Source organism: Pseudomonas sp. S11P7, assembly GCF_023195435.1.
In the GTDB taxonomy this organism is placed as follows: domain Bacteria; phylum Pseudomonadota; class Gammaproteobacteria; order Pseudomonadales; family Pseudomonadaceae; genus Aquipseudomonas; species Aquipseudomonas fluorescens_G.
In genome coordinates this window covers 528,034-585,704 of sequence record NZ_JALPKS020000002.1, presented here as the reverse complement: position 1 = coordinate 585,704, position 57,671 = coordinate 528,034, and the positions used below count along the sequence as shown (strand labels likewise).

Genomic DNA, 57,671 nt, shown 5'->3' with positions numbered 1-57,671 from the left:
AGGCCGTCCTGCGCTGCTCGAGCATCAGGCGCACGGCCAGACCGCCGAGCACGAACCCCATCACATAACGTTGCAGCGACAGCCACGTCGGATTGCGTACGAACCACGCAGCAATGCCCGCCGCAAACAACGCGATCAGCAGATTGACGCTGAAACTGACGCTGATCTGGGTCAGGCCCAGGACGATGCTTTGCGCGAACACCGAGCCGTGTTCAGGGCTGATGAATTGCGGAAACACCGACAGGTAGAACACCGCAATTTTCGGGTTCAGCGCACTGGTCAGAAAACCCATGGTGATCAGTTTGCGCGACGAGTCTGCCGGCAGTTGCTGCGCCTCGAACGGCGAACGTGCGCCGGGCTTCACCGCCTGCCAGGCCAGCCACAGCAGGTACAGGGCACCGGCCCACTTCAACACTTCGTAAGCCATTGGCACGGCAAGAAACACTGCCGTCAAACCCGCCGCTGCCGCAAACATATGCACGAAAAATCCACCGACCACGCCCAGCAACGACGTCACACCGGCGCGGCGCCCCTGACAGATCGACCGCGAAATCAGATAAATCATGTTCGGCCCCGGCGTCAGCACCATGAGCAAGGCAGCGGCGGCAAAAATCAGCAAGTCGTGGAGCGGGATCATGGCAGTGTCCCTTGCGTGGATGATCAGGCGAATGTGTTCAGCGAGGCTCGATAAAACGGCAGGATCCGGTCGCGTGTCAATGGCGCCAGTTCGACCGCTGGATCAGTGGCCGGATCGATCCAGATGACTTCCTCGATTTCCGCCGCCGGGCAAACGTGCGCTTCGATGGTCAGCTGGAAAATCCCGGCGTATACGACAAATCCCGGCTCGTTGGCAGCGGGTGCGGAAAACTCGCCAAGCAATTGCGCTTGCGCAGGATTGATGTGCAGCCCGAGTTCTTCTTCCAGCTCACGCGCCAGGGCATGCACCGGTTCCTCACCGGCTTCAATCTTGCCGCCCGGTTGCATGAACGCCGTGGTGTTGCGCTTGCGCACCAGCAAGGTCTGGCCTTGTGGGTTGAGCAGCAGTGCAGCAGCAATACGCAGGGTGCGGGGCGAAGCGTCAGAAGTCAGCGGCATGAGGCGGAAAATCCCTGGGGCAAAAAACCAAGGATCCCATGCCCGACCCTCCGCCGTCATGCACCTCAGCCCTGCACCTGGAGTGCGGCCGCTGGCTCCTCGGGTTCTCTGACGAAGACCCGGTACTTGCCCCCTCCATCGCTTCGAAGGCAATCAGCTTCTCGATCAACGGGCCGCTCAGCACTTTGCCGGTGTTGAGCAGGAGCATGCCGTTATCGGCATTGAGGTTACGCGCCAGAATCATCCCGGCGCTCAGTTCGCGGGTGCTCAACACTTTGACCTGCGGGTCGATCAGGGCGACATCATTGAGCAATGTCACACAGACCTCGATGAACGCCTCGACCAGCTCCGGATCGTACAGGCGGCCACTGTATTGACGCAGATATAGCAGCGCTTCGTCGTTGTTCATCTGCCGCTCGAGAATCAAGCCGCGCTGCAGTTCGACGAAGTCCACCGCCAGTTTCAGCAACCGCGAGCCGAACGGAATCGCCTCACCCTTGAGCCGGTCGGGAAAACCACTGCCGTCCCAATGCTCCTGATGATGCAGGATCAGCCGGGCGGCATCTTTCATCGGATCGAGGGCCATCAGCAGTGATTCGCTCTGCTTCGGATAGCCGCGATAACGCTCGCGCTCGGCGGAATGCAGCAGATCCGACGGCGTGACCATCATCGAGTCCGGCCAGCTCAGTTTGCCGATGTTGTAAAGCGCCGCGGCCATGGTCAGGTCACGGCTGGACGCTTCGTCGAGGCCATGGACCTTGCAGTAGCCGCGCACCAGTTCGATGATCTGCCGGTTGGTCTGTTTGGCGGGCGGCAGACGCAGGTTCGCCAGCAGTGAAAACACCTCGGTGCCGGTGACATAGCTGCGTTTGAGTTCTTCGTACGCCAGATCAAGCATGTCGGCAGTCTGCTGCAACTCGGCGGTGCGCGCCGCGACGTGTTTTTCCAGCGAAGTATTGAGCTGTTTGAGCTGGGCGTTCTGCGCCCGGGCCAGACGCTCCAGGCGTTGCCGCTCGCGCTCCGAATGTTGATGCTCCAGCGCCTGGCGCAGGATCAACAGCAATTCTTCATCATTCCACGGTTTGCTGATGTAACGGTGGATCTGCCCGTCATTGATCGCCTTGATGATAGCGCTCGGGTCGGCGTAACCGGTGAGCATGATGCGCAGGGTGCCCGGATGGCGCTCGCGCACCTGCGCCAGCAACGTCGCGCCGTCCATGCCGGGCATGCGCGCATCGCTCATCACCAGGTCCACCGGTTGCTGGGCCAGCAGCTCCAGCGCCTGGGCACCGCTGGTGGCCAGCAGAACATCATAGGGCTGACCGCGTAACAAGCGGCGCAGGCTGTTGAGAATGGATTCTTCGTCGTCGACCAGCAGCACCTTCGGTCGCGGGTTCGGCGTGGGCGTGGTTGGCTCTTCCATGGCAAGGCCTCAAGCAAAACAGTGGACATGAACGATGCGCAGCACACCCCCGGTGTCGCGGCGCCTGCTTCAAGGCTAGATTATTTTTTACACTTTCACGCAAAACTTCTCCCTGCGTTCGCAGGCAAAGTCGTGGGGCGCCAACTACGCTCAAACGGGTAAACGACTGCGGTCGTCGAACAGATCCAGGACGAGGGCAAGGATGTTCCCGATGACAACGGCGTATGTATCGCGAGCAGCCCGAACGCTCAGGGCCCGGGGTCACCTGCCCGGCGCCGGGGGCAAAGGGAATGAAGACCCCCTTCGCGCAAAGCAACCGACGCATTCTGATCATCGACGACACACCGGCGATCCACGATGACTTTCGCAAAATCCTCGCGCCACGCGCCCAGGACGAAGTCGAGTTGCAGCAACTGGAGCAAACGCTGTTCGGCGACGCGCAAGCGCCGCATCTGACCTTTCAGCTCGATTCGGCCTATCAGGGCCAGGACGCTCTCGCGCTGGTCAAGCGCGCGCTGGCCGCGGGCAATCCGTATGCGCTGGCCTTCATTGACATGCGCATGCCGCCCGGCTGGGATGGCCTGGAAACCATTGAACAACTATGGCGGGCAGATCCCAACCTGCAGATCGCCTTGTGCACGGCCTATAGCGATTACAGCTGGGAAGCCATGGCCGAGCGGCTGGAATTCGGCGATCAATTGCTGATCCTGAAAAAGCCCTTCGACAGCCTTGAAATCCGCCAGATGGCCAACGCCCTGACGTGGAAATGGCAGCTCGCTCAGGATGCGGCATTGAAGATGCTCAGCCTTGAACACACGATCGAGGCGCGGGTTCAGGAACTGCTCAAGGTGTCGCACCTGTTGCAATACGACTCGCTCACCGGACTGCCCAACAGCACTTTGCTTGGCGATCGTCTGACCCAGGCGCTGGCGCATTGCCGACGGCACGACAAGCAACTGGTGGTGATGTTTCTCGGCCTCGACCGCTTCAAGCGCATCAACAATGCGCTGGGGCATCCGGCCGGCGACGAAATGCTCAAACGCACCGGCCAGCAATTGTCGTCCTGCGTACGTGATTCAGACTCGGTGTTTCGCTACGGCGCCGATGAGTTCGTGGTGCTGCTCGGCGACATCAATCATCCGCAACAAACCCATGGCATCGCCGAGAAACTGCTCGCGGCCATTCGCCAGCCGCAGACGATTGCCGGCCACGAGATCAGCGTGACCGCCAGCCTGGGCATGAGCCTGTATCCCGCCGACGGGCTGGAGGCCATCGAACTGATCAAGAAAGCTGAAACGGCGATGCACAACGTCAAGGAACAGAGTCCTGGCACCAGCGCTTTTTTCATTGAAGCGATGAACCAGCGCGCCCGCGAGCAGCACAGTATCGAATCGGGCCTGCGTCGCGCCCTGCAGCAGCACGAATTTGTCCTCCATTACCAGCCGAAAATCGATTTGCGCAGCGCCGCGGTGGTCGGTGCCGAGGCCTTGGTGCGCTGGCAGAAGCCGGGACAAGCGCTGATCTATCCGGGCGACTTCATTGCCGTGGCCGAGGACAGCGGACTGATCGTGCCATTGACTCAATGGGTACTCGCCGAAGCCTGCCGTCAGGCGCGCGAGTGGCAATTGGCGGGGCTGCCGCCGATCAGCTTGTCGGTGAATATTTCGCCGATTGATTTTCGTCAGCCTGACTTCGTTGCGAGCATCGAGCGGGTGCTTGAGCAATCCGGACTGGCCGCGCAAGTCCTCGAACTGGAGATCACCGAAGGTGTATTGATGCAAAACGTCGAGGCAACGATGACCGCGCTCAATCGCTTGAAAGCGCTGGGCACGCGGCTGGCCATCGATGACTTCGGCACCGGCTATTCGAGCCTGAGTTACCTGCGCCGGTTTCCCATCGATGTGCTGAAAATCGATCAGTCGTTCATCCGCAGCCTGAACAGCGACAGCAATGATGCCGCCCTCGTCGACGCGATCATCAGCCTGGGCAGAAGTCTGGGGCTCAAGGTCATTGCCGAAGGCATCGAGACCGCCGGGCAACTGGCGTTTCTCAAGGATCACCATTGCGAAGAAGGCCAGGGTTATTACTTCAGTCAGGCGCTGCCGGCAGCGGCGTTCGCCCAATGGCTCGCTCAGGGAAAAAACGCACCATGGCGCCACTGAGCCGTCTCCCGAAAAGCCTCCGGCCCTGGATCGGCGCATTGCTGCTATGTGCATTCGCTGGCGGCGCCAGGGCCGAGCCGCTGGACGAACCGCTCAAGCCGCTGCCTGACGCCATCGCGCAGAACCCGCAGCGCGTTGCCCTTGGGCGCCAGTTGTTTCATGACCCCGGTTTATCGCGCAATAACAGCCTGTCCTGCGCCAGTTGCCATCAACTGGACAAGAACGGTGCCGACAATCGCGCGCTGTCGTTGGGGTTCGACGGCAAGCCGGTGGCGGTCAATACACCCACGGTGTTCAACGCCAGCCTCAACTTTCGGCAGTTCTGGGACGGCCGCGTCGAGACGCTCGAAGAGCAGACTGACGTGGTCATCACCAGCCCGCATGAAATGGGCAGTGACTGGGCCACCGTTGTGAAACGTATCGACGAGGACGCTGATTATCGTCGCAAGTTTGCCGCGATCTACCCGGACGGCGTCACCAAACCCAATATCCAGCGAGCGCTGGCAGCCTTCGTACGCACCTTGTTGACCCCCGGTTCGCGCTTCGACCAGTACCTGCTGGGTGACACCGCCGCCATCAGCTACGAAGAAAAACAAGGCTATCAGCGCTTCAAGGAATACGGCTGCATTGCCTGCCATCAGGGGGTCAACATCGGCGGCAACATGTTCCAGAAATTCGGTGTGTTCGGCGACTACATTGCCGATCGCGGCCACGCAACCGAGGCCGATCAGGGGCGTTTCAATGTCACCGGTGACGAGGCTGACCGTTCAGTGTTCAAAGTGCCCAGCCTGCGCAACGTCGCGCTCACGGCGCCGTACTTTCACGACGGCTCGGCAGCGACCCTCGAACAGGCGGTAGACATCATGTTTCAGTACCAACTGGGGCGCATGCCGAGCGCCGAAGACAAAAGCCTGATCGTGCTGTTTCTCAAGACCCTGAGCGGCCGATGGGAGGGCAAGCCATGATGAATGTTTCGCGGCGCCGCAGCCTGCTGATGCTGACGCTGATCGCCTCGGTACTGGCCTCGGTCCTGCTGTTTCTGTACATCAAATCCAGCTCCGACCAGACCGTGATGTATACCGAATCGCGGGATCTGATCCGGCAGATCAAACAGCAGGATTCGCTGTGGGAAAACGAGATTCTCAAGGCCAGGGTGGCGATTTCCCACAATTACGACCCACTGGTCTCACCGCTCAATGCCATCAACCAGCTCTGGGAACGCTTCGACGCAATCGAGTCCGGTTTCGGACGCAACCATGGAGCGCAATGGAATCAGGCGCACGGTGATTTTCTGCAGTCTTTCAAAGAAAAAACCCGCCTGGTCGAGCAGTTCAAATCGCACAACGCCTTATTGCGCAACTCGCTGGCGTTCCTGCCGACCGCCGAGGACGATATTCAGCAGCAACTGGCCAACCTGCCCGACTTCGACAAACTGCAGTTGCAGAACATCACCACCGACACCTACGACCTGCTGCTCACCGCACTGGAATACGCCCAGGTCACCAGTGCCGAGCGCGCCGCAGAAATCGATCTGGGGCTGAACAAACTGGCGGTGAATGCGCAACGGTTGCCGCAGGAATTCCAGGCGCCGATCAGGATCCTCAGCAACCACATCGCCCTGATCGGGCGAGAACAACCGGTGGTCAATCAGTTGCTCGAAAGCATCGAAGCCATCCCCGTGGCCGAACGCCTGGACACCATCACCACCCTGCTCGACCGTGACCAGCAGCGGGCCGAGAAAATTGATCGGCAATACCATTTCTACATGCTGCTGTTCTCCGTGCTGCTGGTGTTGTCACTGGTCGTTCTGGCCATTCGCCTGATCGGCAGTTTTTCCGAAATCAACCGGGTCAATGCGGCGCTGCAAACCGCTAACGATGTGCTCGAGCACCGGGTCGAGGAACGCACCCGCGAACTGAAAAACGCCCAGAGCGAACTGCTCGACGCCGCACGTCAGGCCGGCATGGCGGAAATCGCCACCAACGTTTTGCACAACGTCGGTAACGTGCTCAACAGCGTCAACATTTCTGCCGACCTGATCGCGCGCAAGTTACGCAACAGCAAGACTCAGGGCCTGGGCAAAGCCATGCAACTGATCAACGAGCACCCCGACGATCTCGGCGTATTCCTGCAAGAAGATGCCAAAGGCAAATTACTCCCCGGCTACCTCAACCAACTGGTCGGCGCCATCGCTCAGGAACAGCAGGAAATGACCGACGAGTTGACGCAAATGAGCAAAAGCGTCGACCACATCAAGGACATCGTCGCCACCCAGCAATCCTATGCCGGCGCCAGCAGCATGACTGAGCCGCTGTTTATCGATGAACTGCTCGAAGACGCCTTGCGCATGAATGCCGGCGCCCTGACCCGCCATCACGTCACGGTGGTCAGGGATTACGGCGACGTGCCGCAGGTGATGGGCGACAAACACCGGCTGCTGCTGATCCTGGTCAACCTGATCAGTAACGCCAAGTACGCAATGTCGGACCTGAGTAATCGTCCGCGCACCATGACCCTGGCAGTGAAGACCGTCGATGACAGCTTTTTGCAGATCAGCGTCAAGGACGACGGCGAAGGCATCGCTGCGGAAAACATGACGCGGATCTTTGCCCACGGCTTCACCACCCGCAAGGAAGGCCACGGCTTTGGCCTGCACAGCTGCGCCCTCGCCGCTATCGAGATGAACGGCCATCTCAGCGCCCACAGCGACGGCCCGGGCAAAGGCGCGCTGTTTACCTTGCAGATACCGCTGATCACCGTAACGGAGCACGCATGAGCGAACTGTCGAACCGGCGCATTCTGTTGATCGACGATATGCCGTCGATCCATGAAGATTTTCGCAAGATTCTCACCCCCGCGGCGGCGCAGTCAGCGGAGCTGGACGAGATGGAAGCCGCGCTGTTCGGTGCGCAGACCCGGCCCCAGCGACCACTGCTGGAGCTGGATTCGGCCTACGGTGGCGAGGAAGGCCTGGGCAAGCTGATCCAGGCCCTGCAGGAACAGCGCCCGTACGCACTGGCCTTCGTCGATATGCGCATGCCTGACGGCTGGGACGGGGCGAAAACCATCGAACACCTCTGGCAACACGACCCGCAGTTGCAAGTCGTGGTGTGCACGGCCTATTCGGATTATTCCTGGGACGAACTGCTCGACCGCCTGCAGGCGCACGACCGATTGCTGATTCTGAAAAAGCCCTTCGACAATATCGAAGTACAACAGATGGCCAATACCCTGCTGACCAAATGGCAGATGACCGAAAAGGCTTCATTGCAGATGCATCATCTGGAACATCTGGTCGATCAGCGCACCCTGCAGTTCAAGCAGGCCAGCGAAGCCCTGCAACGGGAAATCGACGAACGCAAGCAACTCGAAGGGCAACTGGTGCAGTCGGAAAAACTCGCCTCGTTAGGCCAATTGGCAGCGGGCGTTGCCCACGAGATCAACAACCCGATCGGTTTCATTTCCTCCAATCTCGGCTCCCTCGACGGCTACTTCAAACAGTTGCTGGCGCTGCTCGACGCGTACCAGAGTTGTGCGCCAAACCTCGACAGCGAATCGGCCGCCAGGCTGCAACGTCTGCGTGAAGAGGCTGAGCTGGATTTTCTCCTCGAAGACATTCCGCTGCTGATTCGCGAGTCCAAGGAAGGCATCGGCCGGGTCGGCCAGATCGTCAAAGACCTGAAAGACTTTTCCCGCGTCGACAACATTCAGCAATGGCAGTGGGCCAATCTGCAGCAAGGTATCGAGTCGACCCTGAACATCGTCGCCAGCGAACTCAAATACAAGGCTGACGTGATCAAGGAGTACCAGCCGCTACCGGACATCGAATGCCTGCCGTCGCAGATCAATCAGGTGATCATGAACCTGGTGGTCAACGCCGCCCAGGCCATGGGGCCGGAGCGCGGCACCATCACCTTGCGCACCGGCCTGCAGCAAGACATGGCCTGGATCGAGGTCGCCGACACCGGGTCGGGCATCGCGCCGGATACGCTGCAGAAAATCTTCGACCCGTTCTTTACCACCAAACCGGTTGGCCAAGGCACCGGCCTTGGCCTGTCGCTGTCTTACGGCATCGTCAAAAAACATGGCGGCGACATTCAGGTGCGCAGCGAACCGGGCGTGGGCACGACGTTCCGTGTCGAGCTGCCCATGCGCCAGAACCGCCCCGCCGCTTGAGGCCAGTCAGCCCGCTTCCTGAAAATCCAGCTCCGGCGGCTGGCGACGAAAACCACCAGTGAGCACGGCCAGGTACACCACGCCGATCGCCAGCCAGCTCAGGCCCAGGTAGACCGCGAGGTGGTCGAGGCTGACCATCAGCCAGACATCGGCGACCAGCCCGATAAACGGGAACAGCAGGAACAGCACGAATTCACGCGCCCCCTTTTTCTCACCACCGATCCAGTAGTGAAAGATCACCGACAGATTGACCAGGCTGAACGCCAGAAACGCGCCGAAGTTGATGAACGAGGTCGAAGTGGTCACGTCGAGTTTCAGCGCCAGCAACGCCACCGCGGCGCACAGCAGAATGCTGTTGACCGGTGTGCCGAAGCGCGCGTGCAGCGTGCCGAAGAAGGATTTCGGCAGCACCCCGTCGCGGCCCATGGCAAACAGCAGGCGCGAGCCGCTGGCTTGCGCCGCCAGCCCCGACGCGAACTGGCCGACGATCAGACCGATGAGGAAGATCGACACGAACAGGTCGCCACCGATGTTGCGCGCAATCTCGTAAGCCGCCGAGTCGACGCTGTCGAACTGGAACGACGGATGCGCCCTCTGCACGAAGTACGAGACGCCGACAAAAATCAGCCCGCCAATCAAGGTAATCAACATGATCGCTCGCGGGATCGTGCGGCGCGGGTCACGGGTTTCTTCGGTCAGGGTGCTGACCGCATCGAAACCGAGGAACGAATAACAGGCGATCGCCGCACCGCTCATGATCAACGGCATCTGCAGATCGCCATTGAAGAACGGCTCGATCGACCACAACGGCGTATTTGCATCGCCGCCGATGTAGTGCACACACAGTGCGACGAAAGCGATCAGCACCAGGAACTGCACCAGCATCAGCAGAGCGTTGATGCCGTTGGCCAGTTTCAGGCCGACGATGTTGATCGCACTGGTGATGCCGATAAACGCCAGCACCCAGAGCCATTGCGGGATCGACGGGAAGGCCGAGGCCAGATACGCCGCGCCGATCAACCAGATCGCCATCGGCAGGAACAGGTAATCGAGCAACACCGCCCAGCCGGCAATGAAGCCGAGCTTGGGGCTGATCGCCTTGCGCACATAGCTGTAGGCGGAACCGGCGACCGGGAATGCAGCGGCCATGCGCCCGTAACTCATCGCGGTGAAGAACATTGCCACGAGCGCGGCCAGATAGGCCGCCGGAACCAGTCCTGCGGTGGTCTGGGCGAGGATGCCGAAGGTGCCGAGAACGATGATCGGGGTCATATAGGCGATGCCGAACAGCACCACCGCCCCCAGTGAAAGGGTGCGTTGCAAACGAGCCATGGGCGACTTACTCCGAATTATTGGTTTTATGGCAGAGCCGGGTTCGGCGAAAATTTCGGGTGTGTTTTTTATTGTGGTGTTACGTGGGTTTGTGTTGATGATCGTTCCCACGCTCTGCGTGGGAATGCCTCAATGGACGCTCCGCGTCCGCTCTTGGGACGCCGAGCGTCCCGGGCTGCATTCCCACGCAGAGCGTGGGAACGATCGGGAGTAACGGGTCAAGGGATCAACAGTTCGCGCAGGCCAGAAGCCTGCTCCACTACCTCCCCGGCAACTTCAAACGCTGATCATCCAGATAGCGGTAATCCCTGCGCGCCACCTGCAACTGCGCAAAATCCAGCTCAACACTGAACTGCCCTTCGTCACGTCCTGCCTCGAACAGCAACGTCCCCAAGGGATCGACCAAAGCGCTGCCGCCGGCAAACACCAGACCGTCATCCCCGGCCTCGACACGATTGACCATCAGCGCAAACGCCTGATTCTCCTGGGCGCGGGCCATGATCGCGGTGCGGTGGGTCGGGCCGTACGGGTCCATGTTGCCGTTGGTCACGATCAACAGGTCGGCGCCCAGTTGCGCCAGGGCTCGGGCCGACTCCGGGAATTCGATGTCGTAGCAGATCAGCAGACCGACGCGCACGCCGTTCCACACACACGTTGCGTAACGGTCGCCGGGCGCGAATACGCCGCGATCCGAGGCCCACAGGTGGGTCTTGCGGTATTTCAGGGCGATGCCTTCGGGGGTGAGCAACAGCGTGGTGTTGTAGAAGCGGCCGTTGTCGTTCTCGGCCATGCCAATCACCACGGCGATATTGCGCTCGCGCACCGCCGCCAGCACGGCGCTGATGCTCGGGCCGTCGACAGGTTCGGCGATCTGCGCCACGGTCTCGCTGTTCGGGAAGCCCATCAGGTGGGTTTCCGGAAACACCAGCAATTGCGTGTCAGCCGCGCAGGCTGCGATGGCTGCCAAGGCACGTTGCAGGTTGTACGCCGTGTCATTGTCACGGCCCGCCAGTTGGGCGAGTTCGACTTTCATGAGTGTTCCTTGTTATCGCACCGGGCGCTGAAGGATTGCCCGGCCTCTGTCTGTGGGCCAGTATGCGCAGCAAGCAACCGGCCAGGGAATTACGCGACCGGGGTAACCCGATAGGGGTAGATCGATGACACTTTCGTTGAATGACATCACCTGGCACCGCGCCGTCGGGCAACTGATCGATGCGCTCGACAAGCCGAATTTCTGGGCGCAGCTGGTGCGTCTGCTCGAGCAGTACGTACCGTTCGATAGCTGGGTGGCGTTGCTGTTCAGTGCTGATCAGCGCCCGCAAGTCTTCGCCGAAAGCCCCGGCGAAGATGGCAGCCCGGATCCGCTGTTTCAGGATTATCTGCGCGGCCTGTACCTGCTCGATCCGTTCTACATCGCCTGCCGCGAGCAAGCGCGCACTGGCCTGTATCGCTTGTCTGAAGTGGCGCCGGAACATTTCGAACTGACCGAGTATTACCAGCGATACTTTCGTCTGAATGTGGTCGCCGATGAAATCCAGTTCAATTGCCAGCTAGAAGGCGAGCGCACCTTGTGCCTGTCGCTGGGCAGTGAAAAACCTTTCACTGGCGAACAGATTGCCTTGCTGTCTTTGATTCAGCCATGGGTGTTGGGTCTGTTGCGCCAGCGCCTGCCGTACGAGATCAACGAAACCGTAGCGCTGGCAACCGCGCCGGCCCAAGCCGACTGGCGCGTGCAACTGGAAGCCTCGGTACAGCAACTCAAAGGCGCGCAACTGACCGCCCGCGAACTGGATGTCGGGCGCTTGATGCTCAGCGGTTGCTCCAGTAAAGAAATCGCCCGTAAGCTGGAAATCTCCGTGGAAACCGTGAAAGTCCATAAGAAACACATGTACAGCAAGCTCGGGATCAAGTCGCAGTCCGAGCTGTTTTCGATTTTTCTGCAAGCACAGAACGCCTGAGTGCCAGATGATTGTTTTTTGTAGGCCTTCGCCTGCTCGCGATTGCGTCGGGTCAGCCAAATCATAGGTAGCGGGTATACCGCTATCGCGAGCAGGCGAAGGCCTACATTGAGAATGTGTGTAACCCGCTGATTTGAGTCCGAACCCAAGGAAACCGTATGAGCCTGTCCCTGCTGAGCCGCTACGCCTTCTTTGCCGTCTGCGTGGTGTTCACCCTCGCCAGCCTGCCCTTTCTCGAACATGACTGGCTGTGGCCGATCACCGCCGTCACCGGCGTGTTGAGCCTGATCGGTCTGTTCGACCTGCTGCAGAGCCCGCACGCGGTGCGGCGCAATTATCCGATTCTGGGCAACATCCGTTATCTGGTCGAAGGCATCCGCCCGGAGATCCGCCAATACCTGCTCGAATCCGACAGCGATGCCCTGCCCTTCTCCCGTGCCCAGCGTTCGCTGGTGTATTCGCGGGCAAAAAACGAAACCGCCGACAAACCGTTCGGCACGCTGATCGATGTATATCAATCGGGCTTTGAATTCATCGGCCACTCGATGCGTCCGGCGCCGCTGAGCGACCCGAGCGGTTTTCGCGTTACCGTCGGTGGCCCACAGTGCAGCCAGCCGTACTCGGCCTCGGTGTTCAATATCTCGGCGATGAGCTTCGGCTCACTCAGCGCCAACGCGATTCGCGCGCTGAATCAGGGCGCGAAACTCGGCAACTTCGCCCATGACACCGGTGAAGGCAGCATCAGCCCGTATCACCGCGAACACGGCGGCGACCTGACCTGGGAGCTGGGCAGCGGTTACTTCGGCTGCCGCACCAGCGATGGCCGCTTCGATCCGGAGCGCTTCGCCGTGCAGGCGCAGAACCCGCAAGTGCGAATGATCGAAATCAAGATGAGCCAAGGCGCCAAACCTGGCCACGGCGGCATCCTGCCCAAGCACAAGGTCACTCGGGAAATCGCTGAGACCCGCGGCATCCTGATGGGCGAAGACTGTGTCTCGCCGTCTCGCCACAGCGCGTTTTCCACGCCGCTGGAAATGATGCATTTCATCCAGCAACTGCGTGAACTGTCCGGCGGCAAACCGGTGGGTTTCAAGTTCTGCCTCGGCCATCCATGGGAATTCATGGGCATCGCCAAAGCCATGCTCGAAACCGGCATTCTCCCGGACTTCATCGTCGTCGACGGCAAGGAAGGCGGCACCGGCGCCGCGCCCGTGGAGTTCACCGACCACATCGGCGTGCCGCTGCGTGAAGGCCTGCTGTTCGTCCACAACACGCTGGTCGGCCTGAACCTGCGCGACAAGATCAAACTCGGCGCCAGCGGCAAGATCGTCAGCGCCTTCGACATCGCCAGCGTGCTGGCCATCGGCGCCGACTGGGCCAACTCCGCGCGCGGTTTCATGTTCGCCATCGGCTGTATCCAGTCGCAAAGCTGCCACACCAACAAATGCCCGACCGGCGTCGCCACGCAGGACGCGTTGCGCCAACGCGCCCTGGTGGTGCCAGACAAGGCCCAGCGCGTGTTCAACTTCCACCGCAACACGCTCAAAGCGCTGGCGAAAATGCTCGCAGCGGCGGGTCTGGATCATCCGTCGCAACTCTCGGCCAAGCACCTGGTGCGACGCATGTCGGCGACCGAGATCAAGTTGTTCTCGCAGCTGCACGTGTTTTTGAAACCGGGGAATTGCTCACGGGCGAAGTGAATGGCGAGTTCTATTCGCGAATGTGGCAGATGGCGCGGGCGGACAGTTTTGAGCCGCAGGAAGTGGCGGCGGCGTAACCGCAAAGCGCCAATTTGGACGATCGATTGGCGCTGCGTATTCGTTTACCTCACGCGGCGGTTGCGCCGTCCATGATCGTCACTGGCCTGATGACGGTTTTCTTCACGCTGGTGTTTGGATAAACACTCACCAACGTGTCAGGAGACGTTAACCACCCGGGTTTCGTCGAGGAATATTTTATGATCGTGGCAACGCCTTCGCTGGACTGGAAATAAAGCTTCCAGGACCGTCCCGAACGGTCGTACTTCATGAAAGCGAAACCCAGCAGCCTGGAGTCCGCCTGACCGCTTGCGTCCACGCGCAGACCATAATCGGGATACTCCATCGACGTACTGAGGCCCAGACCATGTTCATGTCTGGCCAGGTCGTTGTATTGCGCAAGTTCTTTTCCACCCTCGACATGCCTTACCCGCAAGCGACTGGCATCCATTTGGTCCACCACCAATGAGCAACCACTGAAGCCTGGCGTAAACAGGTGATCCGGCTCGCCCCATTTGGGATGTAACGGAATATCAACGTAGCCCCCTTGAGCCGCCCAATAGCCCACCACGGCATTCGACGGTTCGGGGAGCTTGTCGATTTGCGTATCATGGATTTTCAACGCATTGAATTCAGCCCTGACCGAACTGGCAGGCTGAACGCGTTCCATGACAAAAACGAAGCTTGCACCACCTTCCTTGTTGGCCAGTTGTGCAGCGATCTCGGCGCTGTAGTTGACTCGGCCCGGCTGCAGTAATTCTGTCGCCACCGGGAAACGGCTCAATTGTGAGGTCGCCAAGGCCTGGTGGATGCTGGTGCTTTGGAGCGAGTAACGCATTAGCGACGGCTTTCCCCAGTCGTACCCAAGATGCTTGATCTGACTGTCTGGAACAACCTCGATGACCGGCTCCCATAACCCGTTGGGCAGCCGCTCACGCACAAATGCTGTTTCGAGATTCAAAGGATTGTTTGCGGTAAAGACCAGTTGGTTCGCCAGACTGGCGTTTTCATCGATGATCGCGCCTGCCGGCACGTCCGCCGCCTCTGCTGGGAGGTCGCCGCCGCGCAGTGATACCGGCTGCCACTGGTCAGGCGCCACTTGCCAGAGCCGGCTGCCATTGGCCCGACCGGTTGTGTGATCGACAATGACGACATCCGTAAGCTCTGCGTTCAGGGAGAAATCATTGCTGATCCTGTAGTAAGCCTGATGGCCGGTCGCATCAATGTTGCGAATATAAAAGCGCTGGCCATCGGTGCTTCGGAAAATGCCTTTGGCATTGGCTTCAAGACCGGCAACGACCGAAGGCTTGATGGCGAACGTACGCATATCGTAGTTGCCAAACCCGCCGACGCCGGAGGGCCGAAAGTCGCCTGGAACACCATACGGCCGTTTGCTCAGAGTGCTGTAGGGATACCAGCCAGCGCCTTGCAATACGCCCACGCTTTCATAACTGTGTGCACCCACCTGGAAAGCACCCAGCGCGGCCGGTCCGTGCTGTTTGCTCACGCCAATCAGCAAGTCATACCCAAATACAGCCTCTCGAAACCTGTCCAGCTGCTGCAAGCCTTTCAAGCCGAGGTACTTGACTCCCATAACCAGAAACTTTCCTCCCGCCACGAATGCGGTTAGCGGGTTGAGTTCGCTGATGACGAAGACCCCGATGACTCTTGCCGCCCGTAGCCCACGGCTAAGCGCCGAAGCACTTTTGCCGACAACCTGCGTCAGCTTCGCCACCGTCGACGCCCCGGCAGTCACGAAGCCCAATGCATCGAAAAACAGGTCCACTGCACCGTCGAAATACTTGCCGTTGATAAAGTTGGTGATCGCTGACTTGAACGGGATCAGGTCAACGACGAAATCGATAACCTTCTGCACGACCGCATTTTCCCGCTCTTGCGTCGTCTGCCCCTTGGCTGCATTCAGAATGTCCTCGCTGTCCAGATCAAGGTGCTCGACGAACGCCTGGGCAATCAGCTCGGTTCGTTCGCTGGAATAACTGGCGGGCACCGAAATACCGTTCGCGGTGTGTGCCAGCAACTTCTCGGCCTTCGCCTCGTCAGCCAGATTGAAAGACTCGATGGTGTGTTTGATGCTCGGAACGGATGGGTTGGTGCGCTCGGTCGCTTCCGCCGGATCATAGGTACTGGTGTGGATAACCCCCTTCTTCAGGTCGATTTCATACAGCTTCGATTCGTGGCCCAGGTCAACTTTCACCCTCAGCATGCGGTCTGTGGATATCAGGTTCCGGCCCCACAGATTCAGACTCAAACGATAGGTCTTGTATTGGTAAAACGAGACGTGACCGTGTTCGAGGTTTTTTCTGTCCTCCAGCGGCAAGTCGGCGATCAGATGTTTGACAAACAGCCGCGCGCCCTGCTTGAGGTTGCTGACAGCGTTTTCAAATTGCGTCTGGAACGCCTCTGTCACGCCAAGTTCCAGCGGTGCATTGATCTGCTCGAGCAGCGGCAACAAGCGCGGATCGCGGGTTGTCCATTGATAGTAGGGAGGCCCGCCCATCATGACGATATCGAGCAGCGAATATCGGCCGTTGAGTGTCGGGTACAAATGGGTCCCGTCGAGGGCGATAACCTTGGGCTGTTCCAGAAGGCGTTCTTCAAACGGCAGGTCGCCTTTGAACGTGTTCTTCAGTCTGGCCAGCGCGATAGCCTGGCGACTTGGTAACTCGCTGTTCAACAAAATCGAGGTATTAAGGCGGTCGGCCAGTTGCAGGTTGAAGTGTGTCTTGGCGCTCTCCAGTTCATCACGGGTGTAATGTTCACTGTGGTTCTTTTGCACCACGCCGCTGACTACGCCCCAATCTGCCAGCGCGGCGGCCTGGACGTGCTGAACAACTTGCGAGTCGACCTGCACAGCGCTTTCAGCGCTGGCCATGACCTGGGCGAACGTCATATAAGCGACTTTTCCGGGTGTGTGTGCCTCGATCGTTCGCGCCGCAACGGTCAGGTTGAACCACGCCGTGGTGCCGTACTTCAAGTCAGGGGGTAATTGCTCGATGAGAAACTCGGGCGCCTTGCGAACCAGCAACAGGGCGGCGGTCAATCCGGCCAGTCGCCGGCTGCTCAAACGCTCCTTGATCAAGTAATCCGCCAGAGTATTGAATACCTGCACAGCGGGTTTGCCCCAGAGTTTCTCTCCGGCCAGATCGAAACCTGCAACTTTGCTCCGTGAAGGTTGATCAATATCGCCCTGATGCAGACTCAAATGGATGCCGGCCATTGCATACTCGCTGGCGCTGACATCCGTGGCGATGCCATTCAGGCGAGTCTGGATGGCAAGTCCCAAAGCCTGCCCACGCGTACTGTTGATCAGGCTTGCCAATGCCGCGGGCGGATCTTTCAGCGCCTCATCCGAGAGCCGCTCGTCTACGTCCAGATAGTCCAGCACTCCAGCACCCGGTATTGAAACCAGATCCAGGCTATCGAGATAAACACTGGTGGCGTCCAGGACTTCTTTTTGTTGCGCAACCGTTAATGGAATCGGCCAGGACAACGCTCCGGCAAAGTCACCAAATGGATGGGCATTGATTTTCTCAAGTTCAAGACTGGCGACTACTATTTCAACCGGATCTTTCTCGGGCGCCGACACTTCATCAACTACTTTCATGTTTGATTCTGACATTTGATTGACCTTGGAAGGGAACAAAACGGAATCCAAAGTAAGCAATAGAGCTCGCCAAACATGAAGCCGAGAAGTATTACCGATCAAACAAAAGCAGCCCCACCCAACACCCATCAAATACGCGACAACGGAAAATCATTACCCAATAAATGTAGCTAATAATATGTTGTTCACGCCCAGCTTTTCCCCGTTCACGGTAAAACCGGCAGCAGACATTGGAATCCGCGACAGGCGGGATACTTGCAAATCTGCTTCTTGAGATTACCAGCGAACAGCTTTCAATTACTGCAACAACAAAAAAGGTCGTTTCCTGCAACAATATCTACCTCACTTGAGTGGTAAACATTACGGCAGGCAACGACCTTTTTCGATGGTCTAGTGCGCTTTAATAATTACGACGCGGAACGCACGGCATCTGACGACAGATTATTCGGTTGCAACTTGAATACATGGAACAACACGGTCAGCAACAGCAGAAATGCCGGCCCCACATACAGCGCCACGCGCGTATCAGGGAAGTACGCCATCAGGCCGACCACCAGCAGCAGAAACGCCAGCGCAAAGTAAGAGCTGATCGGGTACAGCCACATCTTGTACTTGAGCCCGGCACGCTCGCTGGCGCTCAGGCCTTTGCGGAATTTCAGTTGGGCCAGCAGGATCATCACCCAGGTCCAGATCGCGCCGAAGGTGGCAATTGAGGTGACCCAGACGAAGACTTTTTCCGGTACCAGATAGTTGAGCAGCACGCCCAGCAGCAAGGCGCCAATCGAGAGCAGCAAGGCACGGCGTGGTACGCCATTGTTCGAGGTCTTGGCGAATCCGGCCGGGGCCTGGCCGTTCTGCGCCAGGCTGTAAAGCATGCGCCCGGTGCTGAAAATGCCGCCGTTGCACGACGACAGCGCGGCGGTGATCACCACGAAGTTGATGATGCCCGCGGCAGTCTTGATGCCCAGACGTTCGAAGGTCATCACGAACGGGCTGCCCTGGGTGCCGATTTCGTTCCACGGGTAGATCGACAGAATCACGAACAAGGCGCCGACGTAGAACAGCAGAATCCGCCAGAACACCGAGCCGATCGCATCAGGGATGGTCTTCTGCGGGTTCTTCGCTTCACCGGCGGTGAGGCCGATCATCTCGACACCGAGGTAGGCGAACATGACCATTTGCAGGGACATCAGCACACCGGTCACGCCGTTGGGCATGAAACCGCCGTGCGCCCACAGGTTGGAAATCCCCAGCGCCACGCCATCGTTACCAAAGCCGAACGCAATGATCCCGACGCCGCCGATGACCATCGCAATGATCGTGACGATCTTGATCAGGGCGAACCAGAATTCGAACTCGCCGAAAGCCTTGACTGCAATCAGGTTGATCGAGCCCATGCTGATCAGCGCCGCCAGCGCCCAGATCCAGCGCGGCACATCGGGGAACCAGATGCCCATGTACACCGCCACCGCGGTGATTTCCGCCACGCAGGTCACCAGCCACAGGAACCAATAGTTCCAGCCAGTGAGGAAACCGGCCAGCGGGCCGAGGTAGTCCTGTGCGTAACGGCTGAACGAACCGGCCACCGGGTTATGCACCGCCATCTCACCGAGGGCGCGCATGATCACCAGAATCGCCAGACCGCCAAGAATGTAGGAAAGCATGATCGCCGGGCCGGCCATTTCGATGGCTTTGGCCGAACCCAGGAACAGCCCGACGCCGATACAGGCGCCGAGTGCCATCAGGCGGATATGCCGTTCGCCGAGTTCACGTTTGAGCGGACCGCCCTGAGCGGTGTCGCCGTGCGGCAGAGGATTGCCAACTGGCATAGGGGTACAACCTCGTCTTGTTATTGGGTAGGACCACCGGGTTTCGAAGCGTCGGCCGATAGGCCTTGGCTGGGCAGGAAACCGCGTCGGCCTCGTGGGCAGACGCGTCTTGCAGGGCAACCTGAAAGATCAGCGGGACGTCAGTATAAAAACCTCAAAGCAGGTCTTTTCACTCTATAAAACACAAGATTCAGTGGGAGTTGTCGCAACAGGTCAATAGTGCAAGCTGATCGACTGGAGAATGTAGGAAAACTCGCCACCGAAAACGGCGGCGAGTATTGCACAGCAAGCGGAGTTTTTTCTTCTGCACCTCGTATGAGCGAGGCCTCGGTGCGCTGACGATCAAGGCTGGGTCAAACGTTCAGAGGCTCGGAAAAACCTTCGAGGCTGCCGCGAACGTCCTTGATTTCGAGAGCGTCAGGCTTGAACTCGTTGACCGCATAATCAGCGCCGCCGCGCTTGGTACCATAGGTCTGGAAGGTCTTCGCCAAGGCCCCGTCCCCTAAGGCTTTAGACAAACCCTCCTGCAAGGTTTCCCTGCTCGCAAATATCGCCATGCCAGAGTTAGGGTCGTAAAAGAACCATTCCTGCTTGCCCTCAATGAATCGTGTGCCTGCGACCATTCCATGACTTTTAGTACCCATCATGAGTATTTTTTGCTCACGGGAATCGGCAAGATCGTCAATGATGTTCTGAGCGCCCATTTTTTCAGGCTTGCCCCCTGTATGGAACGAGTACTTTGCACCCAGTCTCTGCTGACTTTTTTCCAGAGCAGAAATGAACCGTGCCGCTTGCGGGTCAGTTTGCTTATTGGCTGCCTTCAACAGATTGCTTAAAAGAATGTCTTCTCGCCGATGAAGACAGGCATACGCCATGGCGTATGCCAGGGCGGCGCACCGACCATTGGAAGCCATATCGACCCGTGCCAGGAAGTACATCTGCGAGGACGGCACCACTTTGACGCCTTTGGGCATGTCCTCCAGAAGACGGTCGGTATGAAACTTGGCATCGTCAAACAGGCTGTCCTTTATCTCCCTTGCCAAAGCGCCCATTTCTTCTGGGCGTCGACCGGGTTTGCCGGCCAGCTCGACCAACTCCTGTGTATTCATCAGGAAGCTGTAATCGGGGATGCTGTCCAGAATATCCAGCCCGTCTTCATAACCTTTTCTAAACGCTGGAAGATTGAGTCGCGTGCAGGCAACCTCGATATTGTCGGTGAAACTCGAATAGCGATCGGCATAGTTGGCATCCGCGCCAAAAAGGCTGCCCATACGGCCCTGTCTGGGCTGGAAGTCACCCGGAGCGCCATAGACCCGCTGCGTTACAAGGTTGTAGGGATACCACTGATCGTTTTTCAGAACGCCTATGCCATCGATACCGTGTTCGCCTACTTTCCAGATACCCGGCATTGCCGTCCCATGTAGCTTGCCCACCGCCTGTAACAGTTCATAGCTACCCGCAACTCCGCCGCGCAACCGGGTGATACTTCGCAGACCATGGTTCGCTACGAATTTGGCCCCGTTGCCCAGAAGTCGCACTGCGCCTGTTGCCAGGACGCTCAACCCGCTCAGCGGGTTGAGCTCACCAAGAACGAGAACACCAATGATCTTCGCAGCCTTAAGCGCTCTGCTGAGTGCCGACGCCGTCGTGGTGGCCAATTTTGCCAGTTTGGCCACAACGGTCACGCCAGCGGTAACGAAGCCCATCACATCAAGGAACAGATCAATGGCGCCGTCAATGTATTTGCCCTCGATGAAATTGCTGATTGCAGATTTGAAGGGGATCAGATTGAGCAGAAACTGCAAGCGCGAGTCGAACACTGCCAATTCTTTGTCAAGTGTGGTCTGGCCTTCAGCAGCCTTGCGAATGTCTATATTGTCAATATCAATATGTTCGACAAAAGCGTCGGCAATGATGCCCGACCGGTCGCTGGAATAACTCTGGGGAACAGGATAAATCCCGAACTCAAACCTTCTCTGCTTCAAGTTCGCAGCGATTTCCTCATTGGCGAGATAAAAAGGTCGCGTGCCATACGAAACGCTCGGGACATGCACACTTTTGCGGTCTTCATTAGTGGCAGGATCAGACTGCAGCCTGCTGATTTTGCCTTCTGTCAGATTGATACCGTATACCGAGACCTTCTTATCGATGCCCCGCTCGACTCTCAATAACAGCGTTTCGTTGGATTTGCTGGTGTCCGAGCCCCAAAATCCCTCACTTAACGTAATGGTCATGTTTTGATAGAAATCGACTTTGCCATATTCGATGTTCTCTCGGTCTTCCAGTGGCAACTCGGATATCAAACGCCGTACGCTCACCCGAACAGCATTTTTCAGATTATTCAGCGCCGTTTCAAACTCACGTTCAAAGGTCTCTCGCACACGTAAATCCATCGTATTGATGGTATGTAAATGTTGCTTTGTCAGAGGGTCGCGGGTATCCCAGGTGTAGTGCCCGTCCAACATGGCCGCGTCGAGCACTGTATATAACGTGTGAGTCGGTATTGCGGTACCCGACACGGCTGCCCAGTTCGCGTCGCCATTAAGAACTGGCTTTTCGATAGGAAAGTCTTCGCCGAGCGTCTTCACAAGTGCAACTCTGGCTATTTTCTCGCGACTGGGAAGCTCACTCTTCAACAGTATCGGCGTGTTGAGCCGGTCGGCCAGCTCGTCATTGAAATGTGTCTTCAACCGGCGAAAATCTTCCTCGGTGTAACTTTCATCGTCTTTTCTGTCCACCACACCGTGGATAACTCCCCAATCAATCAAAGCGCAGGTCTGCGCATACTGCGCAACGCGAGGAGCGGTCAACGCAGCATGTTCGGCGAACACCATAACCTGAGCGAAGGACATTTTTGCCACCTTGCCGGGCGACTGGCCTTCGATGGTCGCTGCAGCGACAGCCAGGTTGAACCACGCGAGGCCGCCATACTTGACGTTAGCGGGAATATCCTTGATGAGAAACAGCGGGGCGTTGCAGGCAAGTAACGCGTACGCGCCCAATCCGGCCATTTTCGGGCTGCAGGTCAGATCACTGATCAAATGGGTGCGTAGTTTATCGGCCACTTGCGCAACCGGCTTTCCCCAGTGTTGTCGATCGGCCAGATCGAAACCGGCAACCTGGTTGCGTTGAGGGTCTTCCACCCGCAACGGATCAAGGCTCAACTGCAGCGCAGCGAGTGCATATTCATTGACACTGACGTCCGTCGCAAAACCATCCAGCAGGGTTTGTACTGCCAGCCCCAATGCTTGCCCGCGCGAACCGGCAACCAGCTGCTCCAGCGCCCCGGCAGGATCCTGCAATGTTTCCGTCGACAGCGACAGCTCCACGTCCAGCAGTTCCAACAGTCCCAGGCCGGGCCGAGGTAAATCATCAAGACTGTCGAGATAGAGCCGAGTAGCGCGCTGCACGGCTTTCTTTTGCTCAACACTCAAGGGAATCTGCCAGGATAAAGCACCAGCAAAATCACTCAGTGCATGAGGTTTGATGTTTTCAGCTTCAAGCCTCAGGGCCTCAATGAAAGCTGCATCACTATCAGGCACCGAAACCATATTCGATGCACTGCCATTTGAATCAGACATACACTTGACTCGACAATTAAAAGGAAGCCGTATAAATACTCATGACTTTCAGAAAGAAAAGTCGACAAGCATTACCAATTAATTGTTTTTCAAACTTTACAAGTGGCTTGTCCTGCCATCACAGACTCAGAAAACCACCCGCACCCTATGTAAAAACATTACCCCGAATACCATTAAAACAATGCATCCATGGAACTTCAGCCCTCTCGAGAAACCTGAGCCGTCATTATCACCACGGCTGAACCCCGTTCTGAATGCCCGCCAAAAACTCCCGCAGTCAGTCCGAAAGAGTTACAAGTAAAACGGCGAAAAGCTTAATAGCGGCACTATTGCCGCAGAACTTTCACGACCCGGTCGATCGTCAATTCGGCACGTCGCCGAACTGTGTCACAGGACAAACCGCAGCGGCCCGGGCAAACGTGGCTGCTCATCAGGTTGCACACGCCAGTGAGCGCCTCGACGCTTGTGCTCACACAATTCCCTCGCCCCGCGCCAACCACCGTCTAAGCTTCAGACAAGTCCGATCAATCTGCGTGTATGGATCAATCGACTATGGGCGCTTTGTGGCAAACCGATTCGAGTAAAACCGTGGTTCCGACTGAACGTATGGATCAAGCGCCTGTTCCTGAAAAACCCCGTCGCAACCGGCACGGGTGGAAGGCTTTCTGGTTGCTGCTGCTGATCATCGCGATCGTGGTGGGGCTGGCCGCGTCCCGGGAAATGCGCACCTCGCGTTTCCAGGCGCGCGAACTCAGCCAATACGCCGCCTCGCTGACATATCAACTGGAACCGGGGCCGAGCGAGGCGATCCGTTATCCGGGCAACGGGCCGTTCGACCTGCGTCTGGGGTACAGCTCGCTGGATGAATTCCTGCCACGGTTGCTCAAGCGCAATTACGTGATCACCGAACAGACGCGGTTTTCGCCGGCGCTGCTGAGCTACACCGACAAAGGCTTGTTTGTACCGTATTCGGAGAAAATTCAGGCCGGGTTGTCGATCACCGACTGCCGCGCCGCGCCCTTGTACCGCTACAACTATCCGCAACAGCTCTATGCTGATTTCGCGGCCATTCCGCCGGTGGTGGTCAACAGCCTGCTGTTCATCGAAAACCGTTTTCTGCTCGACCCCAAGCAACCGCTGGCCAACCCCGCCGTGGACTGGCCGCGCTTCGGCATGGCCGCGTGGTCGCAAGTGGCGAAGTTGTTGCACCTGCCGGGGCAATCGGCCGGCGGCAGCACGCTGGCGACGCAACTGGAAAAATATCGACACTCGCCGGAAGGTCTTACCGCATCAGGCGCGGAGAAACTGCGGCAGATGTTTTCCGCCAGCGTCCGCGCCTATCAAGACGGGCCACAGACCCTGGGAGCACGGCAGAACATCGTGCGTGACTACCTCAACAGCGTGCCGCTGTCGGCGGTGCCGGGACACGGTGAAGTACACGGCATGGCCGAAGGCTTGCGGGTCTGGTATGGCAGCGATTTCGCCAAGGCCAACGAGCAACTGAACAGCCCGGCCACCGACCCGCAGACCATGGCTGCCAAAGGCCTGGCCCTGCGCGAAATGCTCTCGTTGATGATCGCCCAGCGCCGCCCCTCGTATTACCTGACCAAGGGCCGCGAGGATCTTGCCAGCCTGACCGACAGCCATCTGCGCCTGCTCAAACAGAACGGCGTGATCGACAACGCGCTCGCCGATGCCGCGCTGGCAAGCACCGTGTCGTACCGCGACTGGCAAACTCAACCGACGATCCAGCCGATCGAAACCAACAAGGGCATCAGCGCCGCCCGCAGTCGGCTGGCGAGCATGCTCAACCGCCCACTCTACGACCTCGACCGCCTCGACCTGTCCGCCACCAGCACCCTGCAGGGCGACCTGCAGACCCAGGCCACGGCGTACCTGAAAAAACTCGCCGACCCGGCCTACGCCGCCGAAATCGGCCTGCTCGGCGAGCGTCTGCTGACGCCAACCAGCACCACGCAGGTGCGCTACAGCTTCACCTTGTTCGAACTGACCGCCGACGGCTCCCGCGTACGAGTGCAGACCGACAGCACCGACCAGCCTTTCGACATCAACGAAGGCAGCAAACTGGAACTCGGCTCGACGGCGAAAATGCGCGTGCTGACCACCTACCTGCAAATCATCGCCGAGCTGCACGACAAGTACGCCGCGATGAGCGCAGCCGAGCTGAAGAAAGTCGAGGTGCCCGATCAGGACCGGCTGAGCCGCTGGGTCATCGACTACCTGATGCAGAACAAGGATCACGACTTGTCGAAGCTGCTCGCCGCCGCGCTGGATCGCAAATATTCGGCGAGCCCCGGCGAGGCGTTTTTCACCGGCGGCGGTTTGCATACATTCCACAACTTTCGCAAAGAGGACAACGGCCGCCTGCCGACCCTGCGCGATTCACTTCGCGAATCGATCAACCTGCCGTTCATTCGGCTGATGCGCGACATCGTCCGCTACACCACCTATTCCGGGCCGAACGCCGAATTGCTCAAGGACGATCGCGACCCGCGTCGCCAGGAATACCTGGCCAGTTTTGCTGATCGTGAAGGCACCTCGTTCCTGCTCAAGTTCTGGAAGAAGTACAGGAACAAGGACACCCAGGCGCGTCTCGACACTTTTCTCGACAGCATGCGCCCGACGCCGATCCGCATGGCCGCCGTGCATCGCTATCTGCTGCCCGAGGCCAGCCAGGAAGATTTCAACCGCTTCGTGCGCTCGCATCTCAAGGGCACCAAACTCAATGAAAAACTCACCGACGACCGCTTGATCCGCCTCTACGACGCCTATGGACCCGGCAGCTATGACCTGCCCGACCAGGGCTTCATCGCCAAGGTTCACCCGCTGGACCTGTGGATGATCGGCTACCTGCTGCACCACCCGGACGCGACGTTCAGCGAGATCGTCAAGGCCAGCCATTTCGAGCGCCAGGAAGTCTACAGCTGGCTGTTCAAGAGCCGGCACAAGGGCGCGCGCGACAGCCGCATCCGCACCATGCTGGAGATCGAAGCGTTCCTCGACATTCACCAGCGCTGGCAAAAAGTCGGCTATCCGTTCGATCATCTGGTGCCGTCACTGGCCACCGCTATCGGCAGTTCCGGCGACCGCCCCGCCGCCCTCGCCGAGTTGATCGGGACCATTCTCAATGACGGCGTGCGCATGCCGACGCTGCGCATCGACAGCCTGCATTTCGCGGCCGGCACGCCTTATGAAACCAAAGTGGTCAACGACCCGCACGTCGGCAAACGGGTAATGCCGGTGGAAGTTGCCAGAGCGATGCGCGAGGCGCTGTCGCAAGTGGTCGATGCCGGTACGGCAAAACGTGTTTCCGGCAGTTTCAAACTGGCCGATGGCACGCCGCTGGCCATGGGCGGCAAGACCGGTACCGGCGACAACCGCATCGCGGCCATCGGCTCGGGCGGGCGCATCATCAGTTCAAAGTCGATCAACCGCACCGCGACCTTCGTGTTCTACATCGGCGACCATCATTTCGGCACCCTCACCGCGTTCGTTCCGGGTCGCTCGGCGGAGAACTTCAAGTTCACTTCGGCCCTGCCCACGCAGGTGCTCAAGGGCATGGCGCCGATTCTGACGCCGTATCTGCAACCGGGCAGCGACTCGCAATGCCAGCCGACGCAGACCGCGGGCGTGGCGCTGAATGAGGCGTCGCGTCTTACAGCGAGGTAACAAATCATGTCGGGAGATTCGGAGTCAGGGTGAGGCTTTTTCCTGGCGTCGGGTGGTACTCCTGTATTTTTCAGATTCGAATTTTCGGCCTGTCGCCCCACCGCAGCGCCGATTGCCTCCCGATCTTTGAACTTTTGTTTTGCCCCGCCGTGGGTAGGCTGATCACTCCTCAACAATCAAGGATGATTGGCCATGTCTCTCGCTTCCCTGCCTGCCGAACAACCAGACAAAGGCCGGCACTACGAATTCATCAAATCGGCGGTCAACGACAGTTTCAAGACCGCCACGGTCAGCCGCGTCCGCGCCCTGGTCGACGCGCCGCCGAAGGCCCAGCCGTGGTACACCTCAGCGCCCGCCGCCTGGCTGAACAAACTCGCCGCAGCCAATCTCAAGGCGTGGAATTCGCAGAACCGGGTCGATCACCTGCTGGCGAAAACCGACCTGTATGCCTTCGCCGAGCCGCTGCTCAAGGCGAAGATCAAGGCCGATCACGGCATCGAGCCGGACGTCAAAAGTACGTATCTGCGCCTCTACCTTCCCGCTGAAACGCCGTGGTACGCGATCAACCTGTCCGAGGGCATCGTCACCCGTACGGTGTCGCTGCTGGATGCCGCGCTGCACAACTTCGCCAGCAGTGAGACGGCAGGCCATGGCTCGGATTACATCAGCAAGCCCGATGATCGCGGTGCCTTCGACGTCTTGCCGATCAAAAACGCCATGCCCGTCAGCGCGTTTCAAAAGCTCTGCCGCGAACTGGACATTGGCGCGCAGTACCAAAACATCTGCAAAGCTACCTGCTGCCCGGTGAACCGCTGGCCGAAAGCGTTCTGCAATACAAGGTCAGCCAAAGCCAGAAAGACGCCCTCGTCGTCGCCGCGAATCTGGCGCTGATCAAGGACGATATCGCCTACGACGCGTACAAAGTGCTGTTGAACCTGAGCGAGGAAAAACGCCCGCTGATGCTCAATGGCCGCGCGCTGGTCTGCGCCGATCTGTCGGTGCTCGGCACACCCTTGATCGGGATCCTGCTGTTGGCCCATACGCAATTGGACAGCCGCGGCGTTCGGCGTCTGATCGTCTACGTCCCGCACGACCCGGATCACCCGCTCAAGGAATACAGTTCCCTGAAAGCCTTTCGCGAGGAACTGACCCGGCAGCTTCGCGAAGACCGCTTCAGCGAGGCGACGCAACAGACCTACCGGCAATTTTTCAGTCAGTTCGTCGATCAGCAGCAACGCGGGCATTTTTTTGCCGAACTCGAGCAGCGCCTGTTCGTCACCCGCTATCACCCGCGTGTCGACCCGACCGATCAGCGCCCGGCATGGCGCAAGGACCCGGTGGACAATCCTCACCTGCAATTCGCGCGGCTGAAAGTGCCAGGCGATTACTGGCGCCACGCCTATCAGCAAAAGCTCAACAAGATTCTCAACGACGCCCGGGAAATTGCTGTCTCCACTGCCGACACCGACAGCAAGGCGCGCTGGGCGTGGTGGGACAACTTCAAGAAAATCGTTTCCGATATCTTCAACGTCGCCCTGTTGATTGCCGCCCCGTTCGTGCCGGGCCTGGGCGAGCTGATGATGGTTTACACCGCGTACCAGCTGACCAGCGACGTCATCGAAGGCATCGTCGACCTGGCCGAAGGCCTGTGGCAGGAAGCCGGTGAGCATGTGATCAGCTTGGTCACCAACGTCATCGAACTGGCGGCGTTTGGTGCAGGAGCGGAAATTGCCGGCGCCTTCAAGGTCAAGCTGTCGCCCTTGGTGGACGGCATGAAACCGGTGCGATTGCCCGACGGCAAAGCCTCACTGTGGAATCCTGATCTGGGCCCCTACGAGCAAAAAAAACTGCAACTCGACCCGGCGTCGCAACCCGACCCGCATGGCCTGCATGATCATGGTCGCGAGCGCATCCTGCCGCTGGAGGGCAAACTCTTCAGCGTGGAAAAAGCCTCGACGCGCCCCGAAGTGAAAACCTGGCGAGTCAAACACCCCGAGCGCGACAACGCGTACAAACCGCTTCTGGAGCACAATGAACACGGCGCCTGGCGGCACGAGGCGGAGAATCCGGCCGACTGGGACGACAGCGCATTGATGCCGCGCCTGGGCCACCGCGCTGAGCGCTTTACGCCCACGCAACTGGAGCAGATCCGCATCAGCAGCGGCACCGGCCACCATCATCTGCGCCGGATGCACAGCGACAGCAGCCCGCCGCCGCCGTTACTGGCCGACAGCCTGACGCGTTTTGCAGCCTACGAGGATGCGCAGCTGGCCAGTGCCAACATCCGCGCCGGCAAGCCGATCGCGGCCGAGTCGGACTGGTTCGAACCAATCGCCACCAGCCTGCCGGGCTGGCCCTACGAGCGCGCGCTAAAGGTCCAGTACGAGCACCTCGACGGCTATTCCCGCCAGTACGGTAACCCGATGGCCAGCGCCGCCGACACGCTGACCATTTCGCAGTCAGCGCTCAACGCCGGGCAGTTGCCGGAGCGTCTGCTGACGTTTCTCGACGAGGGGCAACTGCGCACGCTGTTGGGCCGTGACGTGCCCGCAGCCGAACGGGTGCAAGCGCTGCGCGACAAACTCGCCGATGCCGTCGATAAGCGTCGCAGCGATGTATCGAAACGTCTCTATCAAGCGGCCGACCGCACCCGCCAGGCTGATCAGCAAGTGCTGCGCAAGACTTTTCCCGAACTGCCATTGCCGCTGGGCAAAAAACTGCTTGAGCAGGCCAGTGCCGGCGAACGGCAGCGCACCCTGGATGAACAACGCTTGCCGCTACGCCTGAAAAACCAGGCGCGGGAACTGGATTTCGAAGCCAGAACCAGCCGTGCCTACGAAGGGTTCTACCGCAACGACTCTTTGAGCGCCGACAGCGAACGCCTCGCCCTCGGCACGCTGCGGCTGCATACCGACACCTTCGCTGATCTGCGCATCGAAGTCCGTGAAGGCACCTTCGACGGGCCACTGCGCTGCAGCAGCGGAGCGGATGACGCCAGAACCGTCAGGCGGCTGATCAGGGATGAACACGGCCGCTACGAAGTGTTCGACGCCAACAACCGTTCACTGCATGGCGCCGACGAGTTCCACGAATCGGTCTTGCGCGCTTTGCCTGACGAAACACTGGCCAGCATCGGCTACCGGCGCGGTCAGGGCGCTGCGCTGAAAGTCTGGTTGATGGAGCTGGCGGCCGCACCTGCCGAGCGCCGCACGGTTCTGGCAGAACCGCCGATTCGCCCGGTGGCCAGCGTCGAAACCGACACGCTGGTGCGTGGCTGGCCGAGGTTCATGCGCAGTTCGACACCCGAGGAAAAAGTACGCGACCTTTTCCCGTCAATGACAGAAGTCGAAGCCGCCACGTTCGTGGAAGCCCTGGCGCGCCGGGGCGAGCCGGGAGACGCCATCAAACGGCTGCAAGAGGAACGCGCAGTCCTGCAGGACGAACTGAAAAAATGGCGAGACGGTTATGCAGAACGGGACCCGGAGACAGGTCACCCTCATCCGTCACAGGACTATTTGCACAACGGGGGTGATTTCGTTGAGCAGCGATTGATCGAATGCTTTGATCGCCAGAGTGAATTCTTCGGCGAGCGCAGCGTGCACCCCGATCATGGCTATACGCTGGATCTATCCACTGACCTGCAGCGTGTTGCGCCGGAGCGCTGGTGGAACGATCTGGTCCGGCGGCCGAAAATGAAGGCTTATCTGGACCGCATTACCGCGCTCAAACTGGACCGGGCGCGCCTGTCGCCAGATCCGATTGTGCTTCTGAGCAGCTTCCCCAACTTGCGCCGACTGAGCGCTCGGCAGTGCGAGCTGGAGGCACTCCCGAAAATCATCGGGCTGATGCGCGAGTTGCGCGACCTGGATCTGGCCGACAACAGCATCAAACTCTCCGCCGAATCGAGACAACAGCTTGGCCAGCTGAAACAGCTGCGGACACTGAACCTGAACGCCAACCCGCTGGAACTGCCTCCCGATGTCGGACAAATGAATCATCTGCGAGAGCTAAGCCTGGCGAAAACCGCCATCGAGACCTGGCCGCAAGGTTTGTTCAAGGTTGGCACGCTGGATAAACCGCGGCCACGAGGTTTCATGCTCGACCTGCGCGAGGCGCCCATCAAGACGCTGCCCGAGGTCGAACCCGGCTCCGCACAGGCGCGTATTCTTGCCCGGACGCGGTTCAACCTCTCGCGACTGTCCAACGAGGATCGCGTGCGATATGGCAACTACAGGACTTCCGTAGGCCTGGGGTTCGTCCAGGAGAATTTCACGGCGGCCGCCGACGAAATCAGCCATTGGCAATCGCTCCCGCGACAATCCAGCCTGTTCAGCCCGTCAGACGCATTTACCCGATACCGCGAAGAGTCCTGGCACGATCTGATGGCGGAGCCGGATTCCGCCGGCTTTTTCAGCGTGATTCGCAAGCTCAGAGAAAGCGCCGATTACCATACCGATGAGGGCCGCACGCGCTTGACACAGCGCGTCTGGGAAATGGTCGATGCGGTAGCGCTGGACGCAAGACTGCGCGAGAAGCTGTTCCAGCAGATCGCGACACCGGATGACTGCGGCGATTTCGGTGCGCAACTGTTCAACTCGTTGGGGATGAAAGTGCTGGTTTCCAAGGCGTACGGTGAATCGACATCGCCTGCGATTCTGGAAAACAACCTGGTGCGCCTGGCCCGTGCCGCGACACGCTTGAACAAAGTGGCCGACGAAGCCGCTTTCGAATACAAGACCCAAACGAAATTGAATGAAACCGACCCGCGTAACCTCCCGCCGGACGAGGTCGAGGTGCACATGGCCTACGAAACGGGGCTGGCTGATCGCCTGCAATTGCCCTGGCAGTCTGAAGGCATGCTTTACCGGGCTCGCTCTGGCGTCACCCAGTCGAAAATCGACATGGCCTATAAAACGATCACTCAGGCTGAACAGGGCCACGGCCTGGTCAATGGCATGCTCGACCTGGGGTCCGATAACTTCTGGGCCGATTTTCTGGAGGAAAACTACCCGGACCAATACGAACTCAACCGGCGCACATTCGATCCCAAGGAGGGCCTGCTCGACGAGCTGCGCGCAGCCAAGGCCGAATGGGCCGCGCCCCATGAGCAGACCAATGCGCATGGCCTGGCGCGCCGGATCCAGACCCTCGCCGAGCAGCTGGATATCGGTGACGCGCCGGACTTGTTCGACGACGCCCCGATGAGCGACAAGCGTTACGAAGAGCTGTTGCTCGGCATCGCTGATCAGCGCAAGGAACTCTCGCGCCGACTGACCCGCGAAGCGCTGGCCCGAGCCGGAATCTGACATCAGCGTTGCCTCGTCCTGGCCGGCCCGAACGGGCTGGCCAGCGGGCGCGCTAACCGACCTCTGAATCCCAGATCACCGTTACGTTGCCTCTGTACGGCCGGCCCTTGGCGTTGTCGATCAGCCAATCAGTCCATGCCTTGTTGATTTCGAAGTGCAGCGTCCCGGGTCTGCGCTCGACATAAGACGCCGGTTGGAATACTGCACTGGTCGCACGGCCCAGCGCAAAACGCCTGACGGCTTGCCCGGCGCTGTCGGTCAGACCGTTGGGCAAACTGACGCTGACATCAACGCCCCCCGCGAAGCCGCTTTCGCGATCGACAATCGCACAGCCAGACCCCGTGCCCAGCTCATGTTCGCATTCCAGTTTCATGGTGAACTTCGATGACGCGGAGATATGGAATGTCTGGTCGCGGTACAGCCGCACCGGCCTGCGCCCGCTTTCCAGCCAGCTGCGCCAGCCGCCCTGGGGTTCCAGCACGATGTGGTTGCCGCCGGGTGGGATATCCACCTTGAGGGTGTGCTGCACATCCAGCACGAAGTCCAGTGTCAGGTTGGGGTCGTCCGCCTGCATCAGCGGCCCCATGTCGAAATCTCCGCCGGGCCCGAGGGTATAAGTGAGCGAACCGACATAGTGACCGGAGGCCATGCCCAACGGATTGGGTGTAAGCAATTCGTAGGCGAAATCCAGCGTATCGAAGGACATTTCCGGAATGTGGTACGCCGGCACCTTCGCGCACATGGCATCAAAAGGTGTTTTCCAGAAGAACCGAAACGTTTCCGGGCCGTGCTCGGCGACGCCGCTATAGGTGCAGGGCCGGCCGACGCCATCCACCCAACTGCCGGTGGTCCAGAGATTGCCATGGGCTTCGAGCGGCGTGCTGCCAGGGGCCAGACGCATGGCCGGATGGCTCAGCACGTAATTGGAGCCAAGCCCGGTGATGCGCACTGCGAGTGTTTCCGTGGCCTGCGTCTGCGTATTGGTCACGACCAACTGGCGCCAGCGCACGGGAGCCTTGGCCCCGACAGAATCGAAGATGCCGACATAGCGGCTTGAAGTAAAACGCGCCGGCACGCGAATACTGAACATGCGGAAGTTTGCACATTCAACAGGATGCGTCTGGCAATAGCCGCTGTTCGGCGTCTGGTTGACGAATGCATTCTTGTTGGGCTGCGACGGGTCCGGCTGGAACAACGCGCGGATCTCCTGCTGCAGCGCCTGCGCCTCGGGAACGCTCGCCATCAACAGCAGCCCCAGCGCCAAGGTGATTTTTTTCATTGTTCTATTCGCCTGAAGCTCACGGTTCCAGCTCGCCGGCCGGTGCGGCGGCAGTGAACATCAGCAGCACATTGCCGTTGTAGTCACCGGAGCGGTAACCGCCGGCCGGCTCGATCGGTTCGATCTTCAACGCCACGCGCTTGCCGCCGGCAGCCTCCTCTCTTGAAACCACTTGCTGGGGAACGATGTGCGAACTGAGCACCACGTCATTGAACGTCACTCGCAGCATGATGACCTCGTTGGGCCGGCCATTCTCCAGGTAGGGATCGAGCAGCAGGCGCGCGTCGATGGCGCTGCTGTCGTGGCGCACGTCGAAGTTTTTTTCCAGACTGCCGAGGGTTGCCTTGGGGTAATCCCAGAGCAGTGGTTGCGGCCGGTGAATCCAGTCCGGCTCGGCAGGAATGACATAGAACGGCCGGCTGGGAATGCTCAGCGACACTTCGAAGGTGTGCTCTTCCCGGGCCGCCCACGCCAGCGCACCGGTCAGCCCGGTGGCGACCATCAGCGCGGCGGTGGTGCATTGCTTGATCATGTTGATTACCCGATGCGTCAATGGAAACGGACCTAGCGACTGGCGATTTTCAGGGCCTTCTTCTCGGCCCCTTCGATCAGGAAGAAGCGGTATTCGCGGCCCTTTTCCTTGTCGAAGGCGAAGGTCTTGCCGGCCATGACGTGGTGCTTGGTGGTCGCGCCGCAGTCGCTGTCCTTGGTCAGCGAACAGCTTTTGAACTCGTCGATGATGATCACCGTGTTGCCGTTGTTGCGCAGTTCGTAGCGGCTGGCGCTGTCATTGATGACGGTGTCGAAACGCGCATCCTTGGGCCGCACGAAGAAAATCGTACCGAAGCCGGTCATCACATTGACCCCGGCCGATAACGAGTTCTTGTAGTCTTCGCGCTCTTCGTTGCTGACCACGAATTCGTCTTCCTTTTCCGGCACAACCGGCACGAAACGTACGCGAAAATAACGCTCGCGATCACGCTCGCCCATGTACAACAGGCGTGTGCCCTGCATGCCCTGCGCCGGCACGATCAACCGCGCGGGGCTGGCCATCAGGCCGTTGCGCGAGGCGCCGTCGGCGGCGTTCTCGATGGCAATTTCCTGCGAAGTGCCGTCGGCGGCGTAGACGATTTCCAGCACATTGACCTTGACGAACGCTGTGGCGTCGCCGCTGTTGAACACACGTTTGAGGTAAGTACTTTTATCGGCGTCGAGATAGTCGTACACGGTGCCGACATTGATCTGCGGGCCGGCTTGGGCGCTCAGGCAAAACAGGCTGAGCACGCCCAGCAGAAAACCACGGTTCATCGTTGAACACTCCTGGAAGGTTGAAGAGGCGCGGGCTGAAAGGCTCATACTTCCGAGTCCCAGATAACGGTGACATTGCCGCGCAGGCGGTCGGTGAGAGCGGGATCCTTGAGCAGAAAATCAATGTCAAATCGCGTCATTTCGAAATGAATCGCGCCCGGCTTGCGATCCACATACAGGCCCGGTTGAAACGGACCGATCCAGTTGTTGAAACTCAGCGGAAGGCGTGTGACGTTACCGTCGCTGCCGGGATGGGTGATGCCCGGTGGCAAGGTCATGAACACCTGGACGCGGGTGGTGTTGCCCTTCGTACTGCCCAACCTGCAGCTGTTAGCTCCGTACGAGTCACACAGCAACATGACCTTGAAGCGCGACGAGGCTGAAATGTGGAATGGCTGGTCGCGAAAAATCTTCGGCGGCTTGCGTCCGCTGTCCATCCAGCGCGCCCAGCCGCCCTCGGGTTCAAGGGTGACGTTATTGCCACCGGGCGGCAGGTCGACCTTCAGGGTGTGCTGCACGTCGAGGACAAAGTCGAGGGTCAGGTCGCCATCGTCGGGTCGCATCAGTGCCCCGAAATCGAAGTCGCCACCGGGTTCGATGCCATAGCGCATGGAGCCGGTATAGAGGCCTGAAGACATGCCCAGCGGGTTGGGTGTGCGCAGCTCATAGGCGAAATCGAGCGACTGGAATGACATGGAAGGAATGGCGTAGGCCGCATATTTGGTGCAAGGCGCTTCTACCGGTGTTTTCCAGAAAAAGCCGTACGATTTGGGACTGTAGGGCAGGTTGCCACTGAACCGGCAAGGCGCAGGGGCATTCACCCAGCTGCTTGTGGTCCAGAGCGCTCGGTGTCCTTCGACATCGTCTCCTTGCGTCCCTGTCAGTTCATTGGCTGTATGACTGAGGTGATAGGTTGAACCGATGCCGGTGATGCGGATCTCGACCGTTTCCGCCTCCTGCGTGTCGGCGTTGGTGACAGTCAGCCGCCGCCAGTTCGCGGGGGCTTTCACCGCGATGCCATCACCTGGCACAAGAGAACCCGTGGAGGTGAAATTGACCGGCACACGAATACTGAACATGAGGTTTTCGGCACACTGATTCGGATAGTCCGCGCAATAACCGCTGTTCGGCGTCTGGTTGATGAATACGTTTTTGGAGGGCTGGGAAGGGTCCGGCCGAAACGTGGCGCGAATTTCCTGATTCGCGCCCTGAGCAGTAGATGCCGCCATCGTCAGAGCCAATGCCCACCCGCGTGTGAATACCGTCATGATCAACCCGCCTTCTGTTCAGTGGTCGTTACATCCGCCAGGGTGTCCGGCGTGCAGCGAAGATCACCGATCATCAGCACGTTGTTTTCGCTGCGATGGTCGGCCTCGTTGAGCCGGAACTGACACAGCAACCGATTGCCCTGACGCACTTCCAGCGTCGGCGAACCGGCATTCATTTCCATCGAAAAGAACCCGTCGACTTCGGTCACGCCACGGCTGGCGTGGTTGATGACGTGGTGCCCCTTGAGCGGTTGGCCCTGGGCATTGACCAGTCGACCGAGCACGGTGAACGTCTTCATCACGCGCACCTTGCGGTACTCCACGCCGCCCTTGTTCAGGTGATAACGGGTCCGGGCGGGTTCGATGGTGGCGGCCGGAACGTTGTTGCCTTCGAAGTCGAAGCTCACCGAGCTGTTCTGGTACGCGGTGATCGGGATGAAGTTGCGCCCCGGCTTCAACGCCGCGCCGCCACCGCTGTAGTCGTCGGCACGCAGAACGATGTCGTCGATGTCCGACTCGACGTCAACGATCAGCCCGGCGCCGCGCACGTCGCTCTGGCTGGTCATGAGCATGTGCTCGCCGCCGAGCACCAGCGTGCTGTCGACGTTGAGGCCGCCGGTGTAGTTGCCGTTGTACGAGGAGCGCTGGATGAACGCGTCGCCGCTGACCGCCTCAGTACGGAAGTTGGTCAGGCCGGACATGCCCAGGCCATAGGTGTCGGTGAGCGCGGTAACCGACACGCTTTGCAGCACGTGATCCTTGAAATCCTTGCGCCAACCGAGCGAAGCATTGTTGTCGCGCTGGCCATCGCGAGCGGTGCGCGAGCCGATGCTGCCGGTGATCTGCTGACCCGGCGCACCGAGCGCGATGTTGACGCTCAGGTCGACGCCACGGTTGCGCGCATCGCCACTGCTGTAGCTGCCGGGCCGGTCGAAAATCGACAGGCGCCAACTGGCGTCACTGCCCAACAGCATGGTGCGCTGGGTCCAGCCGAGATCGACGCCCATACCCTCGACATTGCCCTCACTGTACGCCACTCGCGCATTGACCGAGTTCTTGCTGTTGAGCCGATGATTGAGCGCCAGCGAGGAATTGCTGGTCTGGCCGACGAACACATTGCGCGGACGAATACGCGTGCCATCGGGCAAGGTGTCGTAGGTGTTGGTGGTGTCGAGCCAGCTGCGGTTGTGACTGACAACGAGACTGCCGGCGCCATAGTTGTAGAGGCTTTGCAGGTCCAGACCGGTGCCGTAATCCTCGGTCTTGTAGACGTTGGCGTAGACGCTGACGTGATTGGCCAGCGTCCAGTCGATGGACGTGCCGTACTGCAGTTTTTCGCGGATCTGCCGCGCCGACGCGCCGAGGATGACCCGCGGGTGCAGCAGATAGTTGACCGCTGCGCCGGCCGTCGGGCTGCCGCTGGCCTGGGTGTCCCAGTTGCTCAGCAGTTTCTGTTCTTCGCCGGCGAACAGGTTGTAGCGCCAGCGCTCGTCGAGGTTGCGCCAGTTGCTGGGCTTGTACACCAGCTCCTGGGTGGTGGAGGTGATCTGACCGTCTTCGATCAGGCGCACTTCCACTTCATAGATGCCACCGGGCAACGGCCGGGTATCGAGGGTCTGCAAGCCGGCCGGTACCGATTGCGTATTGATCAGCAAACCGTCGCGCCAGATTTCCACCGAACCCTGACGGTTGGCGGTGACATAGATCGGGTAGACGCTGGGCATCGGGCTGTTGATGGCCAGGCTGTCGGAACTGCCATACATCACGCCGATGGCGGTGTCAGGGCTGGTGCCGAACGTGCGCGGCTGGCGCGTCAGCCCTTCGGAATTGGGGGTGAAATAGCCCAGACGGAAAAAACTGCCTTGCAGTTCGCGCTGGGTGTGCAGCTCGTGGACGGCGTGATACAGCTTGTCATCCGGGCCACCGAGGCGGGCCATTTGCAGGTTGAGCGTCTGGCTCCAGTTGCCCAGGCTGCCGCTGGCCTCAAGGCCGAACCGCCCGCCGAGATCCTGGTCCTGGCCGCCGTTGAGGTTGAGCTGATTGCGCACCATCAAGCCGCTGCTGCCACCGCTGGGCTGCTCGTAATAGCGCTTGGCGGAAACGTCACGCTCGGCATTTTCGGTGGCGATCGACACCAGCGAATTTTCCAGGTTGTAGTGCACCGCCAGAAACTGATCCGGGCAAGAACTGCTGCACGCGCCCAACGGCGCACCGGGCTTGAAATAACTGGCCCACTTTTCCCGCTCGGCCGGGCCGAAACGGTTTTCGCTGGTGTCGGTGAATTCGAGCAGGGTGATGCGATCGTCGCGGGACAACACCACCATGGCCTCGCCCAGCGGCTGCTGGTCGACTTCGACCCGCACCGCCAGCGGCACATCAAAGAAATGCTCCTCGAAATCCGCTGGCAGACCCTTGGCCTGTGCCAACAGGCTGCGGGGCGTGGTGCCGGCGGTGTTGGAAGCCACGGCAGCGCTGGCACAAAACAACAGCGCAAGCGCGGCCGCGATGGGTGTCATCGGGAACATGAACGCGTACTCGGATAACGAACAATGGAAGTCCGTCGAGGCAGGACAAAAACGACTGCCCCGACGGTCAAGCGCCAACCTTCAACGTTGCGCTTTGATGCCTGATCGATCGATCAAGTGAGCGGTTATGGCGTCACGGCGTCGAAGATCATCGCAACCGAACCGGTGTAGTCGCCCGGCTCGAAGTTGCTGCCCACGGCACTGATGTTCAGCGGCGCGCGGAAGTTGACGTCGGACTCGAGTTCACCCACGACCATTTGCGGGGTCAGGTTCAGTTCCTTGTTGTTGAACATCACGCGCAAGTCGATCGAGGTGCTGCCGGAGACCAGCTTCGGCAGGCTTTCGAGGCTGGCGTGAACCGAACCGTTGTTGTTGCGCACGTCGAAGAAACCGTTGACGTCGCGCATCTTGCCGGTGGTTGGCTGGTAGCTCATGTCCTGGTCCTTGTTGACCAGATCCGGGTCGGTCGGCACGACATAGAAACCGTTGGTCGGCACATGCGCGACAAGGCTGATCGAGTGCGACGCTTCACCGGCAGCGAATGCGCCGGTGGAACCCAGTGCGAGAAGAGCCAGTGGAGCGGCGATTGCGAGTTTCTTGAACATCGTTATGTACCTGTTTGCTTGATAGGGGGATGAACACTGAAAGTTCAAGCAGACCTGCCCGAGTCGGCGCCCGAGTTGAGCCAGATCAACTTGAACTTTCAATGTGGGCGCATCATCGGCTGTCGACTCTGGAAAGTAAGCAGGCAACTTCCGACAACCTCGTAGTTAAACAACCCCATGACATGCAAGAAAAAACAGCAAAACAGCGATATTCCAAACAGTAACTGTAAGCGATGCCCTACAGACAGTTTAAGTTGAAAAACCATACAGCAACTTCGCCCAGCTCTCACAGTAACTTCACGACTAATAGAACATATACTCTACAGCAACTAGAGTGATGACTTTAACTTTCAGGTTACTGCGCGCAGATCCGCCCGGGAAATTCCTGCGCTTGCTTTTAGCCAGCGCCTGCCGCTCGTCAGCCACCCAGACCGCTGAGAAAAAACGTCTTGCGCCCTCGTTAAGATATATCTTAAGTTGTATCTAAACACGACGAGAGAAGACTGAGATGAGAGACCATCATTCCCCCACCGCGAACACGGTGACAGCCGCGACGGCTTCGAACGGCGCCCCGGCCGCGAGCGCGGTGGCCGCGGCCCACGAGTATTCGCCCCCGGTGATCTGAAATTGCTGCTGCTGGCCCTGGTCGCCGAACAGCCGTGCCATGGCTACGACTTGATCCGCCAGATCGAAAGCATGTTCGACGGCGCCTACAGCCCGAGCCCCGGGGTGATCTACCCGACCCTGACCTTTCTTGAAGAAAGCGAACTGATCAGCGGCGACGCCGAAGGCGGCAAGAAACGTTACAGCGTCACCGACGCCGGTCGTGTCTCGCTTGAGGAACAAGCGGTGGCGCTGGACGGTGTGCGCATGCGCATCGACGTCAGCAAGCGCTCGCTGCGCGGCCACGACCGGCCGCCGGAAATTCACGAGGCGGTGCACAACCTGCGCCACGCCCTGCAAATGCACCATGGACGCTGGAGCGCGGAAGAAATCCTGCGTGTACGCGACCTGCTCAACAACACCGCCAAAGCCATCGTCGACGGCCCCGCCGCTCGACCTGCACCGGAGAATGCCGAATGACCGCCGTCGATACCCAGACCATTCACCGCGTCATGCATGAAATCAAACGCCGCAAGCTGCAAGTGTTGCGCGTGGTCGACCTGACCCCGCGCATGCGCCGCATCACCCTTGGCGGGCCGGAGCTCGCGGGTTTCATCAGCCTGGGCACGGACGATCACGTGAAATTGCTGTTCCCGCAGAACGCCGAACAGGCGGCAGCGCTGGAAACCATGGTGCTCGGCGCCGGCAAGGAGGAAGGTCCAAAGCCCGAAATGCGCGACTACACCCCGCGTCGCTATGATCTGGACAAAATGGAGCTGGACATTGACTTCGTCCTGCACGGCGACGGCCCTGCGTCGACCTGGGCGGAACAGGCGCAACCCGGCCAGTTTCTGCACATCGGCGGCCCGCGTGGTTCGATGATCGTGCCGGATATTTTTGACAGCTACCTGCTGATCGGCGACGAAACCGCCCTACCCGCCATCGCCCGCCGCCTCGAAGGCCTGGCGGCCAATCGCAAGGCGCTGGTGGTGGTCGAAGTGGAAAACGGCGCCGAACAACAACGCCTGGAAAGCGCCGCGCAGGTCAATGTGATCTGGGTGTTGCGCGAGGGCGGCAAGGACAACCTGCTGACCACCGTCAAGCAACTGCAGGTGCCCAAGGGCAATCTGTATGCGTGGGTCGCGACGGAAACCAAAGTCTCACGGCAGATTCGCCGGGTGCTGATCGATGAGCACGGGCTCGATGAGCAGTTCATCAAGGCGGCCGGCTACTGGCGCGCCGAGGGCTCCGACGACGAATAATATTCCCCTGACCACTGTTCCCCTGTGGGAGCGAGCCTGCTCGCGAATCGGTGCGTCAGTCACCAATGTTCTCGACTGTGCCGACGCTTTCGCGAGCAGGCTCGCTCCCACACGGGTTGTCAACTTCGTGCGGTCCGTTTGCGGTCTACGCCGATAATCAACAGGCCAATCAACACAAACCCCACCAATATCCCCCGGCATTGATAAACACCTGTGGATAACCCAGCACCGCCACATCAATGAACGGATATGCATACGCGCCAAGCAGATGCCCGCGCAGCAACGCGTAGATGAAGTAAACCAGTGGATAGATCAGCCACAGCGGCAGATGCCACAGGCGCAAAGTGCCCTTCGGTACGCAGCACCACCAATAGCCAAGAAACAGCAGCGGCATGACATCGTGGAGCAATTCGTCAGCGATGAATTGCCAGCCTTCAGGGGATGCCACAAATGTCGCAGCAAAATGCTGTAAGCGAGGCCGACCACGGCGATGCTCACCGCCACCCCGCTGCTCACCCACGGCTGCAAGAACCAGCGCCGCGCTGCCGAGTCACGCGGTGTGACGGCACAGGTCAGCACCGTCGCCACCAGTGTATTGGTCAGTACCGTGAAGTAACTGAAGAAGCTCACCAGCCCGCCGAGCAGGCTCGCGCCGACGCTCAAACGCGCGAAGAAGATCAAGTACAGCTGAATGGCCAATCCGGCCCAGCCCAAAACAGCGGCGCAGATGATCAGGCGCTGACGCCAGGTTGCGTCCATCTCAAAGCGGTCGCTTGGTGCGCATCAGCTTCACGTACAGACGCTCGACCTTCTCCCGCGCCCACGGGGTTTTGCGCAGGAAGGTCAGGCTCGACTTGATGCTCGGATCGCTCTTGAAACAACGGATATCGATGCGCTCCGCCAGCCCCGACCATTCGTAATGGGTCACCAGCGCGTTGAGGATCTGTTCAAGGGTCACGCCGTGCAGCGGATCAGGGGTGGGTTCGTTCATGCCAGGCCTTTGAGCGAAGTGAAAATGCGTAAAGCCGCGCACCTTAGCCGAGGGGGTGATCGGGTGAAAGGCCTACAAGCAAATGTAGGTCAACCCGAGAACATCGCAGGCCGGCAAGCGAGCGGCAATGCGCCCGTTTGCCGCACTGTTACCGAATCCGAAACGCTGCATGTCGGCAAAAGCCCTTTCTCAATTTGTTACAGATCATTATCCTGCCGCCCTTCCGCTGAATCGCTTCACTGCCTGCGTCATATTGAAGCGCCGAAATTGCACTCCCAAAACATTAGAAAAAGACTTTTCCATGGCTGAATTTTCCTTATCCCGAGACAGCGCTATCTCTGCCCTGCGCACCCTTGGCGGTTGCACCGCGCTGGGCCTCGCTGCTTGCGCGCAAGCGGCGCCGGCGTTCGACAGTGAATCACCGTACATGCTCGGTGACTGGAACGGCACGCGCACCGAACTTTCGGAAAAAGGCTACGACTTCAAACTCGATTACACCGGCGAAATGGGCAGCAACCTGCACGGCGGTTACGACCACGATCGCACCGCGCGTTACAGCGACCAGTTCGGCCTCGGCACGCACCTGGACCTGCAGAAGATCCTCGGCTGGGACGACGCCGAGTTTCAGCTGACCATCACCAAGCGCAGCGGCAACAACATCAGCAACGACCGGATCAACGATCCACGGGTCGGTGGTTTCACTTCCGCTCAGGAAGTCTGGGGTCGGGGCCAGACCACCCGGCTGACGCAGATGTGGTATCAGCAGAAATTCTTCGACCAGAAGCTCGACATCAAGGTCGGCCGTTTCGGCGAAGGCGAAGACTTCAACAGCTTCCCCTGCGATTTCCAGAACCTGGCGTTCTGCGGCTCGCAGGTCGGCAACTGGGTCGGCGGCATCTGGTACAACTGGCCGGTCAGCCAATGGGCGCTGCGGGTCAAATACCACCTGACGCCGGAGCTGTACGCACAGGTCGGCGCTTACGAGCAGAACCCTTCCAACCTTGATCGCGGCAACGGCTTCAAACTCAGCGGCAGCGGCACCCAAGGGGCTATCCTGCCGATCGAGCTGGTGTGGACGCCGAAGCTCAACGGCCTGCCTGGTGAATATCGTGCCGGTTATTACTACAGCAACGCCAAGGCTTCGGACGTTTACAAAGACCAGAACGACCGGCCAGCCGCCCTCAGCGGCGCAGCCTATCGCAGTGCGTCGAGCAAACACGGCGTGTGGCTGGGCCTCCAGCAGCAGATCACCAGCGTGGCCAGCGATAACAGCCGCGGCCTGAGCGTGTTCGCCAACGCGACGATGCACGACAAGAAAACCAACGCGATCGACAACTACGTACAGGCCGGCCTCACCTACAAAGGCCCGTTCGACGCGCGCGCCAGGGACGACATCGGTTTCGCCCTGGCCCGCGTGCACGTCAACCCGGCCTATCGCAAGAACGCCGAAGCGAGCAACCGCGCCAACGCCGTGTATGACTACGACGATCCATCCTTTCTGCCGCCACAGGACACTGAATACAGCGCCGAGCTCTACTACGGCGTGCACGTAACGAACTGGCTGACCGTACGCCCGAACCTGCAATACATCCGTCACCCCGGTGGCGTGAACGACGTCGACGACGCCCTGATCGGCGGGATCAAGATCCAGTCGTCGTTCTAAAAAAACAGCGAAAACCCGTGTGGGAGCTGGCTTGCCAGCGATAGCCATTTATCCGGCGGCTTCATTGTTGAATCTGAAATCGCCATCGCTGGCAAGCCAGCTCCCACAGGGGCCCATGCATTTCGTTAGCCGAACAAGTTTTTATCTGAACCATGCCTGCGCCAAATCGTCATCTAAAGTGACTACAGCGCGGGACTACATAAACGTCACGGAGAATCACACTATGAGCACCGAAAGTGCTTCGAGCCGGGGGCGGCTGCTACCCGCCCTGCTCGGCATCCTGCTTCTACTGATGGGCCTGGCCATGCTGGCCGGGGGAATCAAGCTGAGCACGCTGGGCGGCTCGCTGTATTACCTGCTGGCCGGTATCGGCATCGCCTTGAGCGGCATTCTGCTGTTGATGCGACGTCGCGCGGCGCTGGGCCTGTACGCCATCGTCCTGTTCGCCAGCACCGTCTGGGCGCTGTGGGAAGTCGGTCTGGACTGGTGGCAACTGGTGCCGCGTCTGGCGCTGTGGTTTGTCCTCGGTTTCGTGATGTTGCTGCCGTGGTTCCGCCGTCCGCTGCTGCTCAATGGCCCGGCCAAAATGGGCACCGCCGGTCTGACCGTGGCCGTGGTTCTGGCGGGCGTCACCGCTCTGGCCAGCCTGTTCACCCATCCGGGCGAAACCTTTGGCGAACTGGGCCGCGAAACCGCGGGCACCACCAGCACCGCCCCGGCCATGCCGGACGGCGACTGGCAGGCTTACGGTCGCACCGAATTCGGTGACCGTTACTCGCCGCTCAAGCAGATCACCCCGGCCAACGTCGGCAAACTGCAAGAAGCCTGGCGCATCCAGACCGGCGACCTGCCAACCAAGGATGACCCGGTCGAACTGACCAACGAAAACACCCCGCTCAAAGCCAACGGCATGGTCTACGCCTGCACCGCGCACAGCAAAGTGCTGGCGCTGGATCCGGACACCGGCAAGGAAATCTGGCGCTTCGACCCGCAGATCAAGAGCCCGGTCGGCTTCAAAGGCTTTGCGCACATGACCTGCCGTGGCGTGTCGTACTACGACGAAGCCGCTTATGCCAAGTCGGAAAACGCTGGCTCGGCGGTGATCTCCGCCGCCGGTCAGGCCGTTGCCCAAGCCTGCCCGCGTCGTCTGTACCTGCCAACCGCGGATGCCCGCCTGATCGCGTTGAACGCCGACACCGGCAAGATCTGTGAAGGCTTCGGCACCAACGGCGTGGTCGACCTGACCCAAGGCATCGGCCCGTTCACCGCCGGTGGCTACTACTCCACCTCGCCAGCGGCGATTACCCGTGATCTGGTGATCATGGGCGGTCACGTCACTGACAACGAGTCGACCAACGAGCCATCCGGCGTAATCCGCGCCTTCGACGTGCGCGACGGCCACCTGGTATGGAACTGGGACAGCGACAAGCCGGACGCCACCGAGCCTCTGGCCCCGGGCGAAACCTACAGCCGCAACTCGGCGAACATGTGGTCGCTGGCCAGTGTCGACGAAAAACTCGGCATGGTTTACCTGCCACTGGGCAACCAGACCCCGGACCAATGGGGCGGCAACCGCACCCCGGGCGCCGAAAAGTTCAGCGCCGGCCTCGTCGCGCTGGACCTGGCCACCGGTAAAGTGCGCTGGAACTACCAGTTCACCCACCACGACCTGTGGGACATGGACGTCGGCAGCCAGCCAACCCTGCTCGACATGAAAACCGCCGACGGCGTGAAACCGGCGCTGATCGCCCCGACCAAACAGGGCAGCCTGTACGTCCTCGACCGTCGTGACGGCACGCCGATCATCCCGATCCAGGAAATCCCGGTACCGCAAGGCGCTGTCAAAGGCGACCACACCGCACCGACCCAGGCCCGTTCGGACCTCAACCTGCTGGCGCCTGAACTGAACGAAAAAGCCATGTGGGGCGCGACCCCGTTCGACCAGATGCTGTGCCGCATCCAGTTCAAGGAACTGCGTTACGAAGGCCAGTACACCCCGCCGTCGGAACAGGGCAGCCTGATCTATCCGGGTAACGTCGGCGTGTTCAACTGGGGCGGCGTCTCGGTCGACCCGGTTCGCCAGATGCTGTTCACCAGCCCGAACTACATGGCCTTCGTCTCGAAAATGGTGCCGCGTGAGCAAGTCGAAGCCGGCAGCAAACGCGAAAGCGAAACCTCGGGCGTGCAACCAAACACCGGCGCGCCATACGCGGTGATCATGCACCCGTTCATGTCGCCACTCGGCGTACCGTGCCAGGCCCCGGCCTGGGGCTACGTCGCCGGTATCGACCTGACCACCGGCAAAGTCGTGTGGAAACGCAAGAACGGCACCAGCCGCGACAGCTCGCCGATCCCGATCGGCTTCACCCTCGGCGTGCCAAGCATGGGCGGCTCGATCGTCACCGCCGGCGGCGTCGGCTTCCTCAGCGGCACCCTCGACCAGTACCTGCGCGCGTACGACGTCAACTCCGGCAAAGAGTTGTGGAAATCGCGTCTGCCAGCCGGTGGTCAAGCGACCCCGATGACCTACACCGGCAAGGACGGCAAGCAATACGTGCTGCTGGTTGTCGGCGGCCACGGTTCGCTGGGTACGAAGATGGGTGACTACATCATTGCGTACAAACTGCCGGAATAAGCTTTAACGGCGGCAAAAATGAAGGCGATGTCTCGTGAGGGACATCGCCTTTTTGTGCATGCAACTTCTGAGTCCACCAAAGAAACCTGTGGGGCTGGCTTGCCAGCGATAGCGGTGGGTCAGTCAGCAAATAGGCCGGCTGGTAGACCGCCATCGCTGGCAAGCCAGCTCCCACAATTTGATCAGCGTTGGTTGTAGGAATTTTGCTCGTCCTACAGACGCCGGGAATTGCGCGGAGTTTTCCGACACATCGCGTCGGTTGTGCCTCGGAAATCGGCTGGATAGGCTCTTAGCGTCGCTGCAAATTCCACGACGCCGCCGACCGCGCCCTCGACCATTACCTCAAACCCAACGCCCTGACCCTGCGCTTCCACAAACCCAGCACCCTGTTCCAGGTCGCCCCCGATCAGGACAGCGAAAGCCTGCTGGTCCATGCCTGCGAATCCCTGGCCCAGGCCAGCCTGATGGCCAGCGACATCGCCGCCTACATCGACCTGCCGCAACGCCGCACGATTCTGGCGATCCAGCAAATCATCATGCTCGCCGAACTGGCGGTGAACCGCGTGCTGGATAACCACGAGATCCCACAGCCCCCAATACACAGCTAACCCACCGTAGGCACGAAACTGCCCGCGAACCACTGTTTCAGCCAGCTAATAGATCGCTGACGAAACCCAATCGCGGGCAGGCCTTTACACACCTGATCAGCATCACGCCTTCGATATAGCCCATATCAAGAATTCTTATCGCGAACACGTATTAAAACCTGTCACATATGACAGTTCACTGTCTTCTCCCGCCCACTCAGACTTCCTTCTCCAACTAAATCGTTACAGGAAGCTCCCCATGAACAATCCGAAAGCATCCCCAGCAATTTGGGTAAACGGCATTCTTAACGTTGAGGTAAAAGGCACCATTGGCGGCACGGCCGTCAATCTGACCAGCTTCCTGACAAGCAGCATTTCTGCGTCTTTCAACCCACTGGGCGGTTACAGTTTCGCTTTCGAAGTTAACGACGGTTTATCGAGCAAGCGAAAAATCTCCATCTCGCTTCGTAAGTTGCTTGATCCTTCAATTGCTGGCTACTTTGAATATGTCGTTACCGAACGGGATATCCATCCTTATGACTATGAAGTGACATCCGCTTCCAGCATTGCTGTAAGCCAACTCAATAGCGGCCTGTACTTATATTCCCTCGACAACCTGAAAATTTCCGCCAAGGCAGTCCACGGCGATGAAACGCGTGAACTTACCGGTAGCGGATACTTTTTTCTCCAAGAGCTGAATTACCCTATCTAGCACGCAGATCAGGTTTTCAGTCATCGGCACCCGCCTTTTCGTCACATAGAGAGAACTGACGGAGAACGCCCACCGACGTGACATACCGAGACGAATTAACATTCTGAAAAGCCTCTCACCCTAGCCCTCTCCCAGAAAGAGAGGGGACTGACCGTGGTGGATGCGAGAGCTGCGCCGACCTGAAATACCGTGTCGTACGCAAATTTCGAAGCCAACACAAATCGGCTCCCTCTCCAGGGGGAGAGGGGGCTGACCGTGGTGGATGCGAGAGCTGCGCCGACCTGATATACCGAGTCGTACGCAAACTTCGAAGCCAACACAAATCGGCTCCCTCTCCAGAAGGAGAGGGGGCTGACCGTGGTGGATGCGAGAGCTGCGCCGACCTGAAATACCGTGTCGTACGCAAATTTCGAAGCCAACACAAATCGGCTCCCTCTCCAGAAGGAGAGGGGGCTGACCGTGGTGGATGCGAGAGCTGCGCCGACCTGAAATACCGAGTCGTACGCAAACTTCGAAGCCAACACAAATCGGCTCCCTCTCCAGGGGGAGAGGGCTGGGGTGAGGGGCAGCCACACCACAACCCCCAAGCCAACCACCCGCTTCTAACCACTCATTACGATGAGCGAAGCTCGAGTGCCCTCGATCTTGCCTGACCGGCGACATCGAAAGGCTGAGAACGCTTGTCGTGAGCGCTAACCCGACAGAATCAACAGGCTTGTCCTCCATTCCTCATCCGTTGCAATCGATCAATGATCAGTTGCTCTGCGTGCTTGCGGGTCGCCAGCAACAAACTCTTTTCCGTTTCGCTATAGATCACCTGGAAACGCAAGCCTGGCGTGTCGGTAGAGTATTCGCGAATGATGCAATCACTGTATTTCGTATCGGTATAACTCATGGTTCGATTCCTTGACGTTAGTACGGTCGCGAACGCCTCTTTGGCACCCGAGATTGAATTGCACAATCTTCTGCCGATTGAGTCATATGTCTACTGTCAGAAATTACAGGGAATCGCGGCCAATTCGAAATAAACCCCACGAAACCCAAGTTCGATCGAACAAAGTCAACATAACAACATCGCCCCCACCTATTACTGACCTATCGTCAGACGAACGGTCTAAAAACCGCCCAATAGCTGTAATTTCTGACAGTAGACCATCACTATTCCGCACCTTAATGTTTCCAAAGGAATCACCCGTACAGCTACTCAGCAAATGGAGATGCACGATGAGCATGAATTTGATTGCAACTGATAAAGATCTGAACGCGCAGCTTCGGCAAATTGACCAAGATGATGTGGTTTCACCGGTAGAGTTTCAGGCACTTCGAGATCGCGCTGACGAAGCGGCTAAGGAGGTGGCGCCTGAACTTCGCGAGGCGTTGCTGGTATTCCAGAAAGCGGCCGACCAAACAGCCGAAGCGTTGCAAAAACTTGGCCTTCAGGCGCGCAAATTGAAGCTGGGTGTACCTGACCAGGATGTACAAAAAGACGAAATCAAAAACGCCACTAAAGCGATGCTTAAAAAGTGCGTCGAGTTCCAGTTGGCTTATGTCGTCGTCGGGTACAAATCCAGCCTCGAAGCGCTTTGAGACTGGTTTGGTAATCACCTTGTCCACTGGCTGCGGCGTTGTATTAAAGCGCCGCCGCCACGTAGCGGCGCAGTCCAGCTCGCAAAGTCATCGACGCTGATACACCGCATGCGCGAGCAGGCTCGCTCCCCACGGAAAAGCAAAACCGCCAGCCGCAGCCCCCGAAGCACCGGGTATACCTCCTAAACCCCAAGAACATAGTCGGCCCAGACCGCCAGGTCCAAGGCGTGAACCCTGTCAAAACCCTGAACACACAAGCAGAAACACCACCCCCCCATTGAAACCACCCAACCCCTGCCCCATCTAAGACCCATACCCCATTGCGCAGGTGCCCCATGACCGACCAGCAGGAACTCCCGGACAACCCCGACGACTACAGCGAAGCCGAGCACATCGAACACACCAGCTCCGGCACCGGCCTTGCCCTGCCCGGCCAGAACCTGCCGGACAAGGTCTACATCATCCCGATCCACAACCGCCCGTTCTTCCCGGCGCAGGTTTTGCCGGTCATCGTCAACGAAGAACCGTGGGCCGAAACACTCGAACTGGTCAGCAAATCCGAACACCACTCGCTGGCCCTGTTCTTCATGGACACCCCCCAGGAAGACCCGCGCCACTTCGATACCGGCGCCCTGCCCGAATACGGCACCCTGGTCAAAGTCCACCACGCCAGCCGCGAGAACGGCAAACTGCAGTTTGTCGCCCAGGGCCTGAGCCGGGTGCGCATCAAGACCTGGCTTAAACACCACCGCCCGCCGTATCTGGTCGAAGTTGAATACCCGCACCAGCCGACCGAGCCGACCGATGAGGTCAAGGCTTACGGCATGGCGCTGATCAATGCGATCAAGGAACTGCTACCGCTCAATCCGCTGTACAGCGAAGAGTTGAAGAACTACCTCAACCGCTTCAGCCCCAATGATCCGTCGCCGTTGACCGACTTCGCCGCCGCCCTGACCTCGGCCACCGGCTCCGAGCTGCAAGGCGTGCTCGACTGCGTGCCGATGCTCAAGCGCATGGAAAAAGTCCTGCCGATGCTGCGCAAGGAAGTCGAAGTCGCGCGCCTGCAAAAAGAAATTTCCGCCGAGGTCAACCGCAAGATCGGCGAACATCAGCGCCAGTTCTTTCTCAAGGAACAGCTCAAGGTCATCCAGCAGGAACTCGGCCTGACCAAAGATGACCGCAGCGCCGACCTCGAGCAGTTCGAGCAGCGTCTGGAAGGCAAAGTCCTGCCGGCGCAAGTACAAAAGCGTCTGGAAGAAGAAACCCACAAACTGTCGATCCTGGAAACCGGCTCGCCGGAATATGCGGTTACCCGCAACTACCTCGACTGGGCCACTTCGGTGCCGTGGGGCGTGTACGGCGAAGACAAACTCGACCTCAAGCACGCCCGCAAAATCCTCGACAAGCACCACGCCGGGCTGGACGACATCAAGGACCGCATTCTCGAATTCCTTGCCGTCGGCGCTTACAAAGGCGAGATCAGCGGCTCGATCGTGCTGCTGGTCGGCCCGCCGGGCGTGGGTAAAACCAGCGTCGGCAAGTCCATCGCCGAATCCCTCGGCCGGCCGTTCTATCGCTTCAGTCTCGGCGGCATGCGCGACGAAGCCGAGATCAAGGGCCACCGCCGCACCTACATCGGCGCACAGCCGGGCAAACTGGTGCAGGCGCTCAAAGACGTCGAAGTGATGAACCCGGTGATCATGCTCGACGAGATCGACAAGATGGGCCAGAGCTACCAGGGCGACCCGGCCTCGGCGCTGCTGGAAACCCTCGACCCGGAGCAGAACGTCGAATTCCTCGACCATTACCTCGACCTGCGCATGGACCTGTCGAAAGTCCTGTTCGTCTGCACCGCCAACACACTGGATTCGATCCCCGGCCCGCTGCTGGACCGCATGGAAGTGATTCGCCTGTCGGGCTATATCACCGAAGAGAAAGTCGCCATCGCCAAGCGTCACCTGTGGCCGAAGCTGCTGGAAAAGGCCGGCGTGTCCAAGGGCAGCCTGAGCATCAGCGACAGCGCTCTCAAGGCCTTGATCGATGGTTACGCCCGTGAAGCGGGGGTGCGCCAGCTGGAAAAGCAGATGGGCAAACTGGTGCGCAAAGCGGTGATGAAGCTGATCGACGATCCGAAAGCCGTGATCAAACTCGGGCCAAAGGATCTGGAGGCGTCACTCGGCCATCCGGTGTTCCGCAACGAACAAGTGTTGTCCGGCACTGGCGTGATCACCGGCCTGGCCTGGACCAGCATGGGCGGCGCCACATTGCCGATCGAAGCCACGCGGATTCACACGCTTAACCGTGGATTCAAGCTCACCGGGCAACTGGGCGATGTGATGAAAGAGTCGGCCGAGATCGCCTACAGCTACGTCAGCTCGCACCTGAAGCAATTCGGCGGTGATGCGAAGTTCTTCGACGAAGCCTTTGTTCACTTGCATGTACCGGAAGGCGCCACGCCGAAAGACGGCCCGAGCGCCGGCGTGACCATGGCCAGTGCCTTACTGTCTCTGGCACGTAATCAGCCGCCGAAAAAAGGCGTGGCGATGACTGGCGAATTGACGCTGACCGGGCATGTACTGCCGATTGGCGGGGTGCGCGAGAAAGTGATTGCGGCGCGTCGGCAGAAGCTCTTCGAATTGATCCTGCCGGAAGCGAACCGCGGCAACTTCGAGGAACTGCCGGATTATCTGAAGGAAGGCATTACTGTGCATTTTGCCAAGCGGTTTGCCGATGTGGCGAAGGTGCTGTTCTGACAGTTTTTAGCGCCTGATATACCGCTATCGCGAGCAGGCTCACTCCTACATGTGGAATGCGTTCCCCCAAGGAGTGAGCCTGCTCGCGATGGCGTCGGTCGGGTCAATGCAATACCCGCCTGTCACACATCGCCTCATCTTCAGTTATGCTCGCCGTTCGTCGTAACCGCCGGAGCCACTGACCCCATGTCCGCCACTCGCCTGTTTCTTCCCCTCGCCCTCTCGTTGCTGGCCGCTTGTGCCACGCAGCCAAAACACAACGTGACCGTGGAAAAACAAAGCGAATGCCCGGTGCGTCTCAGCACCGGACAAAACCTGATCATCACCCTGCCGAGCAACCCGACCACCGGCTACCGCTGGGCTATTCAGGATTCCGCTGGCGGCGTTCTGCGCGCACTCAGCCCCGAGGTTTACAGCAACCCGGAAGATGCCGGCGTGGTCGGCGCGGCGGGCGTTTCGACCTGGCGTTTTCAGGCCTTCGCCGCCGGCACCGGGCGTTTGCGCCTGACTTCGCAACAACCGTGGGCGCCGGAAGTGCTGCCAGTGGAAACCTTTGACTGCGCCATCTCGGTGAACTGATTTCAAGAAAACCGCGCTGGCTTCTTCGCGAGCAGGCTCGCTCCCACAGGACACCGCGATCCCCTGTGGGAGCGAGCCTGCTCGCGAAAGCAATTTTCCTGACGCCGATGTTTTTGCGCCCGGACGGTGCTTTATCAGCAACCCAAGCATCCCCGCGCCACTTTGGCTAAAATGCCGGCCTTTTCCATCGACACCGCCGGAAACCGCCGTGAGCAAAGAACCCGATCGCCTATTCGCCCAGCCTTTGGCCCAGGTGCCTGACTTCGCCTTCAACGAAGACGTGGTGCGGGTGTTCCCGGACATGATCAAGCGCTCGGTGCCGGGTTACCCGACCATCGTCGAAAACCTCGGCGTGCTCGCCGCGCAATTCGCCCAGCCCAATAGCGTGCTTTACGATCTCGGCTCGTCGCTGGGTGCCGTGACTCAGGCCCTGCGCCGCCACGTACGCACCGACGGTTGCCGTGTGATCGCTGTGGATAACTCGGCGGCGATGGTCGAGCGCTGCCGCGAATACCTCAACGGTCAGGATTCGATGTTCCAGGAATTGCTGCCGGTCGAAGTCATCGAAGGCGACATTCTCGCCCTCGACTTTCAGCCCGCTTCGGTGGTGGCGCTGAACTTCACCTTGCAATTCATCGCTCCCGATCAGCGCACCGCGTTGCTGTCGCGCATTCGCCAATCGTTGCTGCCGGGCGGCGCGCTGATCCTGTCGGAGAAGCTGCGCTTCAACGATGCCGAGGAACATGCTCTGCTCACCGATCTGCATGTGGCCTTCAAACGCGCCAACGGCTACAGCGAACTGGAAATCGCCCAGAAGCGCAGCGCCATCGAAAACGTCATGAAGCCCGACAGCCTCGAAGAACACCGCGAACGCCTGCTGGCCGCCGGGTTCTCGAAAGTCGTGCCGTGGTTCCAGTGTCTTAACTTTGCCTCGTTGATTGCCTTGCCATGATTGATCTGTCCCCCCTCGCCCGCCGTCTGGCCGGTACACCGCTGGCCGAATGGGCCAACACCCTGCAGGCGCAACTCGACAAGAAAATGGAGAAAGGTCACGGCGACCTTGAACGTTGGCAAAGTGCGCTGGACGCCCTGCCGAAGATCCAGCCGAGCGAAGTGGATTTGCTCCACGGTCTGAAACTCGACACCGATTGCGACGACGCAACCCGCGCGCAGATGCGCACCGCGCTGATGGGCTTGTCGCCGTGGCGCAAGGGCCCGTTCGATCTGTTCGGTGTGCACGTCGACACTGAATGGCGCTCGGACTGGAAATGGTCGCGCGTCGCCCCGCATCTCGACCTCAAGGGCAAGCGCATCCTCGATGTCGGCTGCGGCAACGGTTACTACATGTGGCGCATGCTCGGCGCCGGCGCGGACAGCGTGATCGGCGTCGACCCGAACTGGCTGTTCTTCTGCCAGTTCCAGGCGGTGCAGCGCTACTTGTCCGAGCCGAACGCCTGGCACCTGCCGTTCCCGTTCGAAGACCTGCCGGCGAACCTCGAAGGTTTCGACACGGTTTTTTCCATGGGCGTGTTTTACCACCGTCGCTCGCCAATCGAACACTTGCTGGCGCTGAAAGATTGCCTGGTCAAGGGCGGCGAACTGGTGCTGGAAACGCTCGTGGTGGAAGGCGACAAGCATCAGGTGCTGGTGCCCGAAGATCGCTACGCGCAGATGCGTAACGTGTGGTTCCTGCCGTCGGTGCCGGCGCTGGAATTGTGGCTGCGCCGTGCTGGCTTTACCGATGTTCGTTGCGTGGATGTCAGCACGACGACGGTCGAGGAGCAGCGCGGGACGGAGTGGATGAAATATCAGTCGCTGCGCGATTTTCTTGATCCTGAGGATCACAGCAAAACGGTTGAGGGGCTGCCGGCGCCGATGCGGGCGGTTATCGTCGCCAAAAAGTAAGCAATCTCGCAAACGCTGCAAAAACCTGTGGGAGCTGGCTTGCCAGCGATAGCGGTGGATCAGTCGACATCTATGTTTGATGTGCGGACGCCATCGCTGGCAAGCCAGCTCCCACAGGGTTCAGTGTGGTTGTTTAGATAGTAGGCTTGGCTCTGCGGGCTTTGAAAAACTCGGTCAACACCGCCCCACACTCGTCAGCCAACACCCCGCCCTCATACACCACCCGGTGATTCAAAAAGCCTTGGGTAAAAAACTGTCCCTGGCTCTGCACAATCCCCGCTTTCGGCTCCAGCGCGCCATACACCACTCGCGCCACCCGCGAATGCACGATCAGCCCGGCGCACATGCTGCACGGCTCCAGCGTTACATACAGGGTGCTGCCCGGCAGACGATAGTTATCCACAGCCTGAGCCGCAGCGCGGATCGCGACCATTTCCGCATGGGCACTCGGGTCGCTGGCGCTGATCGGGCAATTGAAGCCGCGACCAATGATCTCGCCGTCCTGCACGAGCACCGCGCCCACCGGCACTTCGCCGAGGGCTGCGCCTTTTGCGGCGAGGGCCAGGGCTTCGCGCATGAAGTCGCGGTCGCGGCTGCGGTCGATGATCGCCGCGGGGCGAATCTGGCGCATCACTTTACCTCGATGGCGGCCATCAGGCCGGTTTCCATGTGGTCGATCACATGGCAGTGGAACATCCACACCCCTGGATTATCGGCCACCAGCGCCACCTGCGCGCGCTCGTTCTTGCCCAGCAGGTAGGTGTCGGTGAAATACGGAATCACCTTGTGCCGGTTCGACGCAATCACCTTGAAGCTCATGCCGTGCAGGTGGATCGGGTGCTGATACTGGGTCATGTTCTTCAATTCGAGGATGTAGCTCTGGCCCAGCTTGAGGCTGGCAATCGGTCGATCGGCGCAAGTCTTGTCGGTGATGTCCCAGGCCTTGCCGTTGATCTGCCACAGGCTCGGCGGTTTGCCGTTGTCGACATTCACCGACACCGAACCGACCCACTCGAAATTGAAGTTGAGTTTCTCGGCATTGGCCAGGTCAGGCTCGGCCACCGGGTTGGCCGGCAGGGCTTTTGGCCAGTCCGTTGGTGCATCGCTATTGGCCACTGAACGCAGTGTGCCCAGGCGCACCGGGCCGTTGCGTAGCGACAGTTCTTCGCCCGCCGCCGGGGCCTTGATTGCCAGACAAATGCGCATGCCCGGGCCGAGCCAGTATTCCTTGCCCAGCGGCCGTGGTTCGACCGGGTTGCCGTCCAGCGCGTAGATTTTCGCTTCGACGCCGGGAATGTTGATGCGATAAGTCAGGGTGTTGTCGAGGTTGAGCAAGCGCACGCGGGTGATCTGCCCGGCCGGCAAATCGATCACCGGCAACGGCACGCCATTGATCGTCGACAAGCGCCCCGCCGTGCCGCCCCGCGCGGCTTCGCGAGGAATACTGAATTCGACGAAATTGCCTTGATCATCGATGTGCCAGTTTTTCAGGCTCAAGGTCTTTTCGTATTGGAAACCGGTCGGCTCGCGTTCTTCGACGATCAGCGGCCCGACCAGCCCGCGACCGAGTTCTTCGCTGCTGCTGACGTGCGGGTGATACCAATAACTGCCGGCGTCCGGCACGCGGAACTTGTAGTCGAAGTATTCGCCCGGCAGCACCGGCAATTGCGAGACGTAGGGCACGCCGTCCATTTCCAGCGGCAGACGTATGCCGTGCCAATGAATGGTGGTCGCTACCGGCAAGTGGTTGATGAAGCGCACCCGCAGCCATTCACCCTGACGCACCCGCAGCTCGGTGCCCGGCGCCGATGGGCCGAACGCCCAGGCTTCGGTCTTGTGCCCCGGCACCAGTTCGACGTCCAGCGGCGCGGCAATCAGCTCGTAGTCGTGGCCCGCTTCGGCGTCGGCCATTTTGCCGAGCCAGTAACGCGACGCGCCCCCCGCCCCCATGCCAACGACAACAAGACCGGCCAGGCCACCGAGGATTTGGCGACGGGTAAAGGACATGAACTCAACTACCTCACGTATCAGCGACAGGCCCCGAGGGCCCGCAAAAGGCGAATACGATACACCTGCGGTTGAGAAACAGTAAGGGCGACCCGCCGCCGCACATCAGTTGCAGGCTAAGCACGCAGCCCGGTAATCAGGTGCACCACGCCGTTTTCCAGGGGCATCACGCCCGCGACGCCAGCCTCGCTCAAGGCTTGTTCATCCAGCCGCGACACATCGCGCAACGTCACCCGCACCCGCGTCAACGCCACTGGCTGCTGCGACTGCAGGTTATCCACACCGCCCAACGCGGCAACGATGGCGGCGCTCAACCCGTCGTCCGGCGTGGCTTGCACGCTCGGTGCCTCCGGCACCAGGTCCGGGGTCAGGGCTTTCCAGAAGGCTTTTTGCAATTGATCGAACATCTTCAGTTCTCCATAACGTGCGCGGTTTCGACACTCGCTTCGTGAAACAGCTGCAATGCCTCGCGCACCTGTCCGGCGCTTTCCAGGCCAAGCACCTGTTTGGCGACGACCTGACAATCGGCCAGCGCCAGTTCGCGCACCGTGGCCTTGATCGGCGCAATCATCGGCACGCTCACCGACAGCTCGTCCACACCCAGGCCCAACAACAGCGGCACCGCCAAACGCTCGGACGCCATCGCGCCACACACCCCGACCCACTTGCCGTGGGCGTGCGCAGCCTTGACCGTCGTGGCAATCAGGCGCAGCACCGACGGATGAAAACTGTCGGCCTGACTGGCCAGACGCGGATGATCACGATCCATGGCCAGGGTGTACTGGGTCAGGTCGTTGGTGCCGATCGAGAAAAAATCCACCAGCGGCGCGAACAGGTCGGCCATCAGCGCGGCCGCCGGCACTTCGATCATGATCCCCAGTTTCGGCCTTTCGGTGAGGCCCAGCGCCAGCGCTTCTTCTTCAAGCATCTGCCGCGCCAGACGCAGCTCCGCCAATTGCGTGACCATCGGCAGCATGATGTGCAGGCGCGTCAGTGCGCAGCAGCCAAGCATGGCGCGAAACTGCTCGCGCAATAACTGCGGGCGTTCCAGGCACAGGCGAATGCCGCGCAGGCCGAGGAATGGGTTGCTTTCGCTCTCCATCGGCACGTAGGCCAGCGGTTTGTCGCCGCCGACGTCGAGGGTGCGCACCACCAGATTGTGTTCAGGCCCGACACAACGGGCGATGGCGCTGTAAGTGGCGACCTGCTCGTCATGGCTCGGCGCATGGTTGCGGCCCAGATACAGAAACTCCGAACGCAGCAGCCCCACTCCGGCGCCGCCCATGGCCATGGCCTGCTCGGTTTCCGCCAGCGAGGCGACGTTGGCCGAGACCTCGACGTGCTGCCCGTCGCGAGTGCAGGCCGCGAGCGCAGCGTGCTCCAGGTCAAGGGCATGGCGCTGTCGCTGTTGCGCATGGCGCGCCTGCCATTGCTGGATCGTCGCCGCGTCCGGCTGCACCTGCAATTC

At 59.7% G+C, this 57,671-nt stretch carries 35 protein-coding genes and 6 pseudogenes (2 of these 41 only partly in view); 20 read left to right on the top strand and 21 right to left on the bottom strand.

Annotated features, from left to right (window positions below; all coding sequences use genetic code 11):
* The 3 genes and pseudogenes from M0746_RS02765 to M0746_RS02755 all read right to left on the bottom strand — a co-directional run.
* A protein-coding gene (locus M0746_RS02765) for a LysE family translocator (RefSeq protein WP_208939915.1) crosses the window boundary here: on the bottom strand, positions 1-637 show its 5' portion. Its footprint begins 2 nt before the window's first position; the window shows 637 of its 639 coding nt (coding positions 1-637); its start codon is at positions 635-637; its stop codon straddles the left edge of the window (only 1 of its three bases is visible, at position 1).
* 23 nt (positions 638-660) lie between these two features.
* The gene (locus M0746_RS02760; RefSeq protein WP_258448134.1) at positions 661-1,095 is read right to left on the bottom strand and encodes an NUDIX hydrolase; all 435 of its coding nucleotides are present in this window, start codon (positions 1,093-1,095) and stop codon (positions 661-663) included.
* Between the two features lie 65 nt (positions 1,096-1,160).
* A pseudogene (locus tag M0746_RS02755) lies at positions 1,161-2,518 on the bottom strand (HD domain-containing phosphohydrolase).
* A gap of 290 nt (positions 2,519-2,808) precedes the next feature.
* On the opposite strand from M0746_RS02755, the gene M0746_RS02750 reads away from it, so the two are divergent.
* From M0746_RS02750 to M0746_RS02735, 4 genes are read left to right on the top strand one after another with little or no spacing between them, the layout of a single operon-like run.
* Positions 2,809-4,680 carry a putative bifunctional diguanylate cyclase/phosphodiesterase gene (locus M0746_RS02750; RefSeq protein ID WP_258448133.1) on the top strand — a complete coding sequence of 624 codons (1,872 nt, stop codon included), beginning with the start codon at positions 2,809-2,811 and terminating at the stop codon, positions 4,678-4,680.
* Complete coding sequence (locus M0746_RS02745) at positions 4,668-5,645, top strand: cytochrome-c peroxidase (RefSeq protein WP_258448132.1); 978 nt, start codon at positions 4,668-4,670, stop codon at positions 5,643-5,645. Before M0746_RS02750 ends, M0746_RS02745 begins: the two co-directional genes overlap by 13 nt.
* Positions 5,642-7,456: a DAHL domain-containing protein gene (locus M0746_RS02740; protein WP_258448131.1), complete on the top strand. Its 1,815-nt coding sequence runs from the start codon at positions 5,642-5,644 to the stop codon at positions 7,454-7,456. The genes M0746_RS02745 and M0746_RS02740 overlap by 4 nt, the downstream gene beginning before the upstream one ends.
* Positions 7,453-8,856 carry an ATP-binding protein gene (locus tag M0746_RS02735; RefSeq protein WP_258448130.1) on the top strand — a complete coding sequence of 468 codons (1,404 nt, stop codon included), beginning with the start codon at positions 7,453-7,455 and terminating at the stop codon, positions 8,854-8,856. Before M0746_RS02740 ends, M0746_RS02735 begins: the two co-directional genes overlap by 4 nt.
* Before the next feature lie 6 nt (positions 8,857-8,862).
* Here M0746_RS02735 and M0746_RS02730 read toward each other — a convergent pair whose 3' ends face one another.
* Both M0746_RS02730 and M0746_RS02725 read right to left on the bottom strand, forming a co-directional pair.
* Entirely contained in the window at positions 8,863-10,188 is a 1,326-nt protein-coding gene (locus M0746_RS02730) for an APC family permease (RefSeq protein ID WP_258448129.1), read from the bottom strand.
* Between the two features lie 218 nt (positions 10,189-10,406).
* A pseudogene (locus M0746_RS02725) lies at positions 10,407-11,221 on the bottom strand (carbon-nitrogen hydrolase family protein).
* 124 nt (positions 11,222-11,345) lie between these two features.
* On the opposite strand from M0746_RS02725, the gene M0746_RS02720 reads away from it, so the two are divergent.
* The gene (locus tag M0746_RS02720) at positions 11,346-12,146 is read left to right on the top strand and encodes a LuxR C-terminal-related transcriptional regulator (protein WP_208939906.1); all 801 of its coding nucleotides are present in this window, start codon (positions 11,346-11,348) and stop codon (positions 12,144-12,146) included.
* 158 nt (positions 12,147-12,304) lie between these two features.
* Positions 12,305-13,923: pseudogene (locus M0746_RS02715) on the top strand (FMN-binding glutamate synthase family protein).
* Positions 13,924-13,973: 50 nt separating this feature from the next.
* Here M0746_RS02715 and M0746_RS02710 read toward each other — a convergent pair.
* The 3 genes from M0746_RS02710 to M0746_RS02700 form a co-directional block, all read right to left on the bottom strand.
* Positions 13,974-17,528, bottom strand: a complete 3,555-nt coding sequence (locus tag M0746_RS02710; RefSeq protein WP_258448128.1) for a hypothetical protein — start codon at positions 17,526-17,528, stop codon at positions 13,974-13,976.
* Between the two features lie 407 nt (positions 17,529-17,935).
* Entirely contained in the window at positions 17,936-19,357 is a 1,422-nt protein-coding gene (locus tag M0746_RS02705) for an amino acid permease (RefSeq protein ID WP_208939904.1), read from the bottom strand.
* A gap of 353 nt (positions 19,358-19,710) precedes the next feature.
* Positions 19,711-22,938: a hypothetical protein gene (locus M0746_RS02700; protein WP_258448127.1), complete on the bottom strand. Its 3,228-nt coding sequence runs from the start codon at positions 22,936-22,938 to the stop codon at positions 19,711-19,713.
* A 552-nt stretch (positions 22,939-23,490) separates the two neighbouring features.
* Here M0746_RS02700 and M0746_RS02695 point away from each other — a divergent pair.
* From M0746_RS02695 to M0746_RS02685, 3 genes are all read left to right on the top strand, one after another.
* Complete coding sequence (locus tag M0746_RS02695) at positions 23,491-26,628, top strand: transglycosylase domain-containing protein (RefSeq protein WP_258448126.1); 3,138 nt, start codon at positions 23,491-23,493, stop codon at positions 26,626-26,628.
* A gap of 192 nt (positions 26,629-26,820) precedes the next feature.
* On the top strand, positions 26,821-27,519 hold the full coding sequence (locus tag M0746_RS02690; protein WP_258448125.1) for a dermonecrotic toxin domain-containing protein: 699 nt from the start codon (positions 26,821-26,823) through the stop codon (positions 27,517-27,519).
* A complete protein-coding gene (locus M0746_RS02685; protein WP_342454971.1) occupies positions 27,411-31,934 on the top strand; it encodes an NEL-type E3 ubiquitin ligase domain-containing protein in 4,524 nt (1,507 codons plus the stop codon). The genes M0746_RS02690 and M0746_RS02685 overlap by 109 nt, the downstream gene beginning before the upstream one ends.
* Positions 31,935-31,986: 52 nt before the next feature.
* Here M0746_RS02685 and M0746_RS02680 read toward each other — a convergent pair whose 3' ends face one another.
* The 6 genes from M0746_RS02680 to M0746_RS02655 all read right to left on the bottom strand — a co-directional run bounded on the left by M0746_RS02680 (position 31,987) and on the right by M0746_RS02655 (position 38,919).
* The gene (locus M0746_RS02680) at positions 31,987-33,213 is read right to left on the bottom strand and encodes a hypothetical protein (protein WP_258448123.1); all 1,227 of its coding nucleotides are present in this window, start codon (positions 33,211-33,213) and stop codon (positions 31,987-31,989) included.
* 19 nt (positions 33,214-33,232) lie between these two features.
* On the bottom strand, positions 33,233-33,745 hold the full coding sequence (locus tag M0746_RS02675) for a fimbrial assembly protein (RefSeq protein ID WP_208939899.1): 513 nt from the start codon (positions 33,743-33,745) through the stop codon (positions 33,233-33,235).
* Positions 33,746-33,777: 32 nt separating this feature from the next.
* The gene (locus M0746_RS02670; RefSeq protein ID WP_258448122.1) at positions 33,778-34,521 is read right to left on the bottom strand and encodes a molecular chaperone; all 744 of its coding nucleotides are present in this window, start codon (positions 34,519-34,521) and stop codon (positions 33,778-33,780) included.
* A gap of 44 nt (positions 34,522-34,565) precedes the next feature.
* Positions 34,566-35,789, bottom strand: a complete 1,224-nt coding sequence (locus M0746_RS02665; RefSeq protein ID WP_258448121.1) for a hypothetical protein — start codon at positions 35,787-35,789, stop codon at positions 34,566-34,568.
* 2 nt (positions 35,790-35,791) lie between these two features.
* The gene (locus M0746_RS02660) at positions 35,792-38,314 is read right to left on the bottom strand and encodes a CS1-pili formation C-terminal domain-containing protein (RefSeq protein WP_258448120.1); all 2,523 of its coding nucleotides are present in this window, start codon (positions 38,312-38,314) and stop codon (positions 35,792-35,794) included.
* A 125-nt stretch (positions 38,315-38,439) separates the two neighbouring features.
* The gene (locus M0746_RS02655; protein WP_258448119.1) at positions 38,440-38,919 is read right to left on the bottom strand and encodes a fimbrial protein; all 480 of its coding nucleotides are present in this window, start codon (positions 38,917-38,919) and stop codon (positions 38,440-38,442) included.
* Between the two features lie 508 nt (positions 38,920-39,427).
* Between M0746_RS02655 and M0746_RS02650 the strand changes: the two are divergent.
* Together M0746_RS02650 and M0746_RS02645 are read left to right on the top strand one after the other, a co-directional pair.
* Positions 39,428-40,002: pseudogene (locus M0746_RS02650) on the top strand (PadR family transcriptional regulator).
* Complete coding sequence (locus M0746_RS02645) at positions 39,999-40,784, top strand: siderophore-interacting protein (RefSeq protein WP_258448118.1); 786 nt, start codon at positions 39,999-40,001, stop codon at positions 40,782-40,784. The pseudogene M0746_RS02650 and the gene M0746_RS02645 overlap by 4 nt, the downstream one beginning before the upstream one ends.
* Before the next feature lie 119 nt (positions 40,785-40,903).
* Here M0746_RS02645 and M0746_RS02640 read toward each other — a convergent pair.
* Together M0746_RS02640 and M0746_RS02635 are read right to left on the bottom strand one after the other, a co-directional pair.
* Positions 40,904-41,543, bottom strand: a pseudogene (locus tag M0746_RS02640) (Pr6Pr family membrane protein).
* Between the two features lies 1 nt (position 41,544).
* Positions 41,545-41,775, bottom strand: coding sequence for a VF530 family protein (locus tag M0746_RS02635; RefSeq protein ID WP_090285959.1), 231 nt, complete (start codon positions 41,773-41,775; stop codon positions 41,545-41,547).
* Between the two features lie 301 nt (positions 41,776-42,076).
* Between M0746_RS02635 and M0746_RS02630 the strand changes: the two genes are divergently transcribed.
* From M0746_RS02630 to M0746_RS02615, 4 genes and pseudogenes are all read left to right on the top strand, one after another.
* On the top strand, positions 42,077-43,438 hold the full coding sequence (locus M0746_RS02630; RefSeq protein WP_258448117.1) for a carbohydrate porin: 1,362 nt from the start codon (positions 42,077-42,079) through the stop codon (positions 43,436-43,438).
* 223 nt (positions 43,439-43,661) lie between these two features.
* Positions 43,662-46,073, top strand: a complete 2,412-nt coding sequence (locus M0746_RS02625) for a glucose/quinate/shikimate family membrane-bound PQQ-dependent dehydrogenase (RefSeq protein ID WP_258448116.1) — start codon at positions 43,662-43,664, stop codon at positions 46,071-46,073.
* 302 nt (positions 46,074-46,375) lie between these two features.
* A pseudogene (locus tag M0746_RS02620) lies at positions 46,376-46,681 on the top strand (DUF6124 family protein); the annotation flags it as partial.
* A gap of 238 nt (positions 46,682-46,919) precedes the next feature.
* On the top strand, positions 46,920-47,372 hold the full coding sequence (locus M0746_RS02615) for a hypothetical protein (RefSeq protein WP_258448115.1): 453 nt from the start codon (positions 46,920-46,922) through the stop codon (positions 47,370-47,372).
* 706 nt (positions 47,373-48,078) lie between these two features.
* On the opposite strand, the gene M0746_RS02610 is transcribed toward M0746_RS02615, so the two are convergent.
* Entirely contained in the window at positions 48,079-48,267 is a 189-nt protein-coding gene (locus M0746_RS02610) for a hypothetical protein (RefSeq protein ID WP_258448114.1), read from the bottom strand.
* Positions 48,268-48,596: 329 nt separating this feature from the next.
* Between M0746_RS02610 and M0746_RS02605 the strand changes: the two genes are divergently transcribed.
* The 5 genes from M0746_RS02605 (at position 48,597) to cmoB (ending at position 54,196) form a co-directional block, all read left to right on the top strand.
* The gene (locus M0746_RS02605) at positions 48,597-48,959 is read left to right on the top strand and encodes a hypothetical protein (protein WP_208939888.1); all 363 of its coding nucleotides are present in this window, start codon (positions 48,597-48,599) and stop codon (positions 48,957-48,959) included.
* A 335-nt stretch (positions 48,960-49,294) separates the two neighbouring features.
* Positions 49,295-51,712 carry an endopeptidase La gene (gene lon / locus M0746_RS02600; protein WP_203419368.1) on the top strand — a complete coding sequence of 806 codons (2,418 nt, stop codon included), beginning with the start codon at positions 49,295-49,297 and terminating at the stop codon, positions 51,710-51,712.
* 186 nt (positions 51,713-51,898) lie between these two features.
* Positions 51,899-52,291, top strand: a complete 393-nt coding sequence (locus M0746_RS02595; protein WP_208939886.1) for a protease inhibitor I42 family protein — start codon at positions 51,899-51,901, stop codon at positions 52,289-52,291.
* Between the two features lie 208 nt (positions 52,292-52,499).
* Positions 52,500-53,243 carry a carboxy-S-adenosyl-L-methionine synthase CmoA gene (gene cmoA, locus M0746_RS02590; protein ID WP_203419370.1) on the top strand — a complete coding sequence of 248 codons (744 nt, stop codon included), beginning with the start codon at positions 52,500-52,502 and terminating at the stop codon, positions 53,241-53,243.
* On the top strand, positions 53,240-54,196 hold the full coding sequence (gene cmoB / locus M0746_RS02585; protein ID WP_258448113.1) for a tRNA 5-methoxyuridine(34)/uridine 5-oxyacetic acid(34) synthase CmoB: 957 nt from the start codon (positions 53,240-53,242) through the stop codon (positions 54,194-54,196). Before cmoA ends, cmoB begins: the two co-directional genes overlap by 4 nt.
* 133 nt (positions 54,197-54,329) lie before the next feature.
* On the opposite strand, the gene tadA is transcribed toward cmoB, so the two are convergent.
* The 4 genes from tadA to ptsP form a co-directional block, all read right to left on the bottom strand.
* Positions 54,330-54,827, bottom strand: a complete 498-nt coding sequence (gene tadA / locus M0746_RS02580) for a tRNA adenosine(34) deaminase TadA (protein WP_258448112.1) — start codon at positions 54,825-54,827, stop codon at positions 54,330-54,332.
* Entirely contained in the window at positions 54,827-56,203 is a 1,377-nt protein-coding gene (locus M0746_RS02575; RefSeq protein ID WP_258448111.1) for a multicopper oxidase family protein, read from the bottom strand. Before M0746_RS02575 ends, tadA begins: the two co-directional genes overlap by 1 nt.
* Before the next feature lie 116 nt (positions 56,204-56,319).
* Complete coding sequence (locus tag M0746_RS02570) at positions 56,320-56,610, bottom strand: PTS transporter subunit EIIB (protein WP_208939882.1); 291 nt, start codon at positions 56,608-56,610, stop codon at positions 56,320-56,322.
* A 2-nt stretch (positions 56,611-56,612) separates the two neighbouring features.
* Positions 56,613-57,671: the final stretch of a phosphoenolpyruvate--protein phosphotransferase gene (ptsP, locus tag M0746_RS02565; protein WP_258448110.1), read on the bottom strand. It continues 1,470 nt past the right edge of the window; only the last 1,059 of its 2,529 coding nucleotides appear in the window; the start codon falls outside the window, past its right edge; the stop codon is at positions 56,613-56,615.

What these genes read in the sequence shown, in the direction of transcription:
- M0746_RS02760 (WP_258448134.1), bottom strand. Translation starts at nt 1,095, where the DNA reads ATGCCGCTGACTTCTGACGCTTCGCCCCGCACCCTGCGTATTGCTGCT.
- M0746_RS02750 (WP_258448133.1), top strand. Translation starts at nt 2,809, where the DNA reads ATGAAGACCCCCTTCGCGCAAAGCAACCGACGCATTCTGATCATCGAC.
- M0746_RS02745 (WP_258448132.1), top strand. Translation starts at nt 4,668, where the DNA reads ATGGCGCCACTGAGCCGTCTCCCGAAAAGCCTCCGGCCCTGGATCGGC.
- M0746_RS02740 (WP_258448131.1), top strand. Translation starts at nt 5,642, where the DNA reads ATGATGAATGTTTCGCGGCGCCGCAGCCTGCTGATGCTGACGCTGATC.
- M0746_RS02735 (WP_258448130.1), top strand. Translation starts at nt 7,453, where the DNA reads ATGAGCGAACTGTCGAACCGGCGCATTCTGTTGATCGACGATATGCCG.
- M0746_RS02730 (WP_258448129.1), bottom strand. Translation starts at nt 10,188, where the DNA reads ATGGCTCGTTTGCAACGCACCCTTTCACTGGGGGCGGTGGTGCTGTTC.
- M0746_RS02720 (WP_208939906.1), top strand. Translation starts at nt 11,346, where the DNA reads ATGACACTTTCGTTGAATGACATCACCTGGCACCGCGCCGTCGGGCAA.
- M0746_RS02710 (WP_258448128.1), bottom strand. Translation starts at nt 17,528, where the DNA reads ATGAAAGTAGTTGATGAAGTGTCGGCGCCCGAGAAAGATCCGGTTGAA.
- M0746_RS02705 (WP_208939904.1), bottom strand. Translation starts at nt 19,357, where the DNA reads ATGCCAGTTGGCAATCCTCTGCCGCACGGCGACACCGCTCAGGGCGGT.
- M0746_RS02700 (WP_258448127.1), bottom strand. Translation starts at nt 22,938, where the DNA reads ATGTCTGATTCAAATGGCAGTGCATCGAATATGGTTTCGGTGCCTGAT.
- M0746_RS02695 (WP_258448126.1), top strand. Translation starts at nt 23,491, where the DNA reads ATGGGCGCTTTGTGGCAAACCGATTCGAGTAAAACCGTGGTTCCGACT.
- M0746_RS02690 (WP_258448125.1), top strand. Translation starts at nt 26,821, where the DNA reads ATGTCTCTCGCTTCCCTGCCTGCCGAACAACCAGACAAAGGCCGGCAC.
- M0746_RS02680 (WP_258448123.1), bottom strand. Translation starts at nt 33,213, where the DNA reads ATGAAAAAAATCACCTTGGCGCTGGGGCTGCTGTTGATGGCGAGCGTT.
- M0746_RS02675 (WP_208939899.1), bottom strand. Translation starts at nt 33,745, where the DNA reads ATGATCAAGCAATGCACCACCGCCGCGCTGATGGTCGCCACCGGGCTG.
- M0746_RS02670 (WP_258448122.1), bottom strand. Translation starts at nt 34,521, where the DNA reads ATGAACCGTGGTTTTCTGCTGGGCGTGCTCAGCCTGTTTTGCCTGAGC.
- M0746_RS02665 (WP_258448121.1), bottom strand. Translation starts at nt 35,789, where the DNA reads ATGACGGTATTCACACGCGGGTGGGCATTGGCTCTGACGATGGCGGCA.
- M0746_RS02660 (WP_258448120.1), bottom strand. Translation starts at nt 38,314, where the DNA reads ATGTTCCCGATGACACCCATCGCGGCCGCGCTTGCGCTGTTGTTTTGT.
- M0746_RS02655 (WP_258448119.1), bottom strand. Translation starts at nt 38,919, where the DNA reads ATGTTCAAGAAACTCGCAATCGCCGCTCCACTGGCTCTTCTCGCACTG.
- M0746_RS02645 (WP_258448118.1), top strand. Translation starts at nt 39,999, where the DNA reads ATGACCGCCGTCGATACCCAGACCATTCACCGCGTCATGCATGAAATC.
- M0746_RS02635 (WP_090285959.1), bottom strand. Translation starts at nt 41,775, where the DNA reads ATGAACGAACCCACCCCTGATCCGCTGCACGGCGTGACCCTTGAACAG.
- M0746_RS02630 (WP_258448117.1), top strand. Translation starts at nt 42,077, where the DNA reads ATGGCTGAATTTTCCTTATCCCGAGACAGCGCTATCTCTGCCCTGCGC.
- M0746_RS02625 (WP_258448116.1), top strand. Translation starts at nt 43,662, where the DNA reads ATGAGCACCGAAAGTGCTTCGAGCCGGGGGCGGCTGCTACCCGCCCTG.
- M0746_RS02615 (WP_258448115.1), top strand. Translation starts at nt 46,920, where the DNA reads ATGAACAATCCGAAAGCATCCCCAGCAATTTGGGTAAACGGCATTCTT.
- M0746_RS02610 (WP_258448114.1), bottom strand. Translation starts at nt 48,267, where the DNA reads ATGAGTTATACCGATACGAAATACAGTGATTGCATCATTCGCGAATAC.
- M0746_RS02605 (WP_208939888.1), top strand. Translation starts at nt 48,597, where the DNA reads ATGAGCATGAATTTGATTGCAACTGATAAAGATCTGAACGCGCAGCTT.
- lon (WP_203419368.1), top strand. Translation starts at nt 49,295, where the DNA reads ATGACCGACCAGCAGGAACTCCCGGACAACCCCGACGACTACAGCGAA.
- M0746_RS02595 (WP_208939886.1), top strand. Translation starts at nt 51,899, where the DNA reads ATGTCCGCCACTCGCCTGTTTCTTCCCCTCGCCCTCTCGTTGCTGGCC.
- cmoB (WP_258448113.1), top strand. Translation starts at nt 53,240, where the DNA reads ATGATTGATCTGTCCCCCCTCGCCCGCCGTCTGGCCGGTACACCGCTG.
- tadA (WP_258448112.1), bottom strand. Translation starts at nt 54,827, where the DNA reads ATGCGCCAGATTCGCCCCGCGGCGATCATCGACCGCAGCCGCGACCGC.
- M0746_RS02575 (WP_258448111.1), bottom strand. Translation starts at nt 56,203, where the DNA reads ATGTCCTTTACCCGTCGCCAAATCCTCGGTGGCCTGGCCGGTCTTGTT.
- M0746_RS02570 (WP_208939882.1), bottom strand. Translation starts at nt 56,610, where the DNA reads ATGTTCGATCAATTGCAAAAAGCCTTCTGGAAAGCCCTGACCCCGGAC.